This window comes from Ruegeria sp. BHSA123, assembly GCF_059613425.1.
In genome coordinates this window covers 1-55,589 of sequence record NZ_JBXWSL010000009.1, presented here as the reverse complement: position 1 = coordinate 55,589, position 55,589 = coordinate 1, and the positions used below count along the sequence as shown (strand labels likewise).

55 protein-coding genes, 2 tRNA genes and 1 other RNA gene are annotated in these 55,589 nt (G+C 57.5%); 35 read left to right on the top strand and 23 right to left on the bottom strand.

The window, feature by feature from the left end:
- Positions 1–25 precede the first annotated feature (25 nt).
- Positions 26–802 (top strand): Bax inhibitor-1/YccA family protein, encoded by a 777-nt coding sequence (locus tag AC2FNC_RS07220; RefSeq protein WP_480493742.1) that lies wholly within the window; start codon positions 26–28, stop codon positions 800–802.
- Positions 803–987: 185 nt separating this feature from the next.
- On the opposite strand, the gene AC2FNC_RS07215 is transcribed toward AC2FNC_RS07220, so the two are convergent.
- The 3 genes from AC2FNC_RS07215 to AC2FNC_RS07205 form a co-directional block, all read right to left on the bottom strand.
- Positions 988–1,494 (bottom strand): hypothetical protein, encoded by a 507-nt coding sequence (locus tag AC2FNC_RS07215; protein WP_480475769.1) that lies wholly within the window; start codon positions 1,492–1,494, stop codon positions 988–990.
- Between the two features lie 216 nt (positions 1,495–1,710).
- Positions 1,711–1,878 (bottom strand): 50S ribosomal protein L33, encoded by a 168-nt coding sequence (gene rpmG, locus AC2FNC_RS07210; protein ID WP_037309480.1) that lies wholly within the window; start codon positions 1,876–1,878, stop codon positions 1,711–1,713.
- A gap of 127 nt (positions 1,879–2,005) precedes the next feature.
- Complete coding sequence (locus AC2FNC_RS07205; protein WP_496714883.1) at positions 2,006–2,713, bottom strand: DUF533 domain-containing protein; 708 nt, start codon at positions 2,711–2,713, stop codon at positions 2,006–2,008.
- Between the two features lie 278 nt (positions 2,714–2,991).
- On the opposite strand from AC2FNC_RS07205, the gene AC2FNC_RS07200 reads away from it, so the two are divergent.
- The 3 genes from AC2FNC_RS07200 (at position 2,992) to AC2FNC_RS07190 (ending at position 4,883) form a co-directional block, all read left to right on the top strand.
- Positions 2,992–3,627, top strand: a complete 636-nt coding sequence (locus AC2FNC_RS07200) for a DUF1326 domain-containing protein (RefSeq protein ID WP_209504621.1) — start codon at positions 2,992–2,994, stop codon at positions 3,625–3,627.
- Positions 3,628–3,641: 14 nt separating this feature from the next.
- Positions 3,642–4,484, top strand: a complete 843-nt coding sequence (locus AC2FNC_RS07195) for a DUF2182 domain-containing protein (protein WP_496714882.1) — start codon at positions 3,642–3,644, stop codon at positions 4,482–4,484.
- A 66-nt stretch (positions 4,485–4,550) separates the two neighbouring features.
- A complete protein-coding gene (locus AC2FNC_RS07190) occupies positions 4,551–4,883 on the top strand; it encodes a GYD domain-containing protein (protein ID WP_480475761.1) in 333 nt (110 codons plus the stop codon).
- Between the two features lie 6 nt (positions 4,884–4,889).
- Here AC2FNC_RS07190 and rnpB read toward each other — a convergent pair.
- The 5 genes from rnpB to gatC form a co-directional block, all read right to left on the bottom strand.
- Positions 4,890–5,287: RNase P RNA component class A (rnpB, locus tag AC2FNC_RS07185), an RNA gene on the bottom strand.
- Positions 5,288–5,411: 124 nt separating this feature from the next.
- A complete protein-coding gene (locus AC2FNC_RS07180) occupies positions 5,412–6,131 on the bottom strand; it encodes an N-acetylmuramoyl-L-alanine amidase (protein ID WP_480896961.1) in 720 nt (239 codons plus the stop codon).
- Positions 6,082–6,786: a hypothetical protein gene (locus AC2FNC_RS07175; protein WP_480554027.1), complete on the bottom strand. Its 705-nt coding sequence runs from the start codon at positions 6,784–6,786 to the stop codon at positions 6,082–6,084. The genes AC2FNC_RS07180 and AC2FNC_RS07175 overlap by 50 nt, the downstream gene beginning before the upstream one ends.
- 39 nt (positions 6,787–6,825) lie before the next feature.
- Positions 6,826–8,313, bottom strand: coding sequence for an Asp-tRNA(Asn)/Glu-tRNA(Gln) amidotransferase subunit GatA (gene gatA, locus AC2FNC_RS07170; protein WP_480475755.1), 1,488 nt, complete (start codon positions 8,311–8,313; stop codon positions 6,826–6,828).
- A gap of 3 nt (positions 8,314–8,316) precedes the next feature.
- A complete protein-coding gene (gene gatC / locus AC2FNC_RS07165) occupies positions 8,317–8,604 on the bottom strand; it encodes an Asp-tRNA(Asn)/Glu-tRNA(Gln) amidotransferase subunit GatC (RefSeq protein WP_480919250.1) in 288 nt (95 codons plus the stop codon).
- 228 nt (positions 8,605–8,832) lie between these two features.
- Here gatC and AC2FNC_RS07160 point away from each other — a divergent pair, with 228 nt between their 5' ends.
- Together AC2FNC_RS07160 and AC2FNC_RS07155 are read left to right on the top strand one after the other, a co-directional pair.
- Positions 8,833–8,991, top strand: coding sequence for a hypothetical protein (locus AC2FNC_RS07160; protein ID WP_209504628.1), 159 nt, complete (start codon positions 8,833–8,835; stop codon positions 8,989–8,991).
- Positions 8,992–9,148: 157 nt separating this feature from the next.
- Complete coding sequence (locus AC2FNC_RS07155; RefSeq protein WP_480493731.1) at positions 9,149–9,712, top strand: DUF4202 domain-containing protein; 564 nt, start codon at positions 9,149–9,151, stop codon at positions 9,710–9,712.
- A gap of 75 nt (positions 9,713–9,787) precedes the next feature.
- Here the strand turns inward: AC2FNC_RS07155 and AC2FNC_RS07150 are convergent, their stop codons facing one another.
- Complete coding sequence (locus AC2FNC_RS07150) at positions 9,788–10,459, bottom strand: ceramidase domain-containing protein (RefSeq protein WP_496714881.1); 672 nt, start codon at positions 10,457–10,459, stop codon at positions 9,788–9,790.
- 59 nt (positions 10,460–10,518) lie between these two features.
- Between AC2FNC_RS07150 and AC2FNC_RS07145 the strand changes: the two genes are divergently transcribed.
- The gene (locus AC2FNC_RS07145) at positions 10,519–11,211 is read left to right on the top strand and encodes a metal-dependent hydrolase (RefSeq protein WP_480604553.1); all 693 of its coding nucleotides are present in this window, start codon (positions 10,519–10,521) and stop codon (positions 11,209–11,211) included.
- A 7-nt stretch (positions 11,212–11,218) separates the two neighbouring features.
- On the top strand, positions 11,219–12,190 hold the full coding sequence (locus AC2FNC_RS07140) for an adenylate/guanylate cyclase domain-containing protein (RefSeq protein ID WP_480516158.1): 972 nt from the start codon (positions 11,219–11,221) through the stop codon (positions 12,188–12,190).
- A gap of 25 nt (positions 12,191–12,215) precedes the next feature.
- Here AC2FNC_RS07140 and AC2FNC_RS07135 read toward each other — a convergent pair whose 3' ends face one another.
- On the bottom strand, positions 12,216–12,674 hold the full coding sequence (locus AC2FNC_RS07135; RefSeq protein ID WP_480493855.1) for a nucleoside deaminase: 459 nt from the start codon (positions 12,672–12,674) through the stop codon (positions 12,216–12,218).
- A gap of 61 nt (positions 12,675–12,735) precedes the next feature.
- On the opposite strand from AC2FNC_RS07135, the gene AC2FNC_RS07130 reads away from it, so the two are divergent.
- The 14 genes from AC2FNC_RS07130 to AC2FNC_RS07065 all read left to right on the top strand — a co-directional run bounded on the left by AC2FNC_RS07130 (position 12,736) and on the right by AC2FNC_RS07065 (position 27,703).
- A complete protein-coding gene (locus AC2FNC_RS07130; RefSeq protein WP_480475739.1) occupies positions 12,736–13,551 on the top strand; it encodes a pseudouridine synthase in 816 nt (271 codons plus the stop codon).
- 175 nt (positions 13,552–13,726) lie between these two features.
- A complete protein-coding gene (locus AC2FNC_RS07125) occupies positions 13,727–14,641 on the top strand; it encodes a 5-bromo-4-chloroindolyl phosphate hydrolysis family protein (RefSeq protein ID WP_480604559.1) in 915 nt (304 codons plus the stop codon).
- Between the two features lie 30 nt (positions 14,642–14,671).
- Positions 14,672–15,862, top strand: a complete 1,191-nt coding sequence (locus AC2FNC_RS07120; protein ID WP_496714880.1) for a toxic anion resistance protein — start codon at positions 14,672–14,674, stop codon at positions 15,860–15,862.
- 49 nt (positions 15,863–15,911) lie between these two features.
- The gene (locus tag AC2FNC_RS07115) at positions 15,912–16,832 is read left to right on the top strand and encodes a DUF2927 domain-containing protein (protein WP_480554141.1); all 921 of its coding nucleotides are present in this window, start codon (positions 15,912–15,914) and stop codon (positions 16,830–16,832) included.
- A 22-nt stretch (positions 16,833–16,854) separates the two neighbouring features.
- A complete protein-coding gene (locus AC2FNC_RS07110) occupies positions 16,855–18,000 on the top strand; it encodes an SPFH domain-containing protein (RefSeq protein ID WP_480554021.1) in 1,146 nt (381 codons plus the stop codon).
- 47 nt (positions 18,001–18,047) lie between these two features.
- Positions 18,048–19,151 carry a TFIIB-type zinc finger domain-containing protein gene (locus AC2FNC_RS07105; RefSeq protein ID WP_480516150.1) on the top strand — a complete coding sequence of 368 codons (1,104 nt, stop codon included), beginning with the start codon at positions 18,048–18,050 and terminating at the stop codon, positions 19,149–19,151.
- Positions 19,152–19,216: 65 nt separating this feature from the next.
- Positions 19,217–19,885, top strand: coding sequence for a nitroreductase (locus AC2FNC_RS07100; protein ID WP_480516148.1), 669 nt, complete (start codon positions 19,217–19,219; stop codon positions 19,883–19,885).
- 42 nt (positions 19,886–19,927) lie between these two features.
- The gene (gene dtd / locus AC2FNC_RS07095; protein WP_480516146.1) at positions 19,928–20,365 is read left to right on the top strand and encodes a D-aminoacyl-tRNA deacylase; all 438 of its coding nucleotides are present in this window, start codon (positions 19,928–19,930) and stop codon (positions 20,363–20,365) included.
- Complete coding sequence (locus tag AC2FNC_RS07090) at positions 20,365–21,468, top strand: glycerate kinase type-2 family protein (RefSeq protein WP_496714879.1); 1,104 nt, start codon at positions 20,365–20,367, stop codon at positions 21,466–21,468. The genes dtd and AC2FNC_RS07090 overlap by 1 nt, the downstream gene beginning before the upstream one ends.
- A 234-nt stretch (positions 21,469–21,702) precedes the next feature.
- A complete protein-coding gene (locus tag AC2FNC_RS07085) occupies positions 21,703–23,289 on the top strand; it encodes an ABC transporter substrate-binding protein (protein WP_480506188.1) in 1,587 nt (528 codons plus the stop codon).
- A gap of 15 nt (positions 23,290–23,304) precedes the next feature.
- Complete coding sequence (locus tag AC2FNC_RS07080) at positions 23,305–24,261, top strand: ABC transporter permease (protein ID WP_480516140.1); 957 nt, start codon at positions 23,305–23,307, stop codon at positions 24,259–24,261.
- Positions 24,261–25,076: an ABC transporter permease gene (locus AC2FNC_RS07075; protein WP_480475720.1), complete on the top strand. Its 816-nt coding sequence runs from the start codon at positions 24,261–24,263 to the stop codon at positions 25,074–25,076. Before AC2FNC_RS07080 ends, AC2FNC_RS07075 begins: the two co-directional genes overlap by 1 nt.
- Positions 25,073–26,710 (top strand): ABC transporter ATP-binding protein, encoded by a 1,638-nt coding sequence (locus AC2FNC_RS07070; RefSeq protein ID WP_480475718.1) that lies wholly within the window; start codon positions 25,073–25,075, stop codon positions 26,708–26,710. The genes AC2FNC_RS07075 and AC2FNC_RS07070 overlap by 4 nt, the downstream gene beginning before the upstream one ends.
- 156 nt (positions 26,711–26,866) lie before the next feature.
- Positions 26,867–27,703, top strand: coding sequence for an alkaline phosphatase family protein (locus AC2FNC_RS07065; protein ID WP_480475716.1), 837 nt, complete (start codon positions 26,867–26,869; stop codon positions 27,701–27,703).
- A 10-nt stretch (positions 27,704–27,713) separates the two neighbouring features.
- Here AC2FNC_RS07065 and AC2FNC_RS07060 read toward each other — a convergent pair whose 3' ends face one another.
- From AC2FNC_RS07060 to AC2FNC_RS07040, 5 genes are all read right to left on the bottom strand, one after another.
- Positions 27,714–28,637, bottom strand: a complete 924-nt coding sequence (locus AC2FNC_RS07060; RefSeq protein WP_496714878.1) for an alpha/beta hydrolase — start codon at positions 28,635–28,637, stop codon at positions 27,714–27,716.
- A gap of 12 nt (positions 28,638–28,649) precedes the next feature.
- Positions 28,650–30,539 (bottom strand): acyl-CoA synthetase, encoded by a 1,890-nt coding sequence (locus AC2FNC_RS07055; protein WP_496714877.1) that lies wholly within the window; start codon positions 30,537–30,539, stop codon positions 28,650–28,652.
- 159 nt (positions 30,540–30,698) lie between these two features.
- Complete coding sequence (locus tag AC2FNC_RS07050; protein WP_480624547.1) at positions 30,699–32,519, bottom strand: ABC transporter transmembrane domain-containing protein; 1,821 nt, start codon at positions 32,517–32,519, stop codon at positions 30,699–30,701.
- A gap of 127 nt (positions 32,520–32,646) precedes the next feature.
- A tRNA-Gly gene (locus AC2FNC_RS07045) sits at positions 32,647–32,720 on the bottom strand.
- A gap of 103 nt (positions 32,721–32,823) precedes the next feature.
- A complete protein-coding gene (locus tag AC2FNC_RS07040) occupies positions 32,824–33,696 on the bottom strand; it encodes a MurR/RpiR family transcriptional regulator (protein WP_480482048.1) in 873 nt (290 codons plus the stop codon).
- A 127-nt stretch (positions 33,697–33,823) separates the two neighbouring features.
- Between AC2FNC_RS07040 and AC2FNC_RS07035 the strand changes: the two genes are divergently transcribed.
- The 7 genes from AC2FNC_RS07035 (at position 33,824) to AC2FNC_RS07005 (ending at position 41,653) form a co-directional block, all read left to right on the top strand.
- The gene (locus tag AC2FNC_RS07035) at positions 33,824–34,585 is read left to right on the top strand and encodes an N-formylglutamate amidohydrolase (protein ID WP_496714876.1); all 762 of its coding nucleotides are present in this window, start codon (positions 33,824–33,826) and stop codon (positions 34,583–34,585) included.
- A gap of 16 nt (positions 34,586–34,601) precedes the next feature.
- Positions 34,602–35,123: a TRAP transporter small permease subunit gene (locus AC2FNC_RS07030; protein ID WP_480475706.1), complete on the top strand. Its 522-nt coding sequence runs from the start codon at positions 34,602–34,604 to the stop codon at positions 35,121–35,123.
- Positions 35,123–36,448, top strand: coding sequence for a TRAP transporter large permease (locus tag AC2FNC_RS07025; protein WP_480624546.1), 1,326 nt, complete (start codon positions 35,123–35,125; stop codon positions 36,446–36,448). Before AC2FNC_RS07030 ends, AC2FNC_RS07025 begins: the two co-directional genes overlap by 1 nt.
- A gap of 58 nt (positions 36,449–36,506) precedes the next feature.
- Positions 36,507–37,544 (top strand): TRAP transporter substrate-binding protein, encoded by a 1,038-nt coding sequence (locus AC2FNC_RS07020; protein ID WP_480475702.1) that lies wholly within the window; start codon positions 36,507–36,509, stop codon positions 37,542–37,544.
- Between the two features lie 57 nt (positions 37,545–37,601).
- Positions 37,602–38,963 (top strand): glutamine synthetase family protein, encoded by a 1,362-nt coding sequence (locus tag AC2FNC_RS07015; RefSeq protein ID WP_480516128.1) that lies wholly within the window; start codon positions 37,602–37,604, stop codon positions 38,961–38,963.
- A 94-nt stretch (positions 38,964–39,057) separates the two neighbouring features.
- Positions 39,058–40,440 carry an aldehyde dehydrogenase family protein gene (locus AC2FNC_RS07010; RefSeq protein WP_480554010.1) on the top strand — a complete coding sequence of 461 codons (1,383 nt, stop codon included), beginning with the start codon at positions 39,058–39,060 and terminating at the stop codon, positions 40,438–40,440.
- A gap of 67 nt (positions 40,441–40,507) precedes the next feature.
- On the top strand, positions 40,508–41,653 hold the full coding sequence (locus AC2FNC_RS07005; RefSeq protein ID WP_496714875.1) for an iron-containing alcohol dehydrogenase: 1,146 nt from the start codon (positions 40,508–40,510) through the stop codon (positions 41,651–41,653).
- A gap of 62 nt (positions 41,654–41,715) precedes the next feature.
- Here the strand turns inward: AC2FNC_RS07005 and AC2FNC_RS07000 are convergent, their stop codons facing one another.
- Together AC2FNC_RS07000 and AC2FNC_RS06995 are read right to left on the bottom strand one after the other, a co-directional pair.
- Complete coding sequence (locus AC2FNC_RS07000; protein WP_480554009.1) at positions 41,716–42,948, bottom strand: HlyD family secretion protein; 1,233 nt, start codon at positions 42,946–42,948, stop codon at positions 41,716–41,718.
- On the bottom strand, positions 42,945–43,349 hold the full coding sequence (locus AC2FNC_RS06995; RefSeq protein WP_480476916.1) for a hypothetical protein: 405 nt from the start codon (positions 43,347–43,349) through the stop codon (positions 42,945–42,947). Before AC2FNC_RS06995 ends, AC2FNC_RS07000 begins: the two co-directional genes overlap by 4 nt.
- A gap of 186 nt (positions 43,350–43,535) precedes the next feature.
- On the opposite strand from AC2FNC_RS06995, the gene AC2FNC_RS06990 reads away from it, so the two are divergent.
- The 3 genes from AC2FNC_RS06990 (at position 43,536) to AC2FNC_RS06980 (ending at position 45,664) form a co-directional block, all read left to right on the top strand.
- Positions 43,536–44,609 carry an NAD(P)/FAD-dependent oxidoreductase gene (locus AC2FNC_RS06990; protein ID WP_496714874.1) on the top strand — a complete coding sequence of 358 codons (1,074 nt, stop codon included), beginning with the start codon at positions 43,536–43,538 and terminating at the stop codon, positions 44,607–44,609.
- A complete protein-coding gene (locus tag AC2FNC_RS06985) occupies positions 44,606–45,259 on the top strand; it encodes a DUF938 domain-containing protein (RefSeq protein WP_480475690.1) in 654 nt (217 codons plus the stop codon). The genes AC2FNC_RS06990 and AC2FNC_RS06985 overlap by 4 nt, the downstream gene beginning before the upstream one ends.
- Before the next feature lie 69 nt (positions 45,260–45,328).
- Entirely contained in the window at positions 45,329–45,664 is a 336-nt protein-coding gene (locus AC2FNC_RS06980; RefSeq protein ID WP_209504659.1) for a carboxymuconolactone decarboxylase family protein, read from the top strand.
- Between the two features lie 41 nt (positions 45,665–45,705).
- Here the strand turns inward: AC2FNC_RS06980 and AC2FNC_RS06975 are convergent, their stop codons facing one another.
- The 6 genes from AC2FNC_RS06975 to AC2FNC_RS06950 all read right to left on the bottom strand — a co-directional run bounded on the left by AC2FNC_RS06975 (position 45,706) and on the right by AC2FNC_RS06950 (position 53,522).
- Positions 45,706–48,213 (bottom strand): GcvT family protein, encoded by a 2,508-nt coding sequence (locus AC2FNC_RS06975; RefSeq protein WP_480516118.1) that lies wholly within the window; start codon positions 48,211–48,213, stop codon positions 45,706–45,708.
- 142 nt (positions 48,214–48,355) lie between these two features.
- A complete protein-coding gene (locus AC2FNC_RS06970) occupies positions 48,356–48,634 on the bottom strand; it encodes a hypothetical protein (RefSeq protein ID WP_480516116.1) in 279 nt (92 codons plus the stop codon).
- A gap of 85 nt (positions 48,635–48,719) precedes the next feature.
- On the bottom strand, positions 48,720–50,129 hold the full coding sequence (locus AC2FNC_RS06965; protein WP_480554007.1) for an FAD-binding oxidoreductase: 1,410 nt from the start codon (positions 50,127–50,129) through the stop codon (positions 48,720–48,722).
- A 94-nt stretch (positions 50,130–50,223) separates the two neighbouring features.
- On the bottom strand, positions 50,224–52,014 hold the full coding sequence (gene ggt / locus AC2FNC_RS06960; RefSeq protein WP_496714873.1) for a gamma-glutamyltransferase: 1,791 nt from the start codon (positions 52,012–52,014) through the stop codon (positions 50,224–50,226).
- A 111-nt stretch (positions 52,015–52,125) separates the two neighbouring features.
- Positions 52,126–52,515: a GFA family protein gene (locus AC2FNC_RS06955; protein ID WP_480516110.1), complete on the bottom strand. Its 390-nt coding sequence runs from the start codon at positions 52,513–52,515 to the stop codon at positions 52,126–52,128.
- A 20-nt stretch (positions 52,516–52,535) separates the two neighbouring features.
- The gene (locus AC2FNC_RS06950; RefSeq protein WP_480476914.1) at positions 52,536–53,522 is read right to left on the bottom strand and encodes a 2-hydroxyacid dehydrogenase; all 987 of its coding nucleotides are present in this window, start codon (positions 53,520–53,522) and stop codon (positions 52,536–52,538) included.
- A 198-nt stretch (positions 53,523–53,720) separates the two neighbouring features.
- Here AC2FNC_RS06950 and AC2FNC_RS06945 point away from each other — a divergent pair, with 198 nt between their 5' ends.
- From AC2FNC_RS06945 to AC2FNC_RS06935, 3 genes are all read left to right on the top strand, one after another.
- The gene (locus tag AC2FNC_RS06945) at positions 53,721–54,182 is read left to right on the top strand and encodes an SH3 domain-containing protein (protein ID WP_480476912.1); all 462 of its coding nucleotides are present in this window, start codon (positions 53,721–53,723) and stop codon (positions 54,180–54,182) included.
- 111 nt (positions 54,183–54,293) lie between these two features.
- Positions 54,294–55,283, top strand: coding sequence for an NADPH:quinone reductase (locus AC2FNC_RS06940; protein WP_480475677.1), 990 nt, complete (start codon positions 54,294–54,296; stop codon positions 55,281–55,283).
- A 90-nt stretch (positions 55,284–55,373) separates the two neighbouring features.
- Positions 55,374–55,448: transfer RNA gene (locus tag AC2FNC_RS06935), tRNA-Gln, on the top strand.
- Positions 55,449–55,589 lie beyond the last annotated feature (141 nt).

The window sequence follows — 55,589 nt, the reverse complement described above, 5'->3', positions numbered from 1 at the left end:
TAATTATGTAAAGGGAGACCCTTTGATGGCACAATTCGACACGATCCGGACGGCGGCCGGCGCGCGCGCTGCCGAGATTGATGAGGGCCTGCGCGCCCATATGAACAAAGTCTACGGCACTATGTCCGTCGGCATGCTGATTACGTTCGCAGCAGCCTGGGCCATCGCGGGCCTGGCAACCACAAGCGATCCGTCAGCCGCGGCGGCACAGTTGAATGCCGATACCTATCTGACATCGCTGGGCTATAGCATTTACGCGTCGCCCCTGCGCTGGGTCATCATGTTTGCACCTTTGCTGTTTGTTTTCGGCTTCAGCGCCGGGATCAACCGCATGTCGGCAGCCGCCGCACAGCTGGTGTTCTACGTTTTTGCTGCGGTGATGGGCATTTCGATCAGCTGGATCTTCCTTGTTTTCACCGGTGAGTCGGTCATCCAGGTCTTCCTGATCACCGCAATCGCGTTCGCGGGCCTGTCCCTGTACGGTTACACAACCAAGAAAGACTTGTCCGCCATGGGCACTTTCCTGATGATGGGCCTGATCGGCCTGATCGTCGCGATGGTTGTGAACATCTTTCTGGCGTCTTCGGCGGTTGCCTTTGCAATCTCGGCCATCGGCGTTCTGATCTTCGCGGGCCTGACCGCCTACGACACCCAGAACATCAAGACCACATACCTGCAAATGGCCCATAGTGGCGATCAGGAATGGCTGGGCAAGGCCGCTATCATGGGTGCATTGAACCTGTACCTGGACTTCATCAACCTGTTTATGTTCCTGCTGCAATTCCTGGGCAACCGCGAGTAATTGCATGCCATTGGTATGGGAAAAGGCCGGTCATCAGACCGGCCTTTTTTTGTTTTGAACCAACTGGTGATAGAGCTTGTCCGGCGCACAAGTTCTACCGGAAAAGGCAGCGATGTACGCGCGCCCGGTCAAGAAAAAGCCCCCGCTAGATCGGCGAGGGCTTGATACATCAGAAGGTATAAGACTTAGCTACAGTTCAACGGTACTGCAAAGCCCGAACTACGCTCGGACGTGCCTTTGCGGAACACATCGCCGGCAGGTAGACACCCGGTGAAACGCTCGGCCTCTTGCGCAAAACCAACGCCGACCGAGTTGTCGACCTTAACGCTGTTCGTCGGCGTACGAAGGACACCATACAAGGTTCCGTTGACACTGACGGTGCTCAAGAACAGATTCGTATCGCTGCCCTGTAGCTGGACCGCATTGCCCGGCGTCTGCCCGCCATTGTCGATGGCAACGGACGCCACCTTGGATGGATCCACTTCATCAACCAAGAGAGTGACGGTCTGAAGCTCTGCCAGTTCGGCAGGGACGTTCGTTTCGGGCGGCAGAAAAGCGACGGCTCCGGGAACGTCGGAAATCGTGCGGGGTTCGCCATCGATTCCAGTAAACCCGACACCTTTGCGGTTGAACGGGTCTTCACAGGCCGCCAAAGTCAGAACGGCTATTGTGGATAACAAGATTTTTTTCATGGCGGTCAACATTTTGTGGCGGTTTGCTCAAGCGTACTTGCAGGTCGGCACAAAAAGCAAGCCACAGGCCATGCGATTGCATCGGTGGCTGATGCGCTCCTGCAACGGCCCCAAGTGGGCAAGTTGATGTTTCTGGCAACCAACCACCGGAATTCAGCACGAAAAAAGGCTCTGCCAAGCAGAGCCTTTTTGGAAAGTCCAAATGGAACGGAAAGATTACTTGATCTTGCCTTCCTTGTACTCGACATGCTTCCGAACGACCGGATCGTATTTACGAATGGTCATTTTCTCGGTCATGGTGCGTGCGTTCTTTTTGGTCACGTAGAAGTGGCCCGTGCCCGCGGTCGAGTTCAGACGGATCTTGATTGTCGTCGGCTTCGCCATGGTTATCTCCTGCGTCCGGAAAGGCAGGGGCCTTTCGGTTGAATTCCTATGAGCGTGCGCTTTTACGCGCTACGCCGTGCATGTCAAGGCCAATCGGACGATCCCAGCCCAGGAATCGGGCACAGGTTCAACCCGGCAACGTTGGTGCGCCCATATAGTTGTGAATCTGGTCTCTTTCACCGTCCGAAAGGCCCAGCGCAGTGGACAATTGCCGCAAATATGCGGCCTCACGATCATTGTCCAACCGTATTGCCGCCAGAGAAATCGCATAAATCTGCGTTCCGAGAGGCGCCCCAGAATCAGCTGCCAGACCCATTACGTCGACGGGTGCGTTCAGTTGTTCCTGCACAAATGCGCGTTCTTCGTCGCTGATGTCATCGCCCAGTTCACCCAGGATCGTTTCTTTCTCGTGTTCATCCAATTCGCCGTCTGCCTTGGCCGCCTGGATCATTGCCCGCAACATAAGCTTGGCCTGAGCTTCCATCGCGGCCCCGGCTGGTGTTCCGCCAAACACCGTCTCCATCATGTCGGTGGTTTTCTGGCTGCCAGTTCTGGCCGCCCCCTGCATCGCATTCAAAAGCCCGCCAAGTCCGGCGGCACCGGCGGTACTGCCACCCAACCCCATCTTGCCTATCATATCCTGAAGGCCTGTCGCACCTCCGGGAAGGCCGAACTGTTGGGCCATCTTGCCGAGCTGATCCATGCCAAGGCCACCGCCTGCGCCTTGCATCATGTCCTGCAAGCCAGCCATTCCGCCCATTTTCCGGTATTTTTCCAGCCCCTTCGCGGCTGCGAAACCAACTGCAACGGACGCAAGTGTCTTCATAAAGCTCATGACAATCCTCCCGGTTTTTCAAAATATGCCCCAATTCTATCAGAGGAATGCAAAGGCGAATACCACGTTCAACCCCCACGGGATTCTGGACTGCATTTCCAAGCCGGTGAGGACCGGACGGCAGTGACTAAGTTTGTACATATCACGATATCGTGATAGGTTTACCGCGACTGATACGTCCAAGAGGCCGACTTCAGGCTCGACGGCCAAGGCAGTGTAAACAGGTAATGCCCGCGCGGAGCAGTGTTGTTTTACGCAGCTTTTCTTGGGGGGCTATCATGACAGAGTGGGTTATTCAGGGCGAAGAACTGGCCAATTGTAATTGCAATTTCGGTTGCCCCTGCCAATTCAGCGTTCTTCCATCTCATGGCAATTGCGAGGCAGTGGTCGTTTTCGACATCGAAAGCGGACATTATGGCGATACTGATCTGGCAGGTTTGCGGGCAGCAGGTGTTTATCACTGGCCGGGACCGATCCACGAAGGCAATGGTCAGATGCAACTGATCATTGACGAAAGTGCTACAGCCGAACAGCGCGCAGCATTGCAGGCCATCATGACCGGCGAAGACACCGATGAAATGGCGACCATGTGGTACGTTTACAGTGCGATGGCACCGACGAAACATGAAACGCTTTTTGTACCGATCGAATTGAACTGGAACCGCGATGATCGCAGTGGCTATGCCAGGGTTCAAGGGGTCTTCGACGTCGAGGTCAGCCCGATTCCTCATATCGTATCGGGCGCTGCGCACAGGGCATCGATCCAGTTGCCGAACGGCTTTGAGTACCGCCACGCCGAGGCTGCCTCGGGGTCGGCCAAAACAACGGGTGGTGAGATCAGTCTTACCTTTGACGCCACGCACGCTCATCTCGCACATCTGAACCTCTCGGGTCACGGTGTTCTGGGCGCGTAGCCGGAGACTTTCTCATGACCAGACAGAGTGCCACAGCCCCTGCCGGGGCGATTGAGCGGCTGTTGAGGCAGGACAATGCAATCGTGTTGGGCAGCGTCCTTCTGATCATTCTTGCAGCCACCTGGTACACAGTTGCCGGCGTCGGGATGAGTATGTCTGCGGTCGAAATGACCCGCATGGCAGGCCCGGTTGGAGAGCCCATGCAGATGGGTTCCGCAACCGTCTGGAGCTTCGGTTACACCCTGCTCATCTTCCTGATGTGGTGGATCATGATGATTGCCATGATGACCCCAAGTGCCGCGCCAGCCGTGCTTTTGTTTGCCGCAACAAAGCGAATGGGTCCTGAGAAAGACCGTGCGGCAAAGTTCAGCCTGTGTTTCCTGTTGGGCTATCTGGTGACCTGGGGTGCGTTCAGCCTGGCTGCAACGGCAATGCAGTGGGAGTTGGAACATATCGGGCTGTCGAACGGGCCGATGATGACAATCCGCTCCGGCCTCTTCGCGGGATGTGTTCTGCTGGCTGCCGGGTTTTACCAGTTTTCGAGTTTAAAGAACGCGTGTCTTCGTTACTGCCAAAGCCCCGCAAGGTTTCTGGCCGGTCACAACCGGCCCGGCCCCTTCGGCGCGTTCAGAACCGGAGCCTTGCACGGCACACATTGCCTTGGGTGCTGCTGGGCTTTGATGTTGCTGCTATTCATCGGGGGGATAATGAACCTCTATTGGATTGTCGGTATCGCCGCTTACGTGGCACTGGAAAAGCTTCTACCCTGGACCAGGTGGTTGGTGCCAGTGTCAGGTGTGGCACTGATCGGCACAGGTCTTTGGTTTATCATGGCACCGTTGATTTTTGACATTTGACACGTGACAGCCTTCGGGGTCGGCTGACTGAAAGGCCCTGTAATTTTCGTTAAGACGGAGGTTCCAATGCCCATTTTCATTACCTATGCGACTTACTCGCAGGCTGGCGTCAAAGGCATGTTGCAAAAGCCCGAGAACCGCACCGGCCCGGTGAAAGCATTACTGGAGAAAGTCGGCGGTCGACTGTTGTCCTTCTACATGACGACCGGCAGCAATGACGTGGTCGTGATCAGCGAAGCGCCAGACGGAACAGATGCTGTGGCGGTCGGCATGGCAGTCGCGGCATCGGGTGCGGTCACGAACATAGAAACGGTTCGAGCCTGGACTGCGGACGAGTTCGTTTCGGTCACTGAGAAAGCCGCAAGGTTGACGGGGACGTACACGCCGCCCGGAGGATAAAAGGATACGCGCGGAGGGCCTGTAAGCCGGATCTTGTTCCGGGGTTTCCCCCTTCAATGACCATTCCTCTAGGCCGTGCATTGCTGCACGGCTCAAGCTGCCAACCCGGTCCCTCTCGGCCAAGACGCACTTAGCGGCGGTATCGGCTTGCGCCGACCGGCCCGCGCGGGGACCCTATTTGGCATTGCTCCCGGTGGGGCTTGCCGTGCCGCCACTGTTGCCAGCGGCGCGGTGGGCTCTTACCCCACCGTTTCACCCTTACCCGGGGCCGAGGCCCTGGGCGGTCTGATTTCTGTGGCGCTTTCCGTCGGGTTGCCCCGCCCGGGCGTTACCCGGCACCGTTGTCTTGTGGAGTCCGGACTTTCCTCTCGGGCGTACGCCCCAGCGGCCATCCGGCCCTCCGCGCCTGGGCTGGGTAGGCTTTGTGGTCTGCGGCGTCAAGAGCTGACGGATCAGAGAAGGGGCCAGCCCCTTCTCAGCCTGCGGCCAATTCAACCCCGGGATATTTTTGGCCAGATGAAGAGCGGATCAGGTTGTTATGTCCGACGGGGTGAGCGCATTCATATCCGCCATGTCCAGCGGACCTTTCGCCCAGGGTCGAAATCGCAATCGGACAGCCGCCAGCAGTTTTGCATCGTCCACGGGGGCGGTGAAACCTGCCATCCGAGCAGAGGCGCGAAATGCTTCTGCATCAGGTGACATCGGATCAACTCCTGTGCCGCGCGGTTTGGCCAGCGCTTGCCTTTCGAGCCTGTTCCAGTCGAAGCGCGGCCCAGGGTCGGATTTGCGCCCGGGCGCCATGTCGGAATGTCCGATGACCCCGGACGGCGTAATGGACCAGCGGGTCATGATCAGGGGCAACAGCTGTTCCAGCACTGCCATTTGCGGCTGCGAGAACGGATGTGTTCCGGTATTGTCCAGTTCGATCCCAACCGAGCGCGAGTTGATGTCGTCCTTGCCGCCCCATTCCCCTGCCCCGGCATGCCAGGCGCGATCTTCTTCCCGCACCATTTGCCAAAGGGTGCCGTCATTGCCGATCAGGTAATGGGCCGAAACCTCGGAAGCCGGGTCGCACAGGCGATCCAGAGCCGCCAGTGCACTGTCCATGGCCGTATAGTGGATCACGATCAAGAATGGCACCAACCCGCCCCGGCGCTTGCCGAAATTCGGAGACGGATGCCAGATCGGCGTCAGGGCGTCAGTTGTTAACGGCACTGCGGAACGGGCTGGGGTCCCAGCCACAGGCATAGCCGTCGCCGTCCGGGTCCAGACCCTTGCGGTCACGTTGCGGACCGCCGTTGGACAGGAATTCGATCTGAGCCTGATCCGGTGACGGGAATTGCGCACAGTTCCGCTGTGCCTTGGCTTGCAGGTTGAAACCGGAGCGGCTGTAGAGTTGCGTGCCCACCGGATTGGAGGTGCTTAGCGCATATTGTACGATATTCGGCTGGCCGCTCGCTGTGCGCTCAGGCACGGCGGTTGGTGCGACAACTTCGTAGGTCTGGCGGTTTTGTTCAATCCGCGCGGCATCGGATTGGATGCTGCGCCTCTCGGACACGGCCGCGAAGTCCTGCTCGTCAGAGATCGCACTGCTGCTGGAGCCGGAAGCCGGCGACGCGGGGACCGAGGATTGCCCGGACGTGCTGGCCAACGCTGCGGCGGTCTGGTTGGCGATGTCCGCATTTTCACCCGTTGCAAAGGTTGATGCTCCTGACGCGCCAAGTGGTTGCTGGGAAACATCGACCGGAGCCAGCAGCGGATTGATCGCTCCACCCTGGCCGGCCAATTGAGCCTCGCGCCGCGCCTGATATTCAGGCGTGTTGAAACCCGTGCTGGTCAACGGCGCGACATTGGTGCAGGCCGCAGCCAGTGTCAGGGCCGGGACCAAAAGCAAAACACGCATTGTTTGGCTCCGTTTTTGGTAATCCACTTTCCCGAAGGCTTACCACCATTTGCCGGGCTTGGCCACAAATCCGGCTGCGTTTTCCAGCGCATAAGCGGTGTTGAGCAAGTCACCTTCTTCCCACGGGCGCCCGATCAGCTGCAACCCCAATGGAAGACCTTGTGCATCCAGGCCTGCGGGGACCGAGATACCGGGCAAGCCCGCGAGGTTCACGGTAACCGTAAAGACGTCGTTCAAATACATCTGAACAGGGTCCGCCTCGGTCATTTCCCCCAGACCGAACGCCGCCGAAGGGGTTGCCGGTGTCAGAATGGCATCGATGCCCGCGGCAAACACGTCTTCGAAGTCTTTCTTGATCAGGGTCCGGACCCGGCGCGCGCGGTTGTAATAGGCATCATAGAAACCTGCGGACAGCACATATGTGCCGACCATCACGCGGCGCTGCACCTCGGGGCCAAAGCCTTCGGCGCGAGTCTTTTCGTACATCTCAGTGATGCCATCGCCCTGCGCCAGCTGTGCGCGGCGGCCATAGCGAACACCGTCATAACGGGCGAGGTTCGAAGACGCCTCGGCCGGGGCAATCACGTAATAGGCGGGCAGCGCGTATTTGGTATGCGGAAGCGAGATATCGACAATCTCGGCACCCGCGGCTTTCAGCATCGCTGCGCCATCGGCCCAGAGTTTTTCGATCTCGGCGGGCATGCCGTCCATACGGTACTCTTTCGGGATACCGATCTTCTTGCCCTTGATGTCACCAGTCAGCATGGCCTCGAAATTCGGGACGGCCAGTTCGGCACTGGTCGAATCCTTGGGGTCATGCCCGCACATGGTTTCCAGCATGATTGCTGCATCACGTACGTTCTTGGTCATTGGTCCTGCCTGATCCAGCGAGGACGCGAAGGCGACGATGCCCCAACGAGAGCAACGACCATAGGTGGGTTTGATGCCCGTGATGCCAACAAAGGCCGCAGGCTGGCGGATCGAGCCACCGGTGTCGGTACCTGTCGCCGCCAGGCACAAATCAGCAGCCACGGCAGACGCAGAGCCGCCAGAGGAGCCACCCGGTGTCAGATGCGCATCATCGTTGCCACGGCGCCACGGGCTGACCGCATTGCCATAGGTCGAAGTTTCGTTGGACGATCCCATGGCGAATTCGTCCATGTTCAGTTTACCCAGCATCACCGCGCCTGCGTCGGCCAGTTGCTGTGAAACAGTGGATTCGTATTCCGGCTTGAACCCTTCCAGGATTTTCGACGCCGCCTGCGACGGCACACCCTTGGTGCAAAACAGATCCTTGATACCGATCGGCAGGCCACACATCGACGGTGCGTCGCCACGCTGGATACGCTCATCCGCGGCCTTGGCGCGTTCCATCGCAATTTCCGGCGTCTTGTGGACAAAAGCGTTCAGCGCATCTGCCTCGTCAATGGCTTTCAGGCAGGCGTCAGTCAGCTCGACAGAAGTGACGTCACCGGAACGCAGGGCATCGCGTGCCTCGGCCAGACCCAGTTTGTTCAGATCGCTCATGTCTTACTCCACCACTTTAGGGACTGCGAAGAACCCTTCGCGGGCATCAGGGGCGTTGGCCAGAACCTTGTCCTGCTGGCTGCCGTCGGTCACCTCGTCCTTACGGCGTTTCAGCCGCATCGGCGTGACCGAAACCATCGGCTCGACACCTTCGACATCCACTTCGTTCAGCTGTTCGATGAACCCGAGGATGGTGTTGAACTCGGATGCCAGCGCCGGGAGCGCGTCATCCTCGACCTTGATCCGGGCCAGTTTGGCCACTTTGGCGGCGGTGCTTTGGTCAATCGACATCGGCTTCCCTCATCTACGTTATGGGGCGTTTACCTGTCTGTCGCGGCAGTCGCAAGACCGCTGCGCCACAGGCCGTGGCGAGTTTTTGATCCCCCACATGACACCCGCCATTCAAAACTGAATGAGTGGTATGCAAAAAAGTAAACTGATTAGTTCAATATTGATCTTGAAAACTGAACTATACTGTTCATTTCTATTTGTGCGACACAACGCAAACCGGAGAAAACCATGAAACCCCTGATGATTGCCGCAGTCTTGTCCGCCACCTTTTTGGCCGCACCGGCCATGGCCTTGGGTATCGACACAAGCAACCTGACACGCACGTTGACCTTCCCGTCGCCTGTGACGGAGCCGGTCACACAGGACAAGGTTAAACCTGCAAAGTGACGCGCAGGTTCCGGCCGGGTCGGATATCCCCTCTCCGACCCGGCCAAAGCGCATATTCGAGGGTGCACAGCCCAAAGCGAGTCGTTAGCATTGCTGCAAATACCAAAAAGGAACTGCATAGGGCACTTGCGGTTCTGACAAGCAAGTGGAGCAGCTGATGAACACGCAAAAACAAGCGGTCCTGGATGCCATTGATGCGGCCAACGCAAATGACCCCAATCGCGATGATGGCCGCCCCGAAGCGCAGCTTTACGGCGAGCGGATGAGCGCAGAGCTTGACCGACTGTTTCCGGGCGCGTCCGACGCCTTGCAGATTGCGGCGCGTGGTCAACATGTGGAGCGGTGGAAACTTGCCCGCAATGAATTCCCTGAAGGCCGGGCGGGTTATCTGGCCTGGCGCAAGGCGCAGGGTGTGCATCACGCGGATGTGGTGATGAGTTTGATGACCCAAGAAGGCTATGACGCCGAGCAGGCCGAAGCCGCGGGTCGCATGTTGCGCAAGCAAGGCATCAAACGCGATGCAGAGGTGCAGGCGCTGGAAGATGTGATCTGCTTTGTATTTCTGAAATGGTATTTCCAGCCCTTTGCGGCGAAACACTCAGCCGAGAAAATCCAAAGCATCGTTGAGAAGACTGCCCGCAAGATGTCGCCCGAGGGCCGCGCACGGGTTTTGTGCGAATTCGACCTGCCGGATCATCTGGCCGCAGCCTTTCAAGACTGAGAAAAGGGCCGCGCCGTTTCACCGACCGAATCATAAGTCTGAAGGATGGTCACGACAGGCCTACCCGACATATGCTCATGATCCACGAGTTTGGGTGACGCGGCCCCTGATGAGGGCCGCACGATACACTTCGATCATCCAGCCCAGCATAATAGCATTCAGGATATGCCACATGAAATGTGTCCCCACCGGCCATTGAGCACAGAGACGCATATCGAGGGCACGGAAGGCAATCGACAGGATCAGGATCAACGCCCCGATTTTCAGCCCTTTGGCCAGAATCGGATCACGGCCGCGCAACGCAACAGCATAGATCAGGATCAGCAAAGCGACCGCCGCATAAACCGCCGAACCTCCAAGCCCCGGAACCTGTTGGAAAAGTGGGACAGCAGCAGCCGCATAGGGAAGAAAAAGAAGCATTCCCCCGAACGCCAGCCCCAAAGGCATCCTCCAGATGTTTTTGTTCACCGCAAAGATATAGACCAAAATGAACGACAGTATGGGCGCGACATCCGCCAAAGCCGCCCATACCTGCGCATGCGTGTGAAACAGGTAACTGCCAAACCCGATGATCGCCAGAAGCGCCACCAGAACCTTGGCCAGCGGCATGTTCTGATTGCGCACGCGCCGCCACATGACCCATGCGCAAATCAGAAAAGCGGCGTTTGTGACCGCGTTAACGGGCTCGGCCCAGTAGGCCGGAGACAACCGCTCGCAATACCCGTCTATTTCACGAAACCAATCCATGGAAATTTACTTATCCGATGTTAGGCTGCCGCCAACAGAATGATTGGGAGGAAATTATTATGAACATTATCTGGTTGGGCCATGGAAGTTTCCGTATCGAATCCCAGGGACAAGTGCTGCTAATCGACCCCTGGCTGACCGGCAACCCGGTCATGCCCGAGGAACAGCATGACGCCGCCGTTGATGGCGCCACCCACATCCTTCTGACCCACACACATTTTGACCATGTCGTCGACGTTCTGCCGTTGGCCAAACACCTGAAAATTCCGGTTGTGGGACAATATGACCTGATGGGGTACTGGGCCGAAGCCGAAAGCATCGAGACCATTGGTTTCAACAAGGGCGGCACGGTCAACCTGAACGGAGTCAAGGTAACAATGGTCCCGGCCTCTCACAGCTCGACCTTTTCGACACCTGACGGCCTGCGCACGGGCGGCAGCGAGGTCGGCTTCATGATCAGTACCGAGGGCCGCATGGTCTATGTATCAGGTGACACGGATATCATGGCGGATATGGACTGGATGGGGGATTACTACAAACCCGATATCGGCATCCTGTCCGCAGGTGGGCACTTCACCATGGATATGAAAGGCGCCGCCTATGCAGCCAAACGATACTTCAACTTCAAAACTGTGATCCCCTGCCACTACAAGACCTTCCCGATTCTTGAGCAATCCGCTCAGGCGCTGGCAGGTGCTTTGCCGGGTGTAGACGTCATCGAACCGCAGGTTATGCAGGCGATAAAGCTGTAGGGATGATATGACCAGCGACATTGTCCCTTCACCTGAACTGATCGCAGTTGTACGGCGATGGAATCAAGCCGTTCATGACAAGGATCGGGCTGTGCTGGTCAATATGTTGTCATCCTCGGAACACCTGCGGTATCAGGGCTCGGCGGATGAAGAGGCATGGTCCGGGCAGGTGTTTCGCCGTGGCTTCGCGGATCACACCAAGGAAATCCCGGACTATGACTGGCAGGAACATTCGCTGGAAGCTTTTGAATGTGGGGATGTGGGCTGGGCATTTTGCGAAGCGACGCTGACCTTTCATTCGAACGGCAATTCAGCCTGGCACCGCTTTACATTTGTACTGCATCTGGAAGACGGCGTCTGGAAAATGGTGCAGCTGCATGTGTCCAACCCAACCTCGAACATGGAAAAGATCGGCATCGAACATGCGGCGTTGAATGCACTGATCGAAGCCGCAAAGCAGGAGTTCACACAGGATCAGACCGAGGGAACCGCCTCGGTCATGTTCACTGACATTGTCGGGTCGTCAGATATCACCCGGCAATTGGGCGACAAGAAATGGGCCCAGCTTATTTCCGGTCATTTTGATCTGACTGAAAACCTCATCCACGCCCATCAGGGACGGCTGGTCAAATCCCTTGGGGACGGCACGATGTCGATCTTCCCAACGGTCCAGGATGCAATCCAGGCAGCAATCGAGCTGCAAAGTAAGAACGCGTTGGCAAATGCCGAAACACCTCTGGGTCTGCGGATTGGAATTCATACCGGCGACGTCATACAGAAAGATGAGGATTTCTTCGGGTCCGTCGTCAATAAGGCCGCGCGCGTGACAGACGTAAGTGGCCCGAACGAAATTCACGTCACCGACGTAACCAGATTGCTGGTCAGCCCGGCGGGCGGTCTGAAATTCAGCACGCCAAAATCGGTCTCACTGAAAGGGTTCGGCGGGCAGCAGACAGTGTATCGCCTGGACTGGAACTGACAGTAGCCGTCCTGTCAGGCCAGCCTCATTTTTCTTTTCGTTTTTCTGCGAAAAAATCCAGCAGCAGGGTTTCACATTCTTTGGCTGCTAAGCCGTCATAGACCTCGGGCTTGTGATGCGCTTGCGGGTGGGAAAAAACCCTCGCGCCATGGGCCACGCCGCCGGATTTGGGATCGGAAGCCCCGTAATAAACGCGCCGGATACGCGCGGCCGCCAGGGCCGCTGCGCACATGGCGCAGGGTTCCAGTGTGACATAGATATCATGTCCGGGCAGTCTTTCAGATCCAGCATGGGCACAGGCCGCGCGCAAAGCCAGGATTTCTGCATGCGCCGTTGGGTCGTTCGACTCACGCGTCCGGTTTCCTGCCACCGCCACAACAGAGCCGTCCGGCCCGACAATGACCGCGCCAACGGGCACTTCGCCGCGATCCGCTGCAGCGCGCGCCTCACTCAGTGCCTGTTCCATATGCGATTTGAACATCATGCCCCTGACTGCATCAGAAACCTGCCTTTCGCAAGCGCGCGGGATAGGGTATGGCCCAGACATGAACAAGACCCCTCCTCCCGGCGACCGGATCGCCAAAGTCCTGGCCCGCGCCGGCGTCGCGTCGCGGCGCGAGGCCGAACGCATGATCGAAGCTGGCCGCGTGGCCGTAAATGGCAAGGCCATCGACAGCCCCGCCCTGAACGTAACAGAAAAAGACAAGATCGTTGTCGACGGTAAACCGGTCTCGGAACCGGAACCCTCGCGCTTGTGGCTGTATCACAAGCCTGCTGGGCTGGTCACAACAACCCGCGACGAAAAAGGGCGCGATACGATTTTCGACAAGCTGCCCGAAGACATGCCGCGGGTGATGAGCGTTGGCCGGCTTGACCTGAATTCCGAAGGTCTGCTGCTGCTGACTAATGATGGTGCTATCAAGCGCAAGCTTGAACTGCCAGCGACCGGCTGGTTGCGCAAATACCGTGTGCGGGTAAACGGCCGCCCGAAAGACGAAGATTTCGAACCGCTGCGCAAAGGGCTGGTGATTGAGGGAGAGCGGTTCCAGCCGATGACCGTCACGCTGGATCGCCAGCAAGGGGCCAATGCCTGGCTGACCATCGGTCTGCGCGAAGGAAAGAACCGTGAAATCCGCCGCGCGATGGAAGATATCGGTTTTAATGTGAACCGTTTGTTGCGGGTTTCTTACGGACCGTTCCAATTGGGCAATCTGAAGCCGGGCGAAGTCGAAGAAATCCGCCGCCGCGTTATGCGCGATCAACTTGGCCTGGATTCGGATGCCAAACCCGAAGCGGCCCCCAAACGCCCGACGCGACCACAAAGAAAACGCCCGCCCATCGGCAAGAATCCCCGCAAGTGATGCAGGTTCGGCAACCTTCCCCCTAGCGCCAAGCATGCGTATCCCCTAAATTTTCTGTGATTGCTGCTATTTGGGGAGCGTGATGTCCGGAAGCGGAGTGCAAAAATTCGCCTACGCCGTATTGCTGGTGCTTTTGTTTGGCGTGTGCACAGGCGTGCTTGGGGGCTTGTAACGCATGGCAAAGCGATTTGGCGGCAAATACAGCCCTCAGGACAATGCGTCCGGTGACACTCTTCAGCCCCGTGGACAATTCGATGGCGCGCGGGTCGAACCTGCGGGTGCACGGGCCAATGTCCTGTTCATACCGGCGATCCCATTGGTATTTCTGTCGCTGAACGACGGCGCGATTGGCATGACCATTGGTCTGATCGCAGCTGGCCTGCTGACGGCAGCTGCGTTTTTGCTGCGCGAAGGTCTGCGGGCCGAAGCCGCGTTTAACGCCCGTAAAACCGCCCGCCGACCTGCTTTTCCGCGTAAAATCTTTGCCAGCCTTCTGACAGGTCTGGGTGCCGCTTTTGCGTCGTACCGGACCGAGTTTCTGAATGCGGAAACGGCATCACAAGTCAGCCTGCTTGCCCCCGTCTTGTTCGGCGCGGCAGCAACCGTGCTGCACTCGGCCTCCTTCGGGTTTGATCCGATGAAGGACAAAGGCATGGAAGGAATTGACACCTTTCAGCAAGATCGCGTTGCCCGGGTCGTTGAGGATGCGGAAAACCGTCTTTCCGAGATGACGGACGCCATCAAACGCGCGGGTGATCGCCGGATCGAAGCCCGTTTGGAACGGTTTCAGGACACTGCACGTGACCTTTTTCGAACGGTCGAGGAAGACCCCCGCGATCTGGCGGGCGCGCGAAAATACATGACGGTTTATCTACAGGGCGCGCGTGATGCGACGGTCAAGTTCGCCGATGTCTATGCCCGGACCCGCGATGCGCAGGCGATGACGGACTACGTCGCGCTGCTGGATGACCTAGAACAGAATTTCGCCGCGCGTACGCGCAAAATGCTATTGGATGACCGCAGTGATCTGACGGTCGAAATCGACGTGCTGCGCGAAAGACTGCAGCGCGAAGGCGTCCGGTTGGACTGACCGGCCATTATTTGAGCGAGGAACATCCCCATGTCCGATGAGATCAAGAACAAGGCGGCTCAGGCCGAAACACTGGTGCAGGAAGTCACCGCAGTTGCCCTGCCCGAACCAAAGGCCGAGGTTATCTCGCTTGAAGAAGCCGACGAACCAGTGAGTGCCGAGATCCGCAAGCGCATGGACGAGATCGACATGAGCAACACCAATTCGATTGTTGCTTTCGGATCTTCCGCTCAGGCCGAATTGCAGGAAATCAGTCAGGCCATGCTGGCGGATGTGCGCAACAAGGATGTAGGCCCCGCAGGCGACAGCCTGCGCAATATCGTGACCACGATCCGCGGGTTTTCGGTCAGTGAGCTGGACGTGCGCCGCGAGCGCAGCTGGTGGGAAAGGCTGCTGGGCAGGGCCGCGCCATTTGCGAAATTCACCGCTCAGTTTGAAGAAGTTCAGGGGCAAATCGACCGCATAACCGACGATCTTCTGGGGCATGAGCATACACTGCTCAAGGACATCAAATCGCTGGACCTGCTGTACGAAAAAACACTGGGCTTCTATGATGAACTGGCGCTGTACATCGCGGCGGGTGAAGAAAAGCTGACCGAATTGGACAGCCACGACATCCCCGAAAGGGAAGCTGCCGTTCAGGCCGCGCCAGAAGAAGAACAAGTGATGAAAGCACAGGAACTGCGTGACATGCGCGCCGCGCGTGACGATCTGGAGCGCCGCGTGCACGATCTGAAACTGACCCGTCAGGTCACGATGCAGTCGCTGCCTTCGATCCGGCTGGTGCAGGAGAACGACAAGTCTCTGGTCACAAAGATCAACTCGACGCTGGTGAACACCGTGCCGCTGTGGGAAACGCAACTGGCACAGGCCGTTACCATTCAGCGCAGCGCCGAAGCTGCCGCCGCGGTGCGCGACGCCAACGATCTGACCAACGAACTTTTGACCTCGAATGCTGCCAATCTGCGCCAGTCGAACAAGATGATTCGCGAGGAAATGGAACGCGGCGTGTTCGATATCGAAGCTGTCAAAAAGGCCAACGCAGACCTGATCGGCACTATCAACGAAAGCCTGGCCATTGCGGATGAAGGAAAAGCCAAACGTGCCGCGGCCGAGGCCGAGCTGCAGAAGATGGAGGCGGAACTGCGCGACACTCTGGCATCCGCCAAGGCGCGACGAGACGGGACCGGCGACAACGCCGGAACCGCTCTCCCCGGCTGAGGCTGAACTGGGCGTGCGGGATATTACATATCTAAAAAAGGCGCTGGGGATGGCGGCGTTTTTGGCTTTGGCCAATTGCGATGAAACACTGACATCCTCGATTGCGCCGCAAGCGCGCCCAGCGCCTGTTTCTGTTGCGGCGAATGCCTATGTACCGCCCTCTGCCGCAAGTCAGGATCTGGCGCGGTTTTACCAGCGTGTCGAACGCGACCTTCTGGTGCGGGGGTTATTGCGGACAGACGGGGGCGGGCCCGATACGCCTTATGACGCCCAGGATCTGGCGCGGAACTTCGAAGCGATTGCGTTCTACAGCGAATATCCGACCCAAAACGTTTCCATCGGTTCGCGCCAGACAGACGGGCAGCTCAGCCGTTGGTCGGGGCCGGTGCGCATCCAGACTGAGTTTGGGCCTTCCGTGCTGCCTGTTGTACGGGAACAGGATGCGGAACGGGTTCAGTCCTTTGCCTCGCGCCTGGCGAGGCTGACGGATCATCCGATTTCCGTGGTCTCCCGAAACGCTAACTTCCACGTCTTCTTCGCGGGCAAGGACGACAGCGCCTATGTGGTGTCCCGACTGAAACAGCTGATCCCGAATATCAGTCAGGCTTCGCTTGATCTGGTCGCAAATCCGAGATCGAATTTCGATTGTTTTGTTTTTGCCTCGGCGACAACGGCCTCTCCGTATAAATATGTGCGCGCCGTTGCGTTGATCCGGGCCGAATTGACTGATCTGGTCCGTCGCAGCTGTATCCACGAAGAAATCGCACAGGGGCTGGGATTGTCGAACGACAGCCCGGCAGCGCGCCCATCGATCTTCAATGATGATGACGAGTTTGCCCTGCTGACGAGCCATGACGAAAAACTGCTGACAATGCTTTATGACAAGCGGCTTGAGCCCGGCGTGACAGTCGATCAGGCCCGCCCCATTGTGCATGTCATTGCCCGGGAATTGATGGGGCAGCCGCTCTGACCCCAAGGACAGGAGAACCCAAATGGGAATATTCGATTTTCTGACCGGAGAATTCATTGACGTCATCCATTGGGTTGACGACACTCGCGACACCATGGTCTGGCGGTTCGAGCGTGAAGGCCATGAAATCAAATACGGTGCCAAGCTGACGGTGCGGGAAGGTCAGGCGGCAGTATTTGTGCACGAGGGGCAGCTGGCGGATGTGTTCACGCCAGGTCTCTATATGCTTGAAACTAACAACATGCCGATCCTGACCACGTTACAGCACTGGGATCATGGCTTTCAGTCGCCGTTCAAGTCCGAGATCTACTTTGTCAACACGACCCGGTTCAACGACCTGAAATGGGGGACCAAGAACCCGATCATGCTGCGCGACCCCGAGTTTGGGCCGACCCGCATTCGTGCCTATGGCACCTATACCGTGCGCGTAAAAGACCCGGCCAGGTTCCTTGTGGAAATCGTTGGAACCGACGGCGAATTCACCATGAACGAGATCAGCTTTCAGGTCCGCAACATCATCGTGCAGGAGTTCAGCCGCGTTATTTCGGGATCTGGCATTCCCGTATTGGACATGGCGGCGAACACGGCTGATCTGGGCAAACTGATCGCGGCCGAAGTTTCCCCGGTGCTGGAAGGCTATGGGTTGGAAATGCCAGAATTCTACATCGAGAATATTTCGCTTCCGCCAGCGGTCGAGGCCGCATTGGACAAGCGGACCTCGATGGGATTGGCCGGAGATCTGGGTAAATTCACACAGTATTCCGCGGCGGAGGCGATGACGGCTGCGGCCAGCAACCCCAACCAAGGCGGTGGAATGGGCGCAGGTCTTGGCATGGGAATGGGCATGGCAATGGCACAGCAGATGTCAAACATCGCAGCAGGCCAGCCAAGCGGCCCGTGGGGAGCGCCCGCCCCCGCTGCCCCGCGACCGGCAGCCTATGTGGCCCCGCCGCCGCCACCGGTCGAGCATGTTTGGCATATCGCCGTAGATGGGCAGACCAGCGGCCCGTTTTCCAAAGCCAGGATGGGCAGAATGGCCAGCGAGGGCGATCTGACGCGCGACACCTATGTCTGGACCGCGGGCCAGGACGGCTGGAAGAAGGCCGGAGACGTGCAGGAACTGGCGCAGTTGTTCACCATTCTGCCGCCACCGCCGCCGGGGGCCTGACCAAAACGCGACACTCCTCCATCTGTCCTGACACTATTGGGTAATGTATGACACACGCCCCTGACCTTGCAGAGCACCGCTTCCCCTGCCAGCAATGCGGCGCAGATTACCGGTTCAGCCCTGGCGATGGTACGCTGACATGTGATCATTGTGGTCATTCCGAACCCATCGGATCGGGTCCCTGGCAAGGTGCCAGCCTGCGCGAACTGGATTTTGACGCGGCCATTACGGATCGTCTGCCTGACAGCGAGCTGGAACAGACCCGCGTTCTGTCCTGTCCGAACTGCGCGGCGCAGGTTGAATTCGACCCCAATACGCACGCTGCGGAATGCCCGTTCTGTGCCACGCCGGTGGTAACCGACACCGGTGTGAACCGGCATATCAAACCGAAGGGCGTTCTGCCTTTTGCTTTCGACAAGCGCGAGGCGCATAAGGCGATGAGCGATTGGCTGGGGCGGTTATGGTTCGCGCCAAACGGGTTGAAGGATTATGCCCGCAAGGGCCGCAAGATGCAGGGCATCTATGTGCCTTACTGGACCTTTGATGCCGACACCAAGTCCACCTACCGTGGTGAGCGCGGCGTGATTTATTATGAAACCCGCACCGTGATACGGGACGGTAAACGGGTTCAGCAACAGGTGCCAAAAGTGCGCTGGTCGCCCAAATCAGGTCGTGTTGCGCGGTTTTTTGATGACGTTCTGGTGCTGGCCTCGCAGTCGCTGCCCAAGGCTTACACTGACGCGTTACAGCCTTGGGATCTGCCGGCACTTGAACCTTACCAGCCAGAATACCTCGCCGGGTTTCGCGCCGAGGCGTATACGGTTGAACTCAATGAGGGCTATACCGAGGCCCGCGCGCATATGGCGCGCGTGATCGAACGGGATGTTCGCTTCGATATTGGGGGTGACAAGCAGCGTATCCACGCGGTGGACACCGAGGTGCGCGATGTCACCTTCAAACATATTCTGCTGCCGATCTGGATGGCGGCTTACAAATATCGCGGGCAGACCTATCGATTTGTGGTGAACGGTCGAACCGGGCGGGTTCAGGGGGAACGTCCCTGGTCAGCCATCAAGATCACGATTGCCGTTGTTCTGGGCCTGCTTGTTGCCGGGGTTGTCGGGTATCTGGCAGCCAACGGGCAGCAATAGCAACTGCTTGTACATCTCGCGCGGCATGATCATCCTGAGGGTCGGAACATAACAACGAGGCGCTAGTGTCATTTGCAGAACTGAATAACCTTCTGGAGAAACGCCATTCCTGCCGGGCCTTCCTGCCCGACCCTGTACCAAAGGAGCAGATCGAACAAATCGTGGCCAGCGCGGCCCGGGTCCCAAGCTGGTGTAACGCGCAGCCGTGGCAATTGGTGATCACAAGCGGCGCAGAGACCGGCAGGTTCCGCGCGGCGATGCAAAACGAAGCTGAAACAGGCGCACCGGCCCCCGATCTTCCGTTTCCCGCGTCATATTCAGGCGTCTATCAAGACCGCCGCCGCGCGTGCGGTTGGGCGCTCTATGAAGCAGTCGGTGTGGAGCGCGGGGACCGGGCAGGATCGGCCCGACAAATGATGCGCAATTTCGCTCTGTTCGATGCACCGCATTGCGCCATCGTCTCAAGCCCGGCGGAACTTGGACCATATGGCGCAATGGATTGCGGAGGGTTTGTTACGGCTTTCTCGTTGGCAGCGCAGGCGATGGGTGTGGCAACCATTCCTCAGGCCGCATTAGCCGCGTATGGCCCGTTCCTGCACAGGTATTTTCGGATCCCGGAAGACCGCCTGATCCTGTGCGCGATTTCCTTTGGGTATTCGGACAGAAAGCACCCCGCAAATAACTTTCGCACAGATCGTGCCGCGCTGGGTGACTTTGTCGACTGGCGCGGCTAAACCATCGCTCAGGCAAGATAATCGCCAAGAGGGGGAAACCACGTGCGCGCGTTGCTGCAAAGAGTTTCGCAAGCCAAAGTATCGGTCGATGGCAACGTCATTGGCGCATCCGGTCCGGGGCTTTTGATTCTTGTCTGCGCCATGCAGGGGGACGATGAGGCTCAGGCTGAAAAACTGGCCCGGAAAACCGCCAGACTCAGGATCTTCAAGGACGACGCGGGCAAGATGAACCGCTCGCTTCTGGATGTAAAAGGGTCAGCCTTGGTGATCAGCCAGTTTACATTGGCGGCAGATACAACAAGCGGTAACAGGCCGGGGTTTTCAACTGCAGCACAGCCCGAACTGGGCGAGCATCTGTATAACACCTTCGCAAACTACCTTGCTGCGCAAGGTGTAGCGGTGGAAACTGGACAATTCGGGGCCGACATGGCCGTTGAACTTGTCAACGACGGACCGGTCACAATTTGGGTGCAGACTTGATGGATACTGAAAAGCAAGCCGTTCAACTTTGGCGCGCCGGAGTTGAGGCCGTTGACGGATACATCGCCACCGAGGCCGCCCTGCACGACATCCCGAAACCGGATCGTATTCTGGCCGTTGGCAAGCCTGCCGCCGCTATGGCACGGGCGGCGTTGGCGCAGTACGGCACGGTGCCCACGCTTGTCGTGACCAAGGACGATCACGGTCGGGACTTGCCTGACACTGTCGAGGTGATCGAAGCCTCGCACCCGGTTCCGGACAACCGCAGCCTTGCAGGCGGGCGCGCTCTGCGTGCTGCGCTGGAGCAGATGGAACCCGGATCACATGTGCTGCTTCTGGTGTCGGGTGGCGCGTCTTCGTTGGCCGAGGACCTTTTGCCCGGAAAATCGCTGAGCGATCTTGAAGCGTTGAACCGCAAGTTACTGTCAGAGGGAATGGACATCGGCGCTATGAACGCTGAGCGGCGCAAACTGTCCCGCATCAAAGGCGGGGGGTTGCTGTCGCACTTTGCGGGCGCGCGCGCGACCGTTCTGGCCATCTCGGACGTACCGGGCGACGACCTCAATGTCATTGGATCGGGTGTCGGCGCTTTGCCTTCCAGCCACACATTTGAGGCCGTCACGCGGATCGTGGCCTCGAACGCCCATGCCCGCAGTGCGGTTGTACAAGCCGCCGAAGCGGCTGGGCTAAAGGTTTGGGCCGATGAAGAGGCGCTGCATGACGACTATCTGAAGGTTGCCGCACATCTCGGCCAACTGCTGCGCGGCATGGAAAAGGGCGTGATGGTCTTCGGCGGAGAGCCGACAGTGGTCTTGCCCGATCACCCTGGGCGCGGTGGGCGAAACCAGGCGCTGGCACTTGCACTGGCGCAGGAGATTGCCGGGCAGCCAAACCTTACAGTTGTTGTCGGCGGCACGGATGGCACAGACGGGCCGACTAATGCGGCAGGAGGAATCATTACCGGCGCAACATGGAGCGAAAGCGGGATAACCGCCCTTCGAAATGCTGACAGCGGATCGTTTCTGGAAAAAGCCCAAGCCTTGCTGACAACCGGGCCAACCGGCACCAATGTCATGGACCTGGTTGTCGCAATACGTGGATGAATTGACGCATATCGCACCGCGCCGTACCGCAAAGGCTCGGAAACTGGCCTGAAACAGAATTGTATCATAGTATTCTTGTGGAAAGGGCATCGCGCCAAACAAGGTTACTTGCGCTTCGGCCTTCGGCATCTAGGAGAAATACCCTTGCCCGGTCCGCCGAAATAAGCCAACGTTGACTCATGCGTCAACAAAAACCCGAAAAGGGTTAAAACCACTCGATAGGGAGAATAATCGATGAACGAACAAATCACGCATATGGCCGGTCAGGTCACAGCCGGAAAAATGACCCGCCGCGAATTCATGGGGAAAGCCGCGGCTCTGGGTGTTTCGGCTGCGATGGCCAGCACAATGTTCGCGGACGCCGCTCGGGCTGCTGGGCCGAAAAAGGGCGGTGATTTGAAATTTGGTCTTCAGGGTGGTGAATCCACTAACTCTCTGGACCCAGCGACCTACGCAAGCTCGGTTCCCTTCCAGAACGGCAAACAGTTTGGTGACCAGCTTGTTGAAGTTGCACCAGACGGCTCGATCGAGCCGCGTCTGGCGGAAAGCGTTGAAGGCAGCGCCGACGCTAAGGTTTGGACTTTCAAGCTGCGTCAGGGTGTCGAATTCCACAACGGCAAGACTATGACCAGCGAAGACGTGCTGAAAACCATGCAGCGCCACTCGAACGAAGACTCCAAGTCCGGTGCCCTGGGCATCATGAAGGGCATTGAGTCAATGAAAGCTGACGGCGACAACTTCCAGGTCACCCTGACCGAGCCAAACGCCGACCTGCCCTATCTGATGGCCGATTACCACCTGATCATTCAGCCTGATGGCGGTATGGATAATCCGGGGGCAGGTATCGGGACTGGACCGTACAAATTGGAAGTTGACGAACCCGGTGTGCGTCACTTGTTTACAAAGAACGAAAACCACTGGAACAGCGATTACGGCAATTTCGACAGTGTCGAAGTCATCGTCATCAACGACGCAACTGCGCGTACCGCTGCCCTGCAATCCGGACAGGTCCATGCGGTCAACCGCGTGGAACCCAAAGTTGCCGACCTGTTGGGCCGCGCACCCAACCTGACCGTACATTCAACCGCTGGTCGCGGTCACTACGTCTTCATCATGCATTGCGACACGGCACCGTTTGATAACAATGAACTGCGCACCGCGCTGAAATACGCCATCAACCGGGCAGACCTGGTAGACAAGGTTCTGCGAGGCTACGGTTCGATCGGTAATGATATGCCGATCAACGCGGCCTACCCACTGTTTGACGAAACAATCGAGCAGCGCGAATTCAGCATCGAAAAAGCAGCCGAGCACTACAAGAAGTCCGGCCATGATGGTTCGCCGATCATCCTTCGTGTCGCAGATGGCGCGTTTCCAGGTGCGGTGGATGCCGCTGCCCTGTTCCAGCAGACGGCCGCGCAGGCCGGTATTCCACTGGAAATCAAACGTGAGCCCAACGATGGCTACTGGTCCGAAGTCTGGAACGTCCAGCCCTTCTGTGCGTCGTACTGGGGTGGTCGCCCTGTACAGGACCAGATGTATACTACAGCTTACCTGTCAACTGCGGATTGGAACGACACTCGTTTCAAAGTTCAGGCCTTTGACGACTTGCTGTTTGCGGCGCGTGCAGAGTTGGATGCAGAAAAGCGCAAAGGCATCTATAGCCAGATGGGCCGTATGGTCCGCGACGAAGGCGGCTTGATTTGCCCGATGTTCAACAACTTTGTTGAAGGCGTCAGTAATCAGCTGGATGGTTGGGAATCAGACCCGAACCAAGAGATGATGAACGGCAACATGTCCCGCAAAATGTGGTTCGTCTAAAACGGGCCACGGATCATGCATCCTATCATCAAACTGGTTTCCCAGCGCCTTGCGCTGGGACTCCTATTGCTGTTTGGCGCTTCGGCTCTGATTTTTGGCCTGACCGAAGCCCTTCCCGGAGACGCAGCGCAAGCCGTCCTGGGGCAGTCCGCAACCCCAGAGGCCCTTGCAAACCTTCGCGAAGAAATGGGCCTGAACCGGCCTGCCCTGACCCGCTATTTCGAATGGCTGGGCGGTATCGTTCAGGGTGATCTGGGTCAGTCCCTGACCAACAAGCTCGACATTGCTGAAAGCATTGGCAAACGGTTGGGCAACACATTGTTTCTGGCATGCGCCGCGGCCGTGGTTTCGGTTCCGCTTGCCATCTTCCTGGGCTTGCTGGCAGTCCGCTACCGCAACCGCTGGCCGGACAAGCTGATCTCTGCTGTCACGCTTACAACAGTGTCAATACCAGAGTTTCTGATCGGCTACGTGGTGATCTACTATGTTTCGGTAAAGCTGGGCTGGTTTTCCTCGCTTGCGATGATCAATGACTCGATGTCATTCGGGCAAAAACTCAATGCGATCGCATTGCCCGCTTTCGTGCTGACGCTGGTGGTCTTGGCGCAGATGATGCGCATGACCCGCGCGGCGATCCTCAACCTGATGCAGTCGGCTTATATCGAAACGGCGGAACTGAAGGGGTTGTCAAACTTTCAGGTCATTGCGCGACACGCCTTTCCGAACGCGATCTCACCCATTGTAAACGTGGTGATGCTGAACCTGGCCTATCTGGTCGTGGGCGTTGTCGTGGTCGAAGTGGTGTTCGTTTATCCCGGCATGGGACAATACCTGGTGGACTCGGTGACCAAGCGTGACGTGCCGGTCGTGCTGGCATGTGGTGTGGTCTTTGCCGCCGTCTATATCGGGCTGAACATGGTGGCCGATATCGTGTCGATCCTGGCCAACCCAAGACTGAGGCATCCGAAATGATGAAGAATATTCCAATTTCGGCGATGATCGGTCTGTTTTTCACAGGTCTCTATTTCTTTGTCGCCTTAGCCGCGCCTTTGATTGCGCCCTACGGCATGGCCGAAGTGGTTGGCGATGTGTGGGAGCCATCAAGCGCCGAACACCTGTTGGGCACCGACAATATAGGTCGGGATCTGCTGACACGCATGATCTACGGCGGGCGTACGACGATCTTCATTGCGGCTGCGGCTACGATCCTCAGCTTTGTAACCGGCACGTCGCTGGGTTTGCTGGCTGCGGTTCTGGGCGGTTGGGCTGATCAGGTTCTCAGCCGGGCAGTTGATCTGGTCATGTCGATCCCGACCCTGATCCTGGCACTGGTCATTCTGGCCATTGTCCCGGTGACAGTCCCGATCCTGATCCTGGTGATGGGTCTTCTGGACGCGACACGCCCGTATCGCCTGTCGCGGTCGGTTGCCGTCGACATCAACGTGATGGATTATGTCGAGGCCGCCAAGTTGCGCGGCGAAGGCCGTGCCTGGATCATCTTCCGTGAAATCCTGCCAAACGCCCTGTCACCGCTGGTGGCCGAGTTTGGGCTGCGGTTTATCTTTATGGTCCTCTTCATCTCGACCCTTTCGTTTCTGGGGCTGGGCGTTCAGCCACCGCTGGCCGACTGGGGCGGCATCGTGAAGGAAAACAAGGACGGCATCGTTTATGGCATCGGCGCAGCTTTGTACCCAGCTGTGGCCATCGCGACGCTGGCGATCTCGGTCAACCTTGTCGCTGACTGGGTCCTGAACAGAACCACATCGCTGAAAGGAGGCCGGGGATGAGTGATACCCTTCTCAAGGTCCGTGACCTCAAGATCGGTGCAACGGTCTATCCACCGGGTGAAAAACCCCATGACATCGAAATCGTGCACGGGGTCAGTTTTGACCTCGAACGCGGCAAGGTGCTGGGCCTGATCGGAGAATCCGGTGCCGGTAAGTCCACCATCGGCCTCGCTTCTATGGCCTATGGCCGGGGCGGTGTTGAAATTACCGGCGGCGAGGTTTGGGTAAACGGGCGCGATATTCTGAAATCGTCGCATGGCGATATCCGCAATCTGCGCGGCGGTGAGGTTGCGTATGTGTCGCAATCCGCTGCCGCGTCGTTCAACCCGGCCAAGAAGATCATGGATCAGGTTGTCGAAGCTGCGGTTGAGCATAAGAAATTTTCGCGAAAAGAGGCCGAAGGCCGCGCGCGGGAACTGTTCGCCAAACTAGGCCTACCCGACCCGGATAATATCGGTGAACGCTACCCGCACCAGGTTTCAGGCGGACAGTTGCAGCGATGCATGACGGCGCTGGCGCTGTGCCCTGAACCCGATCTGGTGGTGTTCGATGAACCCACCACGGCACTGGATGTGACCACGCAAATCGACGTGCTGATGGCGATCAAAGAAGCCATTCGCGATACCGGTGTTGCTGCTCTCTACATCACGCACGACCTTGCGGTCGTGGCGCAAGTCAGCGACGAAATCATGGTTTTGCGGATGGGGAATACGGTTGAATACGGGTCAACCGATCAGATCATCAACAACCCGCAGGAAGAGTACACGCAGGCTCTGGTCTCGGTCCGTTCGATCGAGCACGAGGAAAAACAGCCCACAGCGGAACCGCTGCTGAGCGTTGACGGTATCACCGCGCGCTACAAGGGGTTGAATTTCGACGTGCTGCACAACGTCAATGTCGAGCTTCATCCGGGTCAGACGCTGGCGGTTGTGGGTGAATCCGGGTCGGGTAAATCGACACTTGCCCGAGTGATCACCGGCCTGCTGCCGCCGCGCGACGGCGAGATTACGTTTGCCGGACGCAAGCTTTCGCCTGACCTTGCCGGACGATCCCGCGAGGACCTGCGCGAGTTGCAGATGATCTATCAGATGGCTGACGTGGCAATGAACCCGCGCCAGACAGTGGGTACGATCATCGGACGCCCGCTGGAGTTCTACTTCAACATGCGCGGTGCCGAAAAGCGCAAACGGGTCGTCGAACTGCTGGACGAGATCGAGTTGGGCGAGAAGTTCATCGACCGTTATCCGGCCGAGTTGTCCGGTGGCCAAAAGCAACGCGTCTGCATCGCGCGGTCACTGGCAGCCAAGCCCAAGATGATCATCTGTGACGAAGTGACATCGGCGCTCGACCCGCTTGTAGCGGACGGTATCCTCAAACTGCTGCTGGATTTGCAGAAGATCGAGGATGTGGCCTATCTGTTCATCACCCACGATCTGGCGACGGTTCGGGCGATCAGCGACAGCATCGCGGTGATGTATCAGGGACGCGTGGCCCGTTATGGTCCAAAGAGTCAGGTGCTCAGCCCGCCATTCGACGACTATACAGACCTTCTGCTGAGCTCGGTGCCCGAGATGCATCTGGGCTGGCTGGAAGAGGTCGTTGCCCATCGCAAAATGGAAAGTGCGGGGAACTGATCTCTGCGCCTGTAACATCACTTTGAAGAAATGGATTCCCGGCGTTTTGCACCTTGGCTGACGTCGGGAATTTATTATTTGGGACGCGATTTGGCAGGCGCGTGGTTTCAACTCGCGTATCGTCCGCATGAAATACTCAGATCAAAGGGCCAAGCCATGGACCGTAAACTACTATTGATCATTCTGGACGGAGTACCATACCGGAATTTCCGCCGCCTGTTCGGCAACCTCGAAGGCTGGGTCGACAGCGGCGAAGCTCGGGTGTGGAAGCACCGCGCAGTGCTGCCTTCAACTTCGGCCAGTTGCTATGCATCGATCCATACGGGCGTAACGCCGCAAGAACACGGCTGCACCGGAAACGGCAACGTCTTTCGCCTGAGCCATAAGGATGTCTTTAGCCAGGTACGTGAGGCAGGCGGCGTGACTGGGGCTGTCACACACAGTTTTTGGTCGCAGTTCTTCAACCGTCACCCGTTCGACTATGTCCGCGACGTCGAATATGACGAGCCAGAGAGCCAGACCATCAATCACGGTCGCTTTCACAGCATGACCGGCTACGGCAAAGACAACCAGATGACCCCGTCCGACGTCGATCTATTTGCCACCTTGACCAATCTGTGTCTGCGCTTTGGGCTGGACTATGGCATCCTGCACACCTGTACACTGGACAGCATGGGTCACCGTTTCTATCACGACTGCGAAGAAATGGATCATGCCTGCTTTGTTGCAGACGAGATGCTGGCCCCGTTCATCCCTCGCTGGCGCCAATTGGGGTATGAGGTGATCGTCACCGCCGATCATGGCCAAGACGAGCGCGGACACCACGGAGGGCGCAGCCCCCTGCAACAGGAAACCGCGCTGTATTACTTCGGCGATGCCGACGGGCCTGACGTAGAAACCGTAATCGACCAGATCCAATTGGCCCCGACCATTCTGAGCCGATTGGGTGCGCCCCTCGCAGACACGATGAGGGCTAAGCCGTTCCTGATGTAACTGACTGACTTCAGTCGTAGGGCCAGATCTCTTGCCCCAGTGCTTCGATAGCGACCGAGATCCGTTCGAAGCTGTCTGCTGCGCGCTTTACCGAGGTTCGCGCACGTAGGTACCCATGAACAAGGCCAGGTTCGTTGATCCAATGGGCCTGACCACCAGCCGCGCTTATCCGCTCGCAATAGACCTTCCCGTCATCGCGGAGCGGGTCACAGTCAGCGGTAATCACAACAGTTGGCGGCAGTTTCGAAAAATCATTTTCCTGTAGCGGCGCATAAGTCGGATCGCCTTGCGGCTGGGCGCCTGTGTATCGGACGGTTTCATAGAATTTGATGTCGTCCAGTGTCAGTAAAGGAGCATGGGCGTGCTCAAGATATGAGCCGCGCGATTGATCTCCGCCAAGGCCGGGATAGATCAGGACTTGCCCCAGAATATTGTCCAGCCGCCCGCGCGCATGGTGGGCAATAGCTGCTGACAAATTTCCTCCCGCGCTGTCCCCGGCCAGAACCAGCGGGTCGCCATACTCGACCGCCGCCCATTTCACAGCTGTCCAGCAATCCTGGAACTGCGCTGGATGCACATGTTCAGGACACAGCCTGTAGTCGACTGAAACGACGCGGTATCCCGTCTGCGCACAAAACTCGGCACAGACATCATCGTGGCTGTCCAACCCGCCAACGACAAAGCCACCACCATGAAAATACACAACCGTTCGGGTCGGATGCCCGGCGGTATAATGGCGGACCGGCACGCCATCGGCGTACAGGTCCTGGGTTTCGACACCGGCAGGGCGCGGTTGGCGAAACTGCTTGCACATCGTGTCATAGACCCGACGCTGGTCCTCGATGGACAAATCGACCGCATCATCCGGATAGCTTTCGGCCGTGCGGCGTATGAACGCCCAGGTTTCTTCGTCGATCAGGCGTTCATAGTCCATTGTTCCTCCGGCTTATTTGGACCACTCCCAGGGCCGGGTAAATGCGCCCAGCACTTTCGAGACATCGTCTTCCGAAGATCCGTTCGCGTCAAGCTGCGCGACAAGGCCACGCTTTTTATCGTCGATCACCAGAACAACCCGCGCAGCAAGACCCGCAGCGTCAAGAGCACCATTGTAGATGCGGGTGATGGCGTGTTTGCGCAGGTCCGGCTTGAACACCTTGCCGACCGCAGTTTTCGGCAACTCGTCAAGAATGGTTATATGCTTGGGTTGTGCGGCTCGCTCATGCACGTGAACTTTGCAATATTCCAGCAGCTCATTTTCAGTGACCGACGCCCCATCAACCAATTCGACAAAGGCGCAGGGCACTTCGCCCGAATGCGCGTCCGGCTGACCGATCGCTCCTGCGAAGGCAACTGCATTGTGACCCAGCAGCGCCTCTTCGATTTCGGCAGGATCGATATTGTGACCACCGCGAATGATCAGGTCCTTGGCGCGACCGGTGATCCAAAGGTAGCCGTCTTCGTCAAACCGCCCTAGGTCGCCCGTACGCAGGTATTTGTCAAAGTGATAAAGACCAATGTTCTTTTCGGCCTCTGTATACGTGTTGCCTGCATACACACCGGGATTCGAGATGCAGATCTCACCAATCTGATCAGTGCCGCACTCTGTCGGCCCATCCGGCCCGTCCAGCAGGATTTTGACATCCGTATAGGGGAACGGAATACCGATCGAACCGATCTTTTTCTCGCCATCCACAGGGTTGCACGAGACCAGACAGGTGGCCTCGGTCAGGCCGTAACCTTCGACGATGGTGACGCCCGTCGCCTCTTCAAAGCGGCGGAACAACTCCACCGGCAGTGGCGCCGAACCCGAAAAGGCGGTTTTCACGCTTGAGATATCTGCATCCACCGGGCGTTGCATCTTGGCTGATATCGCGGTTGGAACAGTGATGATAAAGCTCACTTTCCAACGCTCGATCAGCTTCCAGAAATTGTCGAACACACCGTCACCGCGATAACCTGCAGGTGTCGGGAAAATCACATGTGCACCCGACGACACGGCTGCCATCACGATAACATGCACGGCAAAGACGTGGAACATCGGCAGCGGGCACATGATGACGTCATTCTCATCAAACAACAGCGTGTTGCCCAGCCAGCCATTGTAGATCAGACCCGAGTATTTATGCTGCGCCACCTTGGGCATCCCGGTGGTCCCACCGGTGTGGAAATAACAAGCAACGCGATCTTCATTGCTGTCCTCGAATGTCAGCGTCGTCGGTTGCTTGGCAAGTTCCTTGTTGAAGTTCTTGTAATCCGCGTGCGCCAGCTTTTCCTTTTCGCCCATCTTGGGGCGCAGGAAGGGAACCAGCCACGACTTGGGCGGCGTCAGGTACCGGTTCAGGTCGATTTCCAGAATGGTGTTGACCTTGGGCGCGTGGCGCACCGCCTCTTCTACCTTTTGGGCAACATCTGTTTTCGGGAAAGACTTTAGTGTAACAACCACTTTGGCGCCTGTCTCGCGCAGGATCGCCGCAATCTGCTCGGGCTCCAGCAACGGATTGATCGGGTTCACGATTCCCGCAACTGCACCGCCCATCATTGTAATCAGTGTTTCGTTACAGTTTGGCAGTACATAGGCCACCACGTCATTTTCACCGACACCCAGCGAGCGGAACAGGTTTGCCGCCTGATTGACCTTGCCCAGAAGTTCCGACCAAGTCAGGGTCTCAGCCTTGTCCGTGGGCCCGGACAGTAGCTGAAAACTGATGGCGTTGTGGTTGGGAAATCTCTCTGCCGTGCGCGACAGGAGCTGATGGAAGGTGACAGGCAAATCCCGATCCTCCCACGACATTTCCTGTTCCATGCGCGTTTTGTCTTCCAATCCCACAAAGGCCATGTGGTTCCTCCCGTTTTTCTCCCGTGTTTTTGCACGAGCTTGTTGTTCGCATCCAAGATGGAAGCAAAACAAACCTCGCGCAAGCGAGGCCTTAGCTTTGAAAGAGAGTAAACTGTAGAATGACGCTACGGCGAATTCACAAATGCCCGAGCGTCACTCCTATTCTGCTGCTACGCCATCGGTGAACTGCAACCGTGCGAGGCGCGCATATAGCCCATCCTGGGACACCAGATCATCATGGCTGCCCTGCGCCACGATACGGCCCTCTTCCAGAACGACAATGCGGTCGGCTTTCTTTACGGTGGCCAATCTGTGCGCAACAATCAGGGTCGTGCGGCCGGCACGCATCTGATCCACTGCGCCCTGCACTGCACGTTCACTTTCCGCATCAAGGGCCGAGGTCGCCTCGTCCAGCAGCAGCACAGGTGCGTCGCGCAATATTGCGCGGGCGATTGCGATACGCTGCTTTTGCCCACCCGACAGCATGACACCGCGTTCGCCGACAAAACTGTCATACCCATCGGGCAATGCGGCAATGAAATCATGTGCGATGGCGGCACGGGCTGCGGCTTCTACTTCGGCATCCGTTGCGTCCAGACGACCGAAACGAATGTTTTCGCGGGCTGAGGCGGCAAAGATCACTGGATCCTGCGGCACCAATGACATGTACTTTCGGAAATCTGTGCGATCCAGTTCCCGCAGATCATGGCAATCCAACATCACCCGGCCCGAATTTGGGTCATAGAACCGTTGAATCAATTGAATGATCGTTGTCTTACCCGCCCCTGACGGTCCGACAAAGGCAACGGTCTCGCCCGGGTTTACCTGAAGCGACAAGTGATCCAGCGCGATTGTATCGGGGCGCGCTGGATAGCGAAAACTTACATCTTCGAACCGAATCTCCCCTCGGACGTCCTTTGGCAAAGGAGCGGGTTTGGCCGGGTCCGAAACCGAATCTTCGGCATTCAGCAACTCGACAAGTCGCTCGGTGGCTCCGGCGGCGCGCTGAAGCTCGCTCCAAATCTCGGACAGGGCCGCGACTGAACCCGCCATGATGATCGAGTAGATCACGAATTGAATCAGAACGCCCTCGGTCATCACACCGTTGCGTACGTCATTTGCACCCATCCACAGAACGCCAACGATGCCTGAAAATACCAGAAATATCACAATCACCGTTAGCACCGCGCGCGTCTGAATCCGACGCAGTGAAACGGTATAGGACATCTCGGTCATCTCATCAAATTGCTGCCGGCTGGCCTGTTCGTGGGTAAATGCCTGCACGGTCTGTACCGCCCCCAATGCCTCGCCCGCGTTTCCGGATGACGCAGCGATCCAATCCTGGTTTTCACGGCTGATCACGCGCAAACGCCGACCCAGAATCAATATCGGCACCACCACCACGGGGATAAGCAGCAAGACAAGCCCGGTCAGCTTGGCCGAGGTCAACAGCATCAGAACCAGCCCGCCGATAAACATCAGCATATTGCGCAGCGCGATGGAAACGGATGAGCCAAGAACCGATTGGATGAGTGTCGTGTCGGTGGTGATCCTGCTCAACACTTCACCGGTCATGATGCGTTCGTAGAATTCGGGGCTCATGCCGATCACACGATCAAATACAGCCTTGCGGATGTCAGCAACCACACGTTCCCCCAACCGTGTGACCAACGCATATCTGATACCGGTTCCCGCAGCCAGAACAGCGGCAATGCCCAACGCTGCCAAAAAGTACCAGTCCAGCAATTCACCGTCCTGAATGCGGAAATTGTCGACGACGCGCCGCACGGCCAATGGCAGGGTCAGCGTCATGCTGGCCGTCAGGATCAGCGCCATTGTCGCCCCGATCATCAATAGCCTGTATGGCTTCATGAAGGGCCAAAGCGACCCCAGCACCCCGATTTTCCTTGAGCGGGCCCGCTCTTCGCTAGCGCCAGGAGCCGCTGATTGTGCTGGTTTATTGGCGGTCTGTCTTGCCATGTCCGGCCCTTGTGAATTGAACGCTACAAAGTGAACGCTTTCTTGGCCCCAGCCGCCGTTCTGGTCAAGCATTCCTGCCAAAAACAGACAGCCATAAGGGCCATTTGACGCAGAAATTAGTGGGGATTGGAGCGGGTAGACGGAATCGAACCGACATAGCCTGCTTGGAAGGCAGGGGCTTTACCATTAAGCTATACCCGCAAATGGTTTGCGCTGGTTAAGTCATGCGCCGGGGCGCGTCAAGCGGGAAGTGTGAAAATTTGCACGACCAAAACCGTGATATTTCCCGGTGGAAGTACGGCCTTCAATCGTGACTGCGGAATATCCGCGTCGAGGAGAAAAACCGCTCAAGTTCCTCGATGCGCTCCTTGCTTTCTTCCCACCGTGCCTCTTGCACTTCAGCGATCAGGGTCTCCGATATCAGCTGCAATGCTATTGTTGAATCCCAGCTAGATGGCGCCTCGACCAGTGCGTGAAAGGTGTAATTGGCGGTCTTGCCTATCGGTGATCCCCATTGGTCGGTGAACAGGATAACCGTCACGCCGCGGCTTGATGCGACCTGCGCCAATTTCTCGAGATAGGCCTCGTATCGGCGGATATCAAAAATCACCAGAACCGAGGTTTCATCCATATCAAGCAGGTACTGCGGCCAAACGTTTGCCGAATTGCCCAGCATCGTCACATTGGGTCGAATAATCTGCATGTGATTGAACAGATAGTCCGCATTTGAACGCGTGATACGCCCGCCCACGACGTAAAGATGGCGATCCGTATTTGCCAGAAGCTGGGCAACGGTGTCGAACATCTCTTTGTCCAGACGTTCCAGCGTGTGGCGCATATTTGTCCAAACAGCCTGCGCAAACCGCGTTGTGGGATGCTCCGCCGCGTCATCCACAACCCAGGCATCCCGTTTCGAGATCGGCTTTTTGATCTGTGCCGCCACCTCTTCTCGCAGGGCGTCCTGCAGGGCGGGAAAACCGTCGAAACCCAGCTTGCGTGCCATACGTATGACCGTCGGGGTCGAGACCTGCGCAGCAGCTGCCAGCTTGGTGATCGATTGCAAGCCGGTCATTGGATAATCCTGCAAAAGTACCGAGGCCAGCTGCCGTTCTGACCGTGTCAGATCGTCAAGCTCTTCCTGTATCCGCTGTTTGACAAGTTTCGCAACGGTGGCCATCGGCACCTTCATTTCTCAAATTTTTTACAGGATATGATTGTTTGTAATTTTGTCTACAGTAATTTTCTTGACAGGTCTGAGGTTGCTGTAACAAATGCTTCTTATGCACCACGATTCCGAGACACCAATGCTACTTCCAACCGAAGCTCCGGCAGCCCGCGCGCAGAATGCCAACGGCCGGGCGCAGTGCGTTTTGGTATGCGAACATGCTAGCCGATTCATCCCAGCGTCATTGAACGGATTGGGCCTGACTGAGGACGCAGCATTGTCTCATGCAGCATGGGATATTGGCGCATTGGCGCTTTCGGTCGAATTGATGAAGGCTTTGGACGCGCCGCTGGTTCATTCCTGCATCAGCCGACTTGTTTACGACTGCAACCGCTCGCCTGAACGTGCAGATGCTATGCCGCAGGTAAGCGAAGTGTTTTCCATTCCCGGCAATGAGAACCTGACAGACACCCAACGCGCCCAAAGAATCCACGAGGTTTATGAGCCGTTCAAACAGCTTTTGTCGTCCATTCTGGACGCGCAGGACCGGCCGCCTGTCGTTGTCACGATGCACAGTTTCACGCCCGTCTACAACGGAAAGACACGATCAGTCGAACTGGGCATTCTTCATGACGAAGATGACAGGGCGGCCCAACTTATGCTGCGCTGTGCCAAGGGCTCGGGTCTGAATGCCGCGTTGAACGAACCTTACTCTGCCACGGATGGCGTCACGCACACGTTGCAGGAACATGCGATCAGTCGGGGGCTTCCGAATGTCATGGTCGAGGTTCGAAACGATCTTATCGACACACCAACGGGAGTAGACCGCATCGCCGGGATTCTGACGCCGATCCTTCAAACGGTAATTGATGCGTATTCGCACACAGAGGCGAAACAATGAGAGTTGAGGTATCGAGATGAAGTTCTTGCGGGGCTACGTGGCGGTCATTGATCGAACGAACCGCTGGATCGGACGCGTCGTCATGTACGGCATTTTCGTCATGATGGGTATTCTGTTCTGGTCTTCGGTCTCGAAAACCTTTTTCGTACCGTCGCTCTGGACACTCGAGATGGCTCAGTTCGCCATGGTGGCCTACTATATGCTTGGTGGCCCTTATTCGATCCAGATGGGGTCAAACGTGCGAATGGACCTGCTTTATGGCGAATGGTCTCATCGCCGCAAGGCGTGGACGGATGCCTTCACAGTCGTATTCCTGATCATTTATCTGCTCATCTTGCTGTGGGGTGGATGGGACAGCCTGATGTATTCTTTCCAATATGGCGGTGAGCGCAGCGCGACGATCTGGCGGCCCTACCTGTGGCCGGTCAAGCTGATCATGGTTATCGGTATCTTCCTGATGCTGCTGCAAGCCGTGTCCGAATTGTTCAAGGATATCTTGCGCCTGTGCGGCGACGATATCCCGCGTGAGGTAATCTGATGTCATACGAGATGATTGCCTTGCTGATGTTCGCATCAATGATGCTAATGATGCTGACCGGCCAGCGCGTCTTTGGTGCAATCGGCTGTGTCGCTGTGGTTTCAGCCTTGTTCCTTTGGGGGGATAGGGGCGGTTACGATCTGGGTTTTGCCGCTGCGATCAAGGTCATGAAGTGGTACCCGCTGCTGACACTGCCCATGTTCATTTTCATGGGGTACATCCTTTCCGAAAGCCGGATCGCAGATGATCTTTACAAGATGTTCCATGTCTGGATGGGCGGCCTGTCCGGTGGTCTGGCTGTTGGAACCATCGGGCTGATGGTTCTGATCTCGGCAATGAACGGGTTGTCCGTTGCAGGTATGGCGATTGGTGCCACGATTGCCTTGCCGGAATTGCTGCGCCGGAACTATGACAAGCGCATGGTGACCGGCGTCATTCAGGCCGGATCATCCCTTGGGATTCTGGTGCCACCATCCGTTGTTCTGGTTCTTTATGCCATGATCGCGCGGCAACCCGTTGGCCAGCTATGGCTCGCCGGAGTGATACCCGGGCTAATGATGGCTACCATGTTCATAATCTACATTGTCATCCGCTGCCGCATCAATCCGTCGCTCGGCCCGGTCCTGCCCGCGGAAGACCGCGACATTCCGTTGCGAGAAAAGCTGCTGCTGTTGCAAGCCGGGTTGTTACCCTTGGGCATATTTATGGTGATGATGGTCCCTTTTGTTAACGGTTGGACATCATTGGTGGAATCCTCTGCCATCGGAGCCACCACGGCCATGCTGGCCGCCTTTCTGAAAGGACGGCTGACACGCACGGTTTTCGAGAATTCAATTCGGCACACATTGGGCATCTCGTGCATGTTCATGTGGATCATTCTGGCGGCTCTGGCTTTTGGCGCTGTCTTCGACGGGTTGGGTGCGGTCAAGGCAATCGAAAGCCTGTTCACCGAAAAACTGGGTCTTTCCCCGTGGATGATCCTGGTTCTCATGCAGCTCAGCTTTATCCTGATGGGCACGTTTCTGGACGATACGGCCATGCTGGTTATCGTCGCGCCGCTTTACGTTCCGCTGGTGGGTGCGCTTGGCTTTGATCTTATCTGGTACGGCGTACTTTATACGATCACCACGCAGATCGCTTATATGACGCCGCCATTCGGCTATAACCTGTTCCTGATGCGCGCGATGGCCCCCCCGGAAATATCGCTGCGCGATATCTACAGTTCGATCGTTCCATTTGTTCTGGTGATGGTCTGCGCCTTGGCCATAATCATCATCTTTCCTGAAATCGCGCTTTGGCTGCCGAATTATGTCTATGGAAATTAAGTCACAAGACCCCGGCAAGGGGCGAAGTTCAGCAAGACTAAACAGAGGAGAAAAGACAATGACTACAAGACGCAGATTTCTAAGCTCCGCCGGTCTGGCGGGAGCCGCCACACTGGCCTCTCCTGCGATCGTCAAAGCGCAATCCGCCATCAAGTGGCGGTTCCAGACCTATGCCGGTGGCGCATTGGGCGAGCATGTGACCAAGCCAGCCATCGATTACATCAACGCCAATGCCAATGGCGAGCTTGAGATCGAACTGTTCTATGCGGACCAGATCGTTCCGACAGGTGAACTGTTCCAGGCCCTGCAACGCGGCACGATTGATGGTGTTCATTCGGACGACGATTCCATGGCTTCGCCTACTCCGCTGCGTCAATTCGGGGGCTATTTCCCCTTCGCTACCAAGCATATTCTGGACGTTCCGGTGCTGTTCAACCAGTACGGTTTGGCTGATATCTGGCGCTCGGAATATGAGAAGGTTGGTGTGACGTGGCTGTCGGCAGCGGGTCAGGACCCCTGCAACTTCAACACCAAAAAGGAAATCAAAAGCCTTGGCGACCTGGATGGGCTGAAGCTCTATACCTTCCCGACGGCCGGGCGTTTTCTGGCCAAGTTTGGCGTTGTACCGGTCAATATCCCCTACGAAGATGCGGAAGTGGCGGTGCAAACCGGTGAATTGGACGGAATGGCCTGGTCGGGCATCACTGAAGACTACACCGTTGGCTGGGCCAATGTGACCGACTACTTCCTGACCAACAACATCTCGGGCGCGTGGATTGGGTCCTGGTTTGCAAACCAGGAACGCTGGGCCGAGCTGCCCGACCACCTGAAATCGGTTGTGATGGCGGGCGTCGAAGCAGGCCACACCTATCGTAACCAGTGGTACTGGGGCGGTGAAGCGGCCTTACGCGCAAAAGGTGACAAGCTACAGCTGCGTCAGGTTCCGGCAGCGGAATGGAAAGAAGTGGAAAATGCCGCTATCGAATTCTGGGACGAGGTCGCACAGGAAGGCGAAATTCACCAGAAGATCGTTGGTATCTTCCGTGAGTATAACTCGGTCATTAACCAGGCCGGTGCCCCTTACACCTTCGATTGATATCAAAACAGGGGCGCTGTGATTCGGCGCCCCTACTCAACGCATGAGGTTTGTTTCATGACCGCAACTCTGACTTTCGAAACCCTGAAATCGCTTGTCGCAAACGGCGCGATCGACACTGTATTGGTTTGCATGGTTGACATGCAGGGTCGTTTGATGGGCAAGCGTTTTCATGCAGGTCATTTTGTGGCTGGCGCGTGGGAAGAGACACATTGCTGTAACTACTTGCTGGCCACGGACCTCGAGATGGCGACGCCGGATGGGTATGCCTCGACCAGCTGGGAGCGGGGTTATGGCGACTATGTGATGAAGCCAGACCTTAGCACATTGCGCCCGGTGCCCTGGCTGGAAGGCACCGCGATGGTCATGTGCGATATGCTGGATCACCACACCCATGAGGAAGTGCCACATGCGCCGCGTTCGATCCTGAAGAAACAGGTGAACCGCCTGAAGGCGATGGGGTATGAGGCGATGTGCGCCACCGAACTGGAATTCTTCCTGTTCGCGAAGAGTTTTGATGCAATCCGAAAGGAAGGGTTCCGCGATTTGGAGCCGATCTCGGGCTATAACGAAGATTATCACATTATGCAGACCACCAAGGAAGAGCATGTGATGCGCCCGATCCGCAACCACCTGTGGGATGCGGGCATTCCGGTCGAGAACACCAAAGGTGAGGCCGAGGCCGGGCAGGAAGAACTGAACATCAAATACGCACCTGCGATGGACACGGCAGAGTATCACTCGATCGCCAAGAACGCGGTGAAAGAAATCGCCTGGCAGCAGGGTCATGCGGCGACCTTCCTGCCGAAATGGCATCATGAAAGGGTTGGTAGCTCGTCTCATGTGCATCAGTCGCTATGGGCGGATGGCAAACCTGCCTTCTATGATGCATCGGATGAGCTGGGCATGTCGGCGCTGATGAAAAGCTATATGGCCGGTCTGCTGAAATACGCCGCTGATTACACGTATTTCATGGCGCCTTACATCAACAGCTATAAGCGGTTTATGAAAGGTACTTTTGCACCGACACGGATCATTTGGTCTGTAGACAACCGTACGGCCGGGTACCGCCTGTGCGGGGATAGCACCAAGGCGATACGGGTCGAGTGCCGTATTCCGGGGTCGGACATGAACCCCTATCTGGCGATTGCAGGAATGCTGGCGGCCGGGATCGCAGGAATCGAAGAAGGGCTGGAGTTGCAGCCGCCGACCAAGGGCGATGTCTATCAGGGCGAGACGGGAAAGATCCCGGGTACATTGAAGGATGCACGCAACGCTTTGCACGGATCACAGATGCTGCGCGCGGCGATGGGCGATGAGGTTGTCGATCACTATACCCGTGCGGCTGAGGTCGAAATCGAGGAATTCGAGCGCGTGGTAACCGATTGGGAAGTGGCCCGCGGGTTTGAGCGGGCTTGAGAGGGAGGAAGCGAGGGGCCAGCCCCTCGCGCACCCCGGGATATTTATGGCCAGATGAAGCAGGGATCCTGCTCTCTTTAGAGATGGAGTAACTATGGGGCAGATGTTGCAATGTGTCTCGCCGATCGATGGATCGGTTTATGCGGAACGCGAGGTGCTGTCGCGGGAGGCTGCGTTTGAGGTCGCGGCGCGGGCGCGGGCGGCGCAGGGAGCCTGGGCAGCGCGACCGTTGCAGGAGCGGATTGATCTGGTGATGGCGGGCGTCGCGGCTGTCGGCGCGATGAATGATGAGATCGTTCCGGAACTGGCGCATATGATGGGTCGCCCGGTGCGCTATGGCGGCGAGTTTGGTGGCTTCAACGAACGTGCCAGCCATATGGCAAAGATCGCCGAGACGTCACTGGCCGATATTGCCGTGGGTGAAGATGAAACCTTCAAACGCTATATCAAGCGTATTCCGCATGGGGTGGTCTTTGTGGTTGCCCCCTGGAACTATCCTTACATGACGGCGATCAACACGGTGGCGCCCGCGCTGATCGCGGGCAACACGGTTGTTCTGAAGCACGCAACCCAGACTTTGTTGGTTGGTGAGCGGATGGCGCAGGCGTTCCATTCGGCGGGGGTGCCCGAAGACGTGTTCCAGAATGTGTTCCTCAGCCACGACGTGACCAATGACCTCATCGCGGGTAACGCGTTCGACTTTGTGAACTTCACCGGTTCGGTCGGTGGCGGTCAGGCCATGGAGCGTGCGGCGGCGGGGACTTTTACGGGCGTGGGCACTGAACTGGGCGGCAAGGATCCGGGTTATGTCATGGACGACGCTGATCTGGACGCGGCGGTCGATACGTTGATCGACGGCGCGATGTTCAATTCGGGCCAGTGTTGCTGTGGGATCGAGCGGATTTACGTTCACGAAAGCCTGTATGATGACTTTGTCGCCAAGGCCGTTGAGATCGTGAAAGGCTACAAACTGGGCAATCCGCTGGACGCCGAAACAACCATTGGTCCGATGGCCAATGTGCGTTTCGCTGACGAGGTGCGCGCGCAGATTGCCGAAGCGGTTGAGGCCGGTGCGGTCGCGCATATTGAAGCCTTCCCCGAGGATGACGGCGGCGCATATCTCACGCCGCAGATTCTGACCAATGTGACCCATGATATGCGGGTGATGCGGGACGAAAGTTTTGGCCCGGTGGTGGGCATCATGAAAGTGTCCTCGGATGCTGAGGCCATCGCGCTGATGAACGACAGCGAGTTTGGTCTGACAGCCAGCCTTTGGACCCGCGATGTGGACCGCGCGGCGCGTGTGGGCGACCAGATCGAGACCGGCACCGTCTTCATGAACCGGGCCGACTATCTAGACCCTGGGCTGTGCTGGACCGGTTGCAAGAATACCGGGCGCGGCGGTGGTCTTTCGGTCATCGGCTATCACAATCTCACCCGTCCAAAATCTTACCACCTGAAGAAGGTCACGGGCTAAGGACGACGGCCTGCTCGGGTCTGACCCCCTCGCCCGAGCAGGTCTCAAATCACAAAGGAAACCTGACATGTCACTTGTTGGAAACTGGTCCTATCCGACCGCAATCAAATTTGGTGCCGGACGCATCAAGGAACTGCCCGCAGCCTGTGCCACAGCCGGGATGAAGAAACCCCTGTTGGTCACGGACAAGGGGTTGGCCGATCTGCCGATCACTGCGGCGACGCTGGATATCATGGAGGCAGCTGGTCTGGGCCGCGGTGTATTCAGTGACGTGGACCCAAACCCGAATGAGAAAAACCTCGACGCAGGCGTTGCGGCATACAAGGCCGGTGGGCACGATGGTGTGATTGCCTTTGGCGGCGGCTCGGGGCTGGATCTGGGCAAGATGGTCGCCTTCATGTGCGGCCAGACGCGGCCCGTGTGGGACTTTGAGGATATCGGCGACTGGTGGACCCGTGCCGACGCGGATGCGATCGCGCCGATCATTGCGGTTCCGACGACTGCGGGAACCGGGTCCGAGGTAGGCCGCGCCAGCGTCATCACAAATTCCGAGACCCATGCCAAGAAGATCATCTTCCACCCCAAGGTGCTGCCGACGGTGGTGATCTGCGATCCTGAACTGACGGTTGGGATGCCCAAATTTATCACCGCAGGCACCGGTCTGGATGCCTTCGCGCATTGTGTCGAAGCCTATTCGAGCCCGCATTATCACCCGATGAGCCAGGGCATCGCACTGGAAGGAATGCGTTTGGTGAAAGAATATCTTCCGCGCGCCTACGCAGATGGCAGCGACATTGAGGCCCGCGCCCAGATGATGAGCGCTGCTGCCATGGGCGCAACTGCCTTCCAAAAAGGTCTTGGTGCGATCCACGCCATGAGCCACCCGGTCGGCGCGCACTTCAACACCCATCACGGCACCACCAATGCGGTCTGCATGCCCGCCGTGCTGGATTTCAATGCTCCCGCCATCGCAGATCGTTTCCAGCAGGCTGCCGCCTATCTGGGTATCAACGGAGGGTTCGATGGCTTCCGCGCCTTTGTGCAGGAATTCAACGACAGCCTCGGCATCCCGCGAAAGCTGGCAGACCTTGGCGTTACCGAGACATCAATCCCAACGCTCGTCGAAGGCGCAATCATCGACCCGTCATGTGGCGGGAACCCGATTGAGTTGACCAAAGAAAACCTGACACAGCTGTTCAAAGCAGCGCTTTAATAATACGAGCGCCCGGCGGGGAACCTGCCGGGCGCGTTAAGAACTGTTCTGCGGGAACCGGATCAATGCCCGGTCAGCACCAGCGTGTTAACGGGCATCAGGATCAGGCGCAAACGCAAACCTGCCGCATGGACCACGCCAATTGTGTCGACCACGTGCAGGAAAGCAGCTTTCCAAAAGCCCAGATCCTCGTGTTCCAGACGGTCATGGTTGTCGGTGTAGACATTGGCCAGACAGTTGCTGCCCGGAGGAAGGTCATCGGCCATACCTTTATACAGCGGCTCCATATAGACCAGAATCGAGCCGGGATTGGTGTTATTCTGCACATCCCGCAATTCATCCGATGGACGGATCTGGCCGGACGGTATGACATCCTGCACCTCGACCACCACAGTGGGAATTACGGTGAATGGCTTGGTCATGCAGCCCAACTCACCGATCATACCTGGTTTGATCACCTGAGCAGACAGCTGGTTGAAAGCAGCCTGAAAACGGTCATGTCCGGTATGCGACGGAACGAGGATGCCCGCAGGACGCAACAACGGGCTCACGTAATCACCAACTTGCAGGCTAAACTGTTCGACCCGTCCGGTAACACCGGCGACAATCAGCGTTTTGTCCAACTCGGTCTGCGCGGCGTCAAGCTGTGCAATGGCGCTGGCCAGTTGCGCGGGGATCAGCTCTTCGATCTGCTGTTCAACTGCCGCACGCCTGGATTCGGCCGCAACCACCTGCGCCTCACGCTCGGCAACAAGGTTTTCCAGTCGCTCGATCTCGGTCAGCCGGACAGCGCTTGAACCTTGGTCGCGCAGGGTCGTATTTCGTTCAAGATCGTCCAAGGACTGCGCCAAAGCCGCCTTGGCGCCGGCAATACCGGCATCAGCTTCGGCCAGATCAGTTTCAGCCACTTTCAGCGAGGCCTGAACCTGTGCGATCTGTGCATTTGCCGCCTGAACCTGTGCTGTCTGGCTGAAATCTTCGATCCTGAAAATCGGCTGGCCAGCGGTTACCAGTTCGTTGTTCTTAACGAAAATTTCCGAAACACGACCACCAAGTTGCGGCAGGATCGTCACGGTTCGAAAATAGGACGCTGCGGTTTTGCTGGCTGGGTGAAAATAAAACAGCGTGGTGATTACCGTCAGCGCCAGAATGGCACAGGTCGTAAGACCCCAGCGCAATTCGTACCACATGGTGAAAAGGGTGATCTCGTGACCGATACGTTTGCCCTGAACAAACCGGCGGAACAGATAATCGGGCAGCACCGTGATCAGGGCGCAAAGCAGGGTCTCAATCATGTGTTTTGTTCCTGAACGTCCGTGGATTCTGAAACGCCAGGGGTTGGCGCAGGTGCCTCGGGCACCGGTTCCGGAGCAATCGCACGTCCAAGAGAACGAATGGCATCGGCAATGTTTTTAAGCGGGGTTGCAAAATCCGGAAACTGGAACCCTGCGACTAGTACAGCGGCAATCCAGAATATCCCGTTATGAGTAAACAGGGCCAGCAGCGCCAGAATGCCCACCAACTGAAATTGCGGATGGTTGTTCTCGTGCGCCATTTTTTCCGGAACCGAATGAAGCGTCAGGTACCCAACACCGATCAGCACCACGAGAATGACAAAGAAGACGACCATAGCCGAAAAAAGGTAATCGCTTCCGTCAGCTGCGACGACGTATCGGGGAATGTGCCCAGTGGCCATTGGATGAAGATCTGCTGCGGTCACCTTGCCCTCCTGTTCGTTTTGATACTTCTTTGACCGGGTTGAAGCCCAAATTCAAGGCTGCATATATTTTGGAGAATCTTCGGAATGCCAAATGCTTGACCCAAAAAGCTAAATGAAACCCAGAAAACTTGTGGCGAACCTGCTGCGGAAGGAACACAAATAATGATCGATTTCCTCGTCATCGGGGGCGGAATTGCCGGGTTGAGCGCCGGAGCGCGCTTGTCGCAACATGGAACCGTGATGGTTTTAGAGGCCGAAGACGCCTTGGGGTATCACGCGTCGGGTCGCTCGGCAGCCCTGTTTGAAGAAAACTATGGTCCGCCGTCCGTGGTGGCGCTGAACAGGGCTGGAGCGGAATTCCTGCGCACGCAAGACGGTGGGTACCTGACCCCGCGCGGACTGATGCTGATCGGTTCGTTTGACCAAAGCGAAGTTTTCGAAGCCGACCGCGTAGACCTGAACATGGAAAGAATTTCGATGGTTCAGGCGGTTTCGAGCGTTCCGATCCTGAACCCGGCCAAGGTGGGTTTCGCGGCAATCAGTGAAGCCGCATTTGACATCGATACTGATCGTCTGTTGCAGGATTTCGCGCGGACCATTCGCAAGAACGGTGGAACCGTTGCAACAAAAAGCAAAGTAACCGGCATTCGAAAAGAGCGGCATTGGCTGGTCGAGGCCGGGCAGATCTTCGAAGCCCGCAACCTGGTGAATGCGGCCGGTGCATGGGTGGACGAAATCGCCATGCTTGCCGGGGTACCACCTATCGGCATCTCTCCTCGCCGCCGATCAATGGCGCGGCTGCCCGCCCCCGGAGGCCATGATGTATCCGGATGGCCCATGATGCTGGGCACAGGCGAAACATGGTACGCCAAACCGGACGCGGGCAAGCTGCTTGTTTCGCCTGCCGAAGCCGACCCCGTACCACCTCAGGACGCCTATGCCGACGACATGGTGCTGGCCGAAGGTCTGGCGCGCTACGAAGAATTGATGACCGAGGCAGTAACACGGGTCGAAACGAACTGGGCCGGATTGCGCAGTTTCGCACCGGACGGAACCTTGGTGCTTGGGCCCGACCCGATTGACCCGTCGTTTATCTGGTCTGCGGGTCAAGGCGGGTATGGTTTCCAAACAGCACCAGCGGCTTCGCAGTTGTTGTGTGATCTGGTGGTTGGAAACACGCCGGTGCTGGATCCTGACAGTGTCAAGTCGCTGACCCCAAACAGGTTGAACAGATGATCAAACGCTATCTACCGCCCTCTGCGAGTGTCGCCAACGTGGGGGAGGATGGTAAACTTGTTGCCCCGGCAGCAACTCGGAACTCCGATGCGCTTTGTGCGGTGCTACAAGACTGGGCACCGCGCCGCGGGCACGCACTGGAGATTGCAAGCGGAACCGGTCAGCATGTCTGTGCGTTTGCTGATTTGCTGCCCGATCTGACGTGGCATCCCACCGAACCTGACCCTGAACGCCGCAATAGCATCGACGCCTATGCCAGCGCCTTACCCAACGTGGCAAGCGCCGAACATCTGGACGCAACGAATTCGGGCTGGCATGCGCGCTTCCCATCGCAGGACCTGATCGTCTTGATCAACCTGATACATTTGATCAGTTGGCAGGATACCAGAACCATTTTCGCCGAAATCGCTCAGTCCCTGACTGAAAACGGGAGGTTCGTTTTGTACGGCCCATTCAAACGCTCGGGCCAATTGACAAGCGACGGGGACAAAAGGTTTCACGAGGCTCTGATCGGACAAGATCCCGACATTGGCTACAAGAACGACAAAGATATGCTTGGCCTGTTCCAGCAGGTAGGGTTGCGCGTGCTGAAAACCATCGACATGCCCGCAAATAACCTTGCATTTGTTTCCGAGCGCCCTGCCAACTGATCGAGATCAAGGTCAACTTACCACTGCCCGCACATATTCCCGTTATCTTATATGAAAAAGGCACTCAAAATGGCTTGGCAAGAAAAGCTCTCGGCAACTCGTACAAGTTTGCGCAATCTCAACGGGGCCATTCCCGACACGTCGCGCGCATTCGGCGCACTTGGGAAGGCTGTGAAGGAAGGCGGAACGCTCGACTATAAAACAAAGGAATTTATAGCGTTGGGCATGTCGGTGTCGCTCCGCTGCGAGCCCTGCATTACCCTGCACACCGACGCGTTGGTCAAAGCAGGCGCAACACGCGAAGAGGTGTCCGACGTTTTGGGTATGGCCATTCAGATGGGTGGTGGACCAGCCATGATGTATGCTGCCAAGGCGTTGGAATGTTTCGACGAACTATCCGCGTAACCAACAGAAAAGGCCCCGGAAATTCCGGGGCCTTAGATTGATCAACCGTCCTTGCGGATGGTTTCGTTTTTCGGATCATAGGGGCTGTCGCATGTCACGACAGCATCCCACAGCTTGTCCTGCATCTTGACCTTCAGCTTGGTGCCTTCGACTGCCAGATCAGGCTTCACATAGCCCATCCCGATCGACTTCTCGAACGCGACAGAATAGCCGCCCGAGGTCAGACGGCCTACACGCTCGCCTTCTGGCGTGTACAGCGCCTCGCGGCCCCACGGGTCAGCATCGGCTGGACCGTCGATCAACAAGGTGCAGCACTTGGCGCGCACACCGGTCTCCTCCAGCTTGGCCTTGCCGTGGAAGTCCTTGGACAGGTCGACAAAGCGCGGCAGGTCGGCTTCCAACGGGGTCGCATCGCGGCCCAGTTCGGTGCCAAAGGCGCGGTAAGATTTCTCCTGACGCAGCCAGTTCTGGGCACGGGCACCAACCAGCTTCATGCCGTGCTTCTCACCGGCCTTTTCCAGCAAATCGAACAGGTAGTTCTGCATCTCGATCGGATGGTGCAGTTCCCAGCCCAGCTCACCGGTATAGGCCACGCGGATCGCGTTGACCGGGCACATGCCCAGCTCGATCTGACGGGCCGACAGCCACGGGAAGCGTTTGTTGGACAGCGCGGTTTCCGGGTCGGCGTCCTTGATGACTTCTTTCAGAACATCACGCGACTTGGGTCCGGCGATAGCGAAGACGCCCCATTGCGTGGTCACGTCCTGGATTTCGATGTAACCGAACTCCCCCATCTTGTCCTCGGCTGCTTTACGCAGGTAGTCGGCGTCGTACTCGGTCCATGCACCGGCAGAGACGATGTAGTAGTTGTTCTCGCCATTGCGGACGATGGTGTATTCGGTGCGGGTGGTCCCGTGCGAGGTCAGCGCGTAGGTCAGGTTGATACGACCGACCTTAGGCAGCTTGTTGCAGGTGAACCAATCCAAGAATTGGGTGGCACCGGGGCCTTTGACGACATGCTTGGTGAAGGCCGACGCGTCGATCAGGCCAACACCTTCGCGGATCGCTTTGGCTTCTTCGACGGCGTACTGCCACCAGCCGCCACGACGGAACGAGCGTGCTTCCTTGTCGAAATTCTCGGGCGCGTCCAGCGGGCCGAAATAGTTCGGGCGTTCCCAGCCATTCACCCAGCCGAATTGAGCACCGCGTGCTTTCTGGCGATCATAGGCCGGAACGGTGCGCAGCGGACGGCAGGCTTCACGCTCTTCATCCGGGTGGTGCAGGATGTAGACATGCTCATAGCATTCTTCATTCTTACGCGCCGCGAACTCGGTGGTCATCCAGTTGCTGCTGTAACGCTTGGGGTCCAGCGAGGCCATGTCGATCTCGGCTTCGCCATCGACCATCATCTGTGCCAGATAATAGCCGGTCCCGCCCGCAGCGGTGATGCCAAAGCTGAAACCTTCGGCCAGCCACATGTTACGCAAACCCGGAGCCGGACCAACCAGCGGATTGCCATCCGGTGTATAGCAGATCGGGCCGTTGAAATCATCCTTCAGGCCGGATTCGGCACAGGACGGCACGCGCTCGGCCATTGCCATGTACTGCTCGGCGATCCGGTCCAGATCCAGCGGGAACAGGTCGGCGCGAAAGCTGTCCGGCACACCGAATTCGAACTGCGCGGGGGCGCCGTGTTCATAGATACCCAGAATCCAGCCACCGCGTTCTTCACGCGCATAGGATTCGTTGTCGGCATCGCGGACAACGGGGTGCTCGGGGTTGCCTGCTTCGCGCCATTTGACCAACTCGGGGTCTTTGTCCATGACGATAAAGGTATGTTCCACCGGGATGGCAGGCATCTTGATGCCCAGCATCTTGGCGGTGCGCTGCGCGTGGTTGCCCGACGCGGTCACAACATGTTCGGCGGTGATCACGACCTGCTCGTCGGAAGGCACCAGGTTGCCGCCCTTTTCAACCATCTTGGTGCAGGTCACTTCCCAGTGCGTGCCGTTCCAGTGGAACGCGTCAGCCTGCATCTTGCGCACGATCTCAACCCCGCGCTGGCGGGCCCCCTTGGCCATCGCCTGGGTCACATCGGCAGGGTTAATATAACCGTCCTCGGTGTGATAGATCGCGCCCTTCAGATCCGATGTCTCGATCAGCGGCCAGCGTTCCTTGATCTGGTCCGGGGTCAGCCATTCGTATTTCACATCACAGGTTTCGGCGGTCGAGGCATAGAGCATGTATTCGTCCATACGCTCTTGCGTCTGTGCCATGCGCAGGTTGCCCACAACCGCGAAGCCTGCATTCAGGCCGGTTTCTTCCTCAAGCGTCTTGTAGAAATCCACCGAATACTTGTGGATATGGGTCGTCGCATAGGACATGTTGAACAGCGGCAACAGGCCCGCGGCGTGCCAGGTGGACCCGGACGTCAGCTCGTCCCGTTCGATCAACATCACATCGTCCCAGCCCGCTTTGGCCAGGTGATAGGCAATCGAGGTCCCAACGGCGCCGCCGCCTACGACCAATGCTTTGACTTGGGTTTTCATAACCGGGCGTCTCCCCTTGAAATCAGTTGACACCATATGGCGTACTTAAGGGGGATAGCGCGACATTCATCCGACCAGTGATATGAAAAAAACGACCCGAATATCGAAAGCGGGTCGCATTTCATTCGCCGCACCGCTGCCCTCAACCACTGGAGCGACAGCGTTTGCTTGTTCCGACCGAGACGCAGACCATTTTGCCAATTTCTTCCGAGGGATTCTTCACCGCCGGTTCCCGTGATGGCGAAGCCTGCGCCTCTGCCGCGAACCAGCCGTCAGAAAGACCGACACGCGAGGATACCGAGGCAAGATATTCCTTCATGCCCAGACCATTTTCCGATGCTTTTGCTTGCTGAACATAGTCCAACCCTGCAACGGCCAACCCGCAGATGGCTACAAACCTCGCCAGATATTTTGCGCTCATGTCGCCCATCCTCTGTCCTCAACCCCGTGAAACCAGAACATGTGGACGTTTTGAGGGCGTAAACACGGAACAGAGGCGAATACGGCTACGTGTCGTCCGACAAGATCTTGCCAGGATTCATGATGTTGTCTGGGTCCAGCGCGGCCTTGATCGCTGCCATGTACCGCGTGGCGGCGCCCAGTTCCCTGGTCAGATAAGGCCGCTTTCCCTGCCCGATGCCATGTTCACCGGTACATGTGCCTTCCATGGATATCGCCATGTCGTTCAGCCAGCCGACAAACGCCTCGGCCTTGGCAACTTCTTCAACGTTTTCCATGTCGATCAGCAGCAGCGTATGGAAATTGCCGTCCCCCACATGGCCCACGATGGGCGCCAACAAGCCGAGGCCAGCAGCTTTTTTCTGCGTTTCGGTCACACACTCGGCCAAACGCGAGATCGGTACGCAGACATCGGTCGAGATGCCCCGCGCACCGGGGCGCAATTGCAGACACGCCCAATACATATCGTGCCGTGCCTGCCAAAGTTTGTTCCGTTCTTCGGTGGTCGAAGTTGCTGCAAAATCTGTGCCACCAAACTCTTCGGCGATCTGACCAAAGGTTTCAGCCTGCTCTACGGCACCGCTTTCCGAGCCGTGAAATTCCAGCAACAACAAAGGTGTATCCGGCAGACTCAGCCCGGAATAGGCGTTGGCGGCCTGAACCGACAACTCGTCCAGCAACTCGATCCGGGCAACCGGGATGCCGTACTGAATTGTCATCATCACCGCACGGCACGCGGCGTCGACGGTCGGAAAGGAACACCGGGCCGAACTGATCGCTTCGGGGATACCCTGCAACCGCAATGTCAGCTCGGTGATGATTCCCAACGTGCCTTCCGCCCCGATCAGAAGACGGGCCAGATCATAGCCGGCTGAAGATTTCTTGGCCCGGTGCCCGGTACGAATGATCTGACCGTCTGGCATTACGGCTTCAAGGCTGAGAACGTTGTCTTTCATCGTCCCATAGCGCACTGCATTGGTGCCCGACGCGCGGGTAGCGGCCATCCCACCCAGCGACGCATTCGCCCCGGGATCAATCGGAAAGAACAGGCCCAGATCGCGCAAGTGTTTATTCAACGCTTCGCGCGTGACACCGGGCTGCACGACACAATCCAGATCCTCGGCATGAACTGCAAGCACACTGTCCATCTGTGTCAGATCGACCGAGATTCCCCCCGCCGGCGCATTTACATGCCCTTCCAGCGATGTTCCTGTTCCGAACGGGATCACTGGCACCCGGTGCGCCGCACAAGTTTTGACGATGTCCGAAACCTCTTGCGTCGAATGCGGGAAAACCACGGCATCGGGGCTTTGGTTTTCGATCCAGGTCGTGGTGTGCCCGTGTTGTTCACGGACAGCGGCACCCGTTTGCAACCTGTCGCCAAAGCGCTGCTTGAGAATGCCTATTACGGTTTCAATACCAGCTTCATTCCTTGGTAATGCGGTTGCCTGTACCATTGTCATCCTCCCCAGCCCCAAAAACGTTTTGGGCCTTTCAGCCTATGACTAAAAGGCCCGTTAAAAGCAGGCAATCCCCACAAATACCGAGGGCCTATTCGCCCAGCGCAATCCCTTCGCGGCGCGGGTCGGCACCACCGCTCAGCCTGTCACCGATTTCGATGGCGTGCAGCCCCGAAGTCAGGTCGCGTGCGTTGACTTCGAAACCCAGCTGAGCAAGCGCGTCTGTAAAACCTTCTGCCGAAGTCGCAGCCTCGACATCATATGTTCCGAACCGGTTGACCAGATGAGGTAGGGAAACCGCTTGCTGCACATCCATTCCCCAATCGGCCCAGGCGATGATGGACTTGGCGACATAGCCGATAATCCGGCTGCCGCCCGGAGACCCGATAGCCAGAACCGGCTCACCATCCCGCAACACGATGGTCGGGCTCATGGATGAGCGCGGACGCTTGCCGGGCTCCAGCCGGTTGGCAATCGGCACACCGTCGCTGTGTGTCTTGAACGAGAAATCAGTAAGCTCGTTGTTCAGCAGGAACCCGTTTGTCATCAGGCGCGACCCAAAACCATTCTCGATCGTCGTCGTCATCGACAACACATTGCCATAGCTGTCCACGATCGAGATATGCGAGGTTGACGGCAGTTCCAGCGACACGTCGTCCGCCCAAATCAAAGCATGGTCAAATTCCGGTTTACCCGGTGCGACTTCGGACAAGGCCACTTCGCTTTCCAGCAACGCCGCCCGCTGGGACAAGTAACCCGGATCAACCAGCCCCTTGGTGGGCATGGGTATGAAATCGCTATCTGCCATGTACCGCCCACGATCCGCAAAGGCGAGGCGCGAAGCATCGCCGATCAGGCGCCATGCCTCGGCACTTTCGGCGCCCATTGCTGCAAGATCATAGCTGTTCAACATCCCCAGAATCTGCCCGACGGTCAGGGCACCCGACGACGGCGGGCCCATGCCGCAAACCTCGTAGGCACGGTATTCGGCACAGACCGGTTCACGTTCGATCACCTGGTAGAGCGCCAGATCCACCCCCGCAAGAACGCCGGGATTTCCGGGGGCGTTTCGGACTGTTCGCGCAATATCCGCAGCGATCTCACCTCCGTAAAACCCCGCAGCGCCATCGCTGGCCAGCACGTGCAATGTTTCGGCATAATCCGGGTTCATCAAACGCTGTCCCTGCTGCAACGGCTGACCATCAGGCAGGAAGTATGCGGCTGTTTCGGGAAAGCGCGACAGGCGGTCAGCATCGTTTTCGACAAGGCTGGCCAGACGCGGGGACACCAGAAACCCTTCATCCGCCAGTCGGATGCCATCGGCAAACAACCCGGGCCAGGACGCGCGCCCCCATCTTCGGTGCGCCTCTTCCAGCAGTGCAGGCGTACCCGGTGTACCCACCGACAATCCGCCCACCACCGCATCGAAGAATTTCAGCGGCTCGCCGTTTTCGTCCTGAAAGAGCGTCGGGGTTGCGGCAAGCGGTGCTGTTTCGCGGCCGTCCAGCGTCGTCATTTGCCCGCTGGCCGCGTCGTACCAAACCAGAAACGCACCCCCGCCCAGACCAGAGGATTGCGGTTCGACCAGTCCCAGCACGACCTGCACGGCCACCATCGCATCCGCGGCAGACCCGCCCGCGCGCAGCACTTTGGTCCCGGCCTCCACCGCCAGCGGATTGGCCGCAGCTATCATCCAGTTTTCGGATGTGACCGGAACTCCCTCAAGCTTGGCTTCGAGGGCTGCAATAACGTCATCGGTCATCGCCTGAACCTGCCCTTCTGTCGCGCCCTCAGGGGCAACGGCGTCGGCTGTTTCCTGCGCGAACCCCGGTGTCGAAATAGTAAGTGCGGTAGTAAACAACAGTGCTGAAACATGTCTCATCTGTTCTAACCCTCCAATACAATCTTTATTTTCAATCCTGTAAGGATTTTGCCCCCTCTGCAATGATCAGGCATGGCAGCGTGTTATCACAGCGAAGTTTCGCCATATCCGCTATGGTTCGGTTTCTTCGGCGCGACGATCCTGATCATAGCGGGTCATTCCGGTGAATTCGGGCAGCCACGCCTCGCGCCGGGTGGTCCAGCATTCATATGTCGGTGTGAATTGGTCAGGCGCATCAAGGCTCCCCAAATGCACTTCGACTTCGGCACCGCTTCGGGCAAATACCGGAGATCCGCAATCAGGGCAAAAGTACCGGTCGGAATAGCTTTTTGCCTTGCCGATTATCCTAACCGCATCCGCCGGGAAAATGGCTGCCGCATAGAACAACGCGCCATGGTGTTTGCGGCAGTCCAGACAATGACAAATCCCGACGCGAAGAGGACGGCCCGCGGCCTTGACGCGCAGATTTCCACAGCGGCATCCCCCTTCAAACACGCCCATCCATAATCCTTTCCGACGCGTCAGAGCATCGCAGGCACAACCTGATCCGGCGGGCGGTGGCCATCCTCGAAGGTTTTGATGTTGATGATAACCTTTTCACCCATCTCAACCCGCCCCTCCAGCGTGGCCGACCCCATATGCGGCAGTAGAACCACGTTGGGCAATTGCCGCAAGCGCGGGTTCACACTGGTTCCCTGTTCGTAGACATCCAGCCCCGCGCCCGCAATTTCCCCCGTACGGATCATCCGGGTCAAAGCGTTCTCGTCAATAACCTCACCCCGCGAAGTATTCACGATCACTGCCGAGGGTTTCATTAGCTTCAGTCGACGCGCGTTCATCAGATGGAAGGTCGACGGCGTCGATGGGCAGTTGATCGATATCACATCCATACGCGCCACCATCTGATCCAGGCTTTCCCAATAGGTCGCCTCCAGTTCTTGCTCAATCTCTGGGCGCAATCGGCGGCGGTTGTGATAATGGATCTGCATACCAAACGCCTTGGCGCGGCGGGCCACGGCCTGTCCGATCCGGCCCATACCCAGAATTCCCAGTCGCCGCCCGCCAATGCGACCACCCAGAAACGCGGTGGGTGCCCACCCGGTCCAGTCGCCTTGCTGCATGACGCTCAACCCTTCGGGAATGCGCCGTGTCACAGCGAGAATCAGGGCCATGGTCATATCTGCCGTGTCGTCGGTCAGCACGCCGGGCGTGTTGGACACCAATATGCCGCGCTGCCGCGCCGTCGCCACATCGATATTGTCGACACCAGCCCCGTAATTGGCGATCAGCCGCAACTTTTCACCCGCCTGACCCAATAGCCCGCCATCAATGGTATCGGTCACCGTGGGCACCAGCACATCGGCATCCTGCACCGCTGCTACTAATTCCTCACGCGTCATTGGGGTGTCGTCGTCGCGCAGGCGCACGTTAAACAATTCGCTTAACCGGGTTTCTACTGCCTCAGGCAACCGTCGCGTAACAACAACACTTAAACGTTCTCTTGGCACCTCGGCTCTCCCACTGCTTTGCAAACGGACGCGCGCCATGGCATCGTGGCGCAGGATAAGGCGGGGCACAAGAACCCCAATGGCATTGAGTCGACCTTTTTTCAAAACCGGATCAACAGGCATAAGAGCGGGCAGTCAGTGAGTGGCATTCTACCTGTAAAACGCCGATCTCTGGCGGCAGTTTCCGTATTTCTGGTCATGTTCGGTGTCTGTGCCGCACATGCCGAGGTAAAACGCGGTTCGGTCACCAACCTACCCCTGCCCCGCTATGTTTCGATGAAGGCAGCCGAAGGCAACGTGCGACGCGGACCATCCCTAACCCACCGAATCGACTGGGTATTCAAACGGCGCGGCATGCCGCTGCAGGTCACCGCCGAATACGGAAACTGGCGCAAGGTTCAGGACCGCGACGGCGCGGGTGGCTGGGTTCACTATGCCTTGTTGTCTGGCGTTCGAACGGTGCTGATCGAATCCGAGATGCTGCCTGTTTATGCCCGCCCCGATCTAGCCTCGCCCGTGAACGCTCATTTCGAGACCGGAGTAGTGGCGCGCCTTGGAACCTGTTCGCAGGACTGGTGCCGGATCACCGCTGGCGGATACCGTGGCTGGACATTGAAATCGAACCTTTGGGGCGTCGATCCTTCCGAAATTCGGGAATAGGCGAAAGACGAATTCCGGTATCCGCGGTTGCGCATCGCCCTGAAAAAGCGCGACAAGGTGTTTGAGTTACCGGCCCAATCGCCGCTTAACTCGACCTAAATGGAGGACGCTATGCGCGCAGTCACTTATTCAGCCTTCGGAGACGCTGTCGATGTCTTGCGTATACAGGATATTCCCCTGATCCAGCCTGAACCAGGTGAAGTCACGGTCGAGTTGTCCTATTCCGGCGTAAACCCCTCGGATATCAAGGCCCGTGCGGGAACCCGGCCGGGTGTCACGGAACCCCCGTTTCCGCTGATCGTTCCGCACAGCGACGGGGCTGGAGTCATCACAGCGGTTGGCGATGGAGTACCCGCGGCGCGGATTGGCCGGCGCGTGTGGATTTGGAACGGGCAATGGCAGCGCGCATTTGGTACAGCTGCCAGCCACATCACCCTGCCCGAATCTCAGGCTGTCGAACTGCCCGAGACAGTGTCACTTGAAACCGGGGCAATTCTTGGAATTCCGGGCCTAACCGCAAGCCATGCGGTGTTCTCGGGCGGCGCACCGGGCGGGCAAACCATATTGATCCATGGCGGGGCGGGCACCGTCGGGTATCTGGCTGTGCAGCTTGCCAAATGGGCCGGAGCCAAAGTGATCGCAACGGCCAGCGCCCGCAACTTTGACCGGGTCAAGGCAGCTGGTGCGGATGTCGTGCTCGACTACACCGGTGAACACCTTTCGGATCAGATCCTCGATGCAAATGATGGGCATGCAATCGGTCGAATCGTCGATGTCGAATTTGGACAGAACCTTGCCACCAACATTGCCGTCATCGCCGAAAACGGCCGTATCAACGCATATGGATCTGCCCGGAATATGACACCTGTCTTTCCCTTTGGACCCATGATGTTCAAGGCCGTGACGCTCGAAGCGGTTCTGATCTACCTGCTGCCCGCGGACTTGCGCGCCACCGCAATAAAGACATTACACAAGGCACTGACTGATGGCGCACTGATCTGCCCCGTTCACAAGGTCTTTACGTTGGAAGAATGCGCTGCGGCCCATGCGCTGGTACAAGAAGGCAACCGTACCGGAGCGGTGTTGATCGATACCAAATGAGGGGCCTTCAAAAAAAATTTACGGCGCTCGCTTTTTTTGCAAAACGCTCTTGAACCCTGCCATCAACAATCGTAGATAGCCGCTCACCGTTGGGGTGTAGCCAAGTGGTAAGGCAGCGGTTTTTGGTACCGTGTATCGTAGGTTCGAATCCTACCACCCCAGCCAGATCATCAGAACATGAAACGACAGCAGGGACTTGGGTCACCTATACCCGAGAAATGCCCCCGTTTATGCCCCAGTGGTTTCGGGTGTTCTGACACCCTTTGACCTCTCCTCTTTCCTAACCTCTAGCGGGGGTTCTATGGG

Excerpts from the sequence above, each read along its gene's own strand:
- AC2FNC_RS07220 (WP_480493742.1), top strand. The coding sequence starts at position 26 with ATGGCACAATTCGACACGATCCGGACGGCGGCCGGCGCGCGCGCTGCC.
- AC2FNC_RS07215 (WP_480475769.1), bottom strand. The coding sequence starts at position 1,494 with ATGAAAAAAATCTTGTTATCCACAATAGCCGTTCTGACTTTGGCGGCC.
- rpmG (WP_037309480.1), bottom strand. The coding sequence starts at position 1,878 with ATGGCGAAGCCGACGACAATCAAGATCCGTCTGAACTCGACCGCGGGC.
- AC2FNC_RS07205 (WP_496714883.1), bottom strand. The coding sequence starts at position 2,713 with ATGAGCTTTATGAAGACACTTGCGTCCGTTGCAGTTGGTTTCGCAGCC.
- AC2FNC_RS07200 (WP_209504621.1), top strand. The coding sequence starts at position 2,992 with ATGACAGAGTGGGTTATTCAGGGCGAAGAACTGGCCAATTGTAATTGC.
- AC2FNC_RS07195 (WP_496714882.1), top strand. The coding sequence starts at position 3,642 with ATGACCAGACAGAGTGCCACAGCCCCTGCCGGGGCGATTGAGCGGCTG.
- AC2FNC_RS07190 (WP_480475761.1), top strand. The coding sequence starts at position 4,551 with ATGCCCATTTTCATTACCTATGCGACTTACTCGCAGGCTGGCGTCAAA.
- AC2FNC_RS07180 (WP_480896961.1), bottom strand. The coding sequence starts at position 6,131 with ATGCCTGTGGCTGGGACCCCAGCCCGTTCCGCAGTGCCGTTAACAACT.
- AC2FNC_RS07175 (WP_480554027.1), bottom strand. The coding sequence starts at position 6,786 with ATGCGTGTTTTGCTTTTGGTCCCGGCCCTGACACTGGCTGCGGCCTGC.
- gatA (WP_480475755.1), bottom strand. The coding sequence starts at position 8,313 with ATGAGCGATCTGAACAAACTGGGTCTGGCCGAGGCACGCGATGCCCTG.
- gatC (WP_480919250.1), bottom strand. The coding sequence starts at position 8,604 with ATGTCGATTGACCAAAGCACCGCCGCCAAAGTGGCCAAACTGGCCCGG.
- AC2FNC_RS07160 (WP_209504628.1), top strand. The coding sequence starts at position 8,833 with ATGAAACCCCTGATGATTGCCGCAGTCTTGTCCGCCACCTTTTTGGCC.
- AC2FNC_RS07155 (WP_480493731.1), top strand. The coding sequence starts at position 9,149 with ATGAACACGCAAAAACAAGCGGTCCTGGATGCCATTGATGCGGCCAAC.
- AC2FNC_RS07150 (WP_496714881.1), bottom strand. The coding sequence starts at position 10,459 with ATGGATTGGTTTCGTGAAATAGACGGGTATTGCGAGCGGTTGTCTCCG.
- AC2FNC_RS07145 (WP_480604553.1), top strand. The coding sequence starts at position 10,519 with ATGAACATTATCTGGTTGGGCCATGGAAGTTTCCGTATCGAATCCCAG.
- AC2FNC_RS07140 (WP_480516158.1), top strand. The coding sequence starts at position 11,219 with ATGACCAGCGACATTGTCCCTTCACCTGAACTGATCGCAGTTGTACGG.
- AC2FNC_RS07135 (WP_480493855.1), bottom strand. The coding sequence starts at position 12,674 with ATGATGTTCAAATCGCATATGGAACAGGCACTGAGTGAGGCGCGCGCT.
- AC2FNC_RS07130 (WP_480475739.1), top strand. The coding sequence starts at position 12,736 with ATGAACAAGACCCCTCCTCCCGGCGACCGGATCGCCAAAGTCCTGGCC.
- AC2FNC_RS07125 (WP_480604559.1), top strand. The coding sequence starts at position 13,727 with ATGGCAAAGCGATTTGGCGGCAAATACAGCCCTCAGGACAATGCGTCC.
- AC2FNC_RS07120 (WP_496714880.1), top strand. The coding sequence starts at position 14,672 with ATGTCCGATGAGATCAAGAACAAGGCGGCTCAGGCCGAAACACTGGTG.
- AC2FNC_RS07115 (WP_480554141.1), top strand. The coding sequence starts at position 15,912 with ATGGCGGCGTTTTTGGCTTTGGCCAATTGCGATGAAACACTGACATCC.
- AC2FNC_RS07110 (WP_480554021.1), top strand. The coding sequence starts at position 16,855 with ATGGGAATATTCGATTTTCTGACCGGAGAATTCATTGACGTCATCCAT.
- AC2FNC_RS07105 (WP_480516150.1), top strand. The coding sequence starts at position 18,048 with ATGACACACGCCCCTGACCTTGCAGAGCACCGCTTCCCCTGCCAGCAA.
- AC2FNC_RS07090 (WP_496714879.1), top strand. The coding sequence starts at position 20,365 with ATGGATACTGAAAAGCAAGCCGTTCAACTTTGGCGCGCCGGAGTTGAG.
- AC2FNC_RS07085 (WP_480506188.1), top strand. The coding sequence starts at position 21,703 with ATGAACGAACAAATCACGCATATGGCCGGTCAGGTCACAGCCGGAAAA.
- AC2FNC_RS07080 (WP_480516140.1), top strand. The coding sequence starts at position 23,305 with ATGCATCCTATCATCAAACTGGTTTCCCAGCGCCTTGCGCTGGGACTC.
- AC2FNC_RS07075 (WP_480475720.1), top strand. The coding sequence starts at position 24,261 with ATGAAGAATATTCCAATTTCGGCGATGATCGGTCTGTTTTTCACAGGT.
- AC2FNC_RS07070 (WP_480475718.1), top strand. The coding sequence starts at position 25,073 with ATGAGTGATACCCTTCTCAAGGTCCGTGACCTCAAGATCGGTGCAACG.
- AC2FNC_RS07065 (WP_480475716.1), top strand. The coding sequence starts at position 26,867 with ATGGACCGTAAACTACTATTGATCATTCTGGACGGAGTACCATACCGG.
- AC2FNC_RS07060 (WP_496714878.1), bottom strand. The coding sequence starts at position 28,637 with ATGGACTATGAACGCCTGATCGACGAAGAAACCTGGGCGTTCATACGC.
- AC2FNC_RS07055 (WP_496714877.1), bottom strand. The coding sequence starts at position 30,539 with ATGGCCTTTGTGGGATTGGAAGACAAAACGCGCATGGAACAGGAAATG.
- AC2FNC_RS07050 (WP_480624547.1), bottom strand. The coding sequence starts at position 32,519 with ATGGCAAGACAGACCGCCAATAAACCAGCACAATCAGCGGCTCCTGGC.
- AC2FNC_RS07040 (WP_480482048.1), bottom strand. The coding sequence starts at position 33,696 with ATGGCCACCGTTGCGAAACTTGTCAAACAGCGGATACAGGAAGAGCTT.
- AC2FNC_RS07035 (WP_496714876.1), top strand. The coding sequence starts at position 33,824 with ATGCTACTTCCAACCGAAGCTCCGGCAGCCCGCGCGCAGAATGCCAAC.
- AC2FNC_RS07030 (WP_480475706.1), top strand. The coding sequence starts at position 34,602 with ATGAAGTTCTTGCGGGGCTACGTGGCGGTCATTGATCGAACGAACCGC.
- AC2FNC_RS07025 (WP_480624546.1), top strand. The coding sequence starts at position 35,123 with ATGTCATACGAGATGATTGCCTTGCTGATGTTCGCATCAATGATGCTA.
- AC2FNC_RS07020 (WP_480475702.1), top strand. The coding sequence starts at position 36,507 with ATGACTACAAGACGCAGATTTCTAAGCTCCGCCGGTCTGGCGGGAGCC.
- AC2FNC_RS07015 (WP_480516128.1), top strand. The coding sequence starts at position 37,602 with ATGACCGCAACTCTGACTTTCGAAACCCTGAAATCGCTTGTCGCAAAC.
- AC2FNC_RS07010 (WP_480554010.1), top strand. The coding sequence starts at position 39,058 with ATGGGGCAGATGTTGCAATGTGTCTCGCCGATCGATGGATCGGTTTAT.
- AC2FNC_RS07005 (WP_496714875.1), top strand. The coding sequence starts at position 40,508 with ATGTCACTTGTTGGAAACTGGTCCTATCCGACCGCAATCAAATTTGGT.
- AC2FNC_RS07000 (WP_480554009.1), bottom strand. The coding sequence starts at position 42,948 with ATGATTGAGACCCTGCTTTGCGCCCTGATCACGGTGCTGCCCGATTAT.
- AC2FNC_RS06995 (WP_480476916.1), bottom strand. The coding sequence starts at position 43,349 with ATGGCCACTGGGCACATTCCCCGATACGTCGTCGCAGCTGACGGAAGC.
- AC2FNC_RS06990 (WP_496714874.1), top strand. The coding sequence starts at position 43,536 with ATGATCGATTTCCTCGTCATCGGGGGCGGAATTGCCGGGTTGAGCGCC.
- AC2FNC_RS06985 (WP_480475690.1), top strand. The coding sequence starts at position 44,606 with ATGATCAAACGCTATCTACCGCCCTCTGCGAGTGTCGCCAACGTGGGG.
- AC2FNC_RS06980 (WP_209504659.1), top strand. The coding sequence starts at position 45,329 with ATGGCTTGGCAAGAAAAGCTCTCGGCAACTCGTACAAGTTTGCGCAAT.
- AC2FNC_RS06975 (WP_480516118.1), bottom strand. The coding sequence starts at position 48,213 with ATGAAAACCCAAGTCAAAGCATTGGTCGTAGGCGGCGGCGCCGTTGGG.
- AC2FNC_RS06970 (WP_480516116.1), bottom strand. The coding sequence starts at position 48,634 with ATGAGCGCAAAATATCTGGCGAGGTTTGTAGCCATCTGCGGGTTGGCC.
- AC2FNC_RS06965 (WP_480554007.1), bottom strand. The coding sequence starts at position 50,129 with ATGGTACAGGCAACCGCATTACCAAGGAATGAAGCTGGTATTGAAACC.
- ggt (WP_496714873.1), bottom strand. The coding sequence starts at position 52,014 with ATGAGACATGTTTCAGCACTGTTGTTTACTACCGCACTTACTATTTCG.
- AC2FNC_RS06955 (WP_480516110.1), bottom strand. The coding sequence starts at position 52,515 with ATGGGCGTGTTTGAAGGGGGATGCCGCTGTGGAAATCTGCGCGTCAAG.
- AC2FNC_RS06945 (WP_480476912.1), top strand. The coding sequence starts at position 53,721 with ATGTTCGGTGTCTGTGCCGCACATGCCGAGGTAAAACGCGGTTCGGTC.
- AC2FNC_RS06940 (WP_480475677.1), top strand. The coding sequence starts at position 54,294 with ATGCGCGCAGTCACTTATTCAGCCTTCGGAGACGCTGTCGATGTCTTG.